Source organism: Clostridium cuniculi, assembly GCF_004353185.1.
Taxonomy (GTDB): Bacteria; Bacillota; Clostridia; order Clostridiales; family Clostridiaceae; genus Clostridium; species Clostridium cuniculi.
Genome location: NZ_SMUS01000008.1, coordinates 57,672 through 115,342, shown reverse-complemented (window position 1 = coordinate 115,342; position 57,671 = coordinate 57,672). Strand labels below are relative to the sequence as shown.

Below are 57,671 nucleotides of genomic sequence, written 5' to 3'. Positions count from 1 at the left end.
TTCAGAAAAGGTTGATAAGGGATTTTCTAATACAACAATAATATTAGCAGGTATGGTATTATCACTATTTTTTAGTGCTACATTAACTACTATTTCAGCCTTGGCTTCAGATAAAATGCAAAGTATAACTATGTGGTCAATGGGGTCATTTTCTATGAAAGGGTGGAGTTATGTAAAAGCAGGTTTACCATTTTTTATTATAGGTATTCTAGGAGTATCTTTTTATTTTAAAGAAATGGATGTATTAACTTTTGGAGAAGATGAAGCAAAAGCTATTGGAGTAGATACAAATAAAGTTAAAAGAAGATTATTTTTATTTGTAGCAGTTCTTACAGGAAGTGCTGTTGCTCTTAGTGGAACTATAGGGTTTATAGATTTAATTGCTCCACATGTTGTTAGGAAAATATTTGGATCGAAGCATGCTTATGTTATACCGATGTCAGTGGTATTAGGTGGTTGTATGATGATAATTACTGATTTAATATCAAGAACAATAGTAGCACCGTCAGAATTACCAGTTGGAGCAATAACAGCATTAATTGGTGGACCATTTTTTGCTTATATATATTTTAAAAAGTCAAAGTAGGAGATGTTTTAATGCTAGAAATAAAGGAAGTTAGATGTGGATATGACAATAAAGAAATTGTTAAAGGTGTAAGCTTTAGTGTTGAGCGTGGAAATAATCTTTGTATAGTTGGACCTAATGGCTGTGGTAAGAGTACTCTTTTAAAATCAATTGCTAATTTATTAGAATATAAGGGAAGTGTGAAGCTTGATTCAAAGGAAATTAGTAAATTAAATAGAAAAGATTTAGCAAAAAATGTTGCATTAATGACTCAAGCTAGTAATATATATTTCCCATATACAGTTTATGAAACAGTAGCTTTAGGAAGATATGCGCACTTAAAAGGCGTATTTTCAAGAATAAATAAAGAAGATGATGAAATAATTCTTAAAAGTATAGCTAATGTAGGTTTAATAGACATTAAAGATAAACTAATAAGTGAATTATCAGGAGGACAATTACAAAGAGTGTATTTAGCTAGAGCCTTTGCACAGGATCCAGATGTAATTCTTTTAGATGAACCTACAAATCACTTAGATTTAAAATGTCAAATAGAAATATTAGATTATCTAAATAAATGGACTAAAGAAAATAATAAAATTGTTGTTGCTGTATTACATGACTTAAACTTAGTTCAAACTTTTGGTGAAAAAGTAGTAATGATGAATGATGGTAAAATTATTAGTTCAGGAACTGCTAAAGAAGTATTAAGTGGAGAAAAATTGAAAGAAGTTTATGGAGTAGATGTAAAAGGATTCATGATTGATGCTTTAGAAAAGTGGAAGTAGTTATTTATAATATTAATAAGGGGTGGTATTCTTATGAAGAAGTTTATAATGTCATATAGTTGCGGAAAAGATAGTACTTTAGCATTATATAGAATGATAAAGAAGGGGAATACTCCAGCAGCTTTACTTGTAAAAGTAAATAAAGAAGAAAATAGATCTTGGTTTCACGGAATTCCTGAAAATTTAATAAAAGAAGTATCTAAATCATTAAATATACCGTTAATATTAGTAGAAACTAAGGGTAATGATTATGAAAGTAAATTCACTGAAGCATTAATTAAGGCAAAAGATAGATTAGGAATTGATTCATGTGTATTTGGAGATATAGATTTAGAACCACATAGAGAATGGTGTACTGCAAGATGTAATGAAGCAGGAGTAGAAGCAAATTTTCCTTTATGGCAAGAAAATAGAGAAGAGTTAGTTTATGAATTTATAGATAGTGGTTTTAAAACAGTAATAAAAAATGTAAAGCTTGAATGTATGGGAGAAGATTTCTTAGGAAAAGTTTTAACAAGAGAAGTAGTTAAAGATATAAAAGAAACAGGATCAGATGCTTGTGGAGAAAATGGTGAGTATCACACATTTGTATATGATGGCCCAATATTTAAATATCCAATTAAATTTCAACACTTGAATATTATTAAAAATGAAACCCATGGTTTCTTAGAGGTAAAGGACAGTGAAAATGAATAAGATAATGGTTTTAGGAACAGCTTCAGGTGTAGGTAAAAGTACAGTAGCAACAGCATTATGTAGATATTATAAAAATAAAGGTTTTAAGGTAGCACCATTTAAAGCATTAAATATATCATTAAATTCTTATGTAACTGAAGATGGATTAGAGATGGGAAGAGCACAAGTTGTACAAGCAGAGGCTTGTGAGTTAAAGCCTATGGCATATATGAATCCTGTATTATTAAAACCTAGTGGTAATAATAAAACACAAGTTATTGTTAATGGAAAAGTTCATTGCACTATGGATGCTTATAAATATAAAGAGTTAAATAAAGAACTTAAAAAAATTGTTAAAGATACCTTTGATAATTTTTCAAAAGATTATGAAGTTATGATATTAGAAGGCTCAGGCAGTTGTGCTGAAATTAATTTAAGAGAAACTGATATAGCTAATATGTCCATGGCAAAAGCAGCAGATGCAGATGTAATATTAGTTGCAGATATAGATAGAGGTGGGGTATTTGCATCAGTATTAGGTACTTTAATGCTTTTAAGTGATGATGAAAGAGCTAGAGTAAAAGGTATCATTATAAATAAATTTAGAGGTAATGTAGAGTATTTTAAAGGTGCAATGAAACAGCTAGAAGATATTATAAAAGTACCAGTTCTTGGAGTATTACCTTACTTTGAATTAGATATAGAAGATGAGGATAGTGTAACTGAAAGAATAAAAAATAAAGATATAACAGGGTTAGATATAGTAATAATAAGATTACCTCACATGTCAAACTTTACTGATTTTAATAATCTAGAAAGATTGAATGATGTCACTGTAAGATATGTAAATAATGCTGAAGCTATAAATAAACCAGATTTAATAATAATACCAGGAACTAAGAACACTATAAATGATTTAAGGTTTATAAAAGAAAATGGAATTTTTGATAAAATAAAAGCTTTAGAAAAAGAAGGGGCAATTATACTTGGGATTTGTGGTGGATATCAAATGCTTGGTAGAAGTATAAATGATTTAAAAGGTATTGAAGGGGAGGTTACTTCAGAAAAAGGATTTGATTTTCTTGATATAGAAACTATTTTTAATGAGGAAAAAAGAACAAAACAAGTTAATGGAATTATTAAAAATTCTTGTAATATATTTAAATCATGTATTGGAGTTAAGGTTAAAGGGTATGAAATTCATAATGGTGTTACAAATGTTAAAGATGAAAGCACAATTTTCATAAAAGGTGAAAATAATGAAGCTCTAGGTGTTTATAATAAAGAGAAGAATGTTTTAGGAACTTATTTACATGGGATATTTGATGAGAAAGAGTTTTTATTAAATTTTATTAATGATATTAGAGAAACTAAGGGTTTAAATATTATAGAAAAAGAATTATTAGATTATAGAGTTTATAAATTAAATCAGTATGATGAGTTAGCTAAGATATTTGAAGAAAATATTAATATAACAAGAGTAATAAATATATAGTTATTTAGGGATTTTAATTTTTTTATATAAATGATATTTAAAGTAAGAAGTAGTAAAAATAAATTAAGCTACTTCTTTTTATTTATGAAATATATAATAAGATAAGCTTTGTCAACGATTTCATTAATAAAAAACAAAAAAAATATCAAATTAAAATATAAATGTTATCAAAATAAGAAAAATTATAAAAATAAACAATTATATTGAATTTGATATGGAAATAATATACAATTATTTTATAAAGGAAATAATTGTAAAATGTTTATGCAAATAGGAAACGATTCCAATTACTATTTCAAAAATTTTTGATATATAAATATTTTTATAAATATTTTATATAATAAAGTTTATTTTAAGGGAGAGGGAATTTATGAAAATTAAAAAACTATTAGCTATTGCTCTTGCAACAACACTAGTAGCCAGTGCATTTGTAGGATGTGGAAGTAAAGAAAATAGTGATGATTCTACAAGTACTTCTGCTAATAAAAGTACAGAAACAGAAATTTATTTTTTAAATTTTAAACCAGAAATTGCAGATGTATATAAGAAGATTGCTGAAGACTATGAAGCTGAAACTGGAGTAAAAGTGAAAGTTGAAACTGCAGCAAGTGGTACTTATGAACAAACATTAAAATCAGAAATAGCAAAGAAAGATGCTCCAACAATATTCCAAATTAATGGCCCAGTTGGATATGAGTCTTGGAAAGATTACTGTTTAGATTTAAAAGATACAGAACTTTATGATCATTTACTTGATAAAAGCTTAGCAGTTACAAGTGGGGATGGTGTATATGGTATACCTTATGCCGTTGAGGGATATGGAATTATATATAATGATGAAATAATGCAAAAATATTTTGCACTAGAAAATAAAGCAACAGATGTTGAATCTATGGATGATATTAATAACTTTGATAAATTAAAAGAAGTTGTAGAAGACATGGAAGCTAACAAAGATGAGTTAGGAATTGAAGGTGTATTTGCATCAACTTCAATGGCTTCTGGTAATGCGTGGAGATGGGAAACACATTTAGCAAACATACCATTATATTATGAATTTAAAGATAGTGCAGGTGGAGATGGTGACGCATTACAAGCTGGACTAGACGCTAATGAAATTGAATTTAAATATAACGAAAACTTCAAAAATATATATGATTTATATACTGATAATTCTGTTTCAGAAAAAGGTGTTTTAGGAAATAAGAGTGTAGATGATGCAATGGCTGAATTTGCTTTAGGTGATTGTGCTATGGTTCAAAATGGTAACTGGGCTTGGTCACAAATAAATGGTATAGATGGTAATACTGTTAAAGAAGAAAATATTAAGTTTATGCCAATATACACAGGTATGGATGGTGAAGAAAATCAAGGGCTTTGTATTGGTACTGAAAACTATTTAGCTATTAATAGTCAAGTTTCAGAAGAAAAGCAACAAGCTTCTATTGATTTTATAAATTGGCTATTTACAAGTGATACAGGGAAAGCTTATGTTACAGGTGATCTAGGATTTATTGCTCCATTTGATACATTTAATGATGATGAAAAGCCTGCTGATCCATTATCAAAAGAAGTTATTAATTGGATGGAAAAAGAAGATGTAGAAACAGTTAAATGGACATTCCAAGCATTCCCAAGTCAAAACTTTAAAGATACTTTTGCTGGTGCTTTACTTGAATATGTTCAAGGTACTCAAGATTGGGATTATGTTGTACAAACTGTAAAGGATTCTTGGAAGTCTGAAAAGGCTGAATAATATTTAAATGAAGGTAGCATATAGATATGTGCTGCCTTTAATATTAAATATATTAATCTATAAACATAGAAGCACAATATTGATAACATAATAGCAATATAATTTTTTATATAGGGGGAATAGAATATGCAAAAGAGTATGAAAAAATATTTTTGGCTATTTGCATTACCTACATTAATAGCTTTTATAATAGCGTTTTTAGTGCCATTTGTAATGGGAATTTATTTATCTTTTACTAAATTTACTACTGTAACTAATGCAACATTTGTGGGACTAGATAATTATAAGAAGGCATTTTCAAGTCCAGAATTTATTAATGCTTTAATTTTTACCACTAAATTTGTTGTTGTATCAGTTATAACTGTTAATGTATTTGCATTTGCATTAGCATATCTTTTAACTAGAAAATTAAAAGGTACAAACATATTTAGAACTGTATTTTTTATGCCTAATTTAATTGGAGGAATAGTTTTAGGTTATATATGGTTAATAATCTTAAATGGAATCCTTAATTATTTTGGTGTTAATTTAACATATGATCCTAAGTATGGATTTTGGGGATTAGTCATATTGCTTAACTGGCAACAAATTGGATACATGATGATTATATATATAGCAGGTATTCAAAATATACCTGGAGAATTAATAGAAAGTGCTAAAATCGATGGAGCATCTAAATGGATGACTTTGAGAAAAATTACAATTCCACTAGTTATGCCATCAATAACTATATGTCTTTTCTTAACTATGTCAAATGCATTTAAATTATTTGATCAAAACTTAGCATTAACTGATGGAGCACCTGGAGGAAAGACAGCAATGCTTGCTTTAGATATATATAAGACATTCTATAATAAAGTTGGTTCAGAAGGAGTAGGACAAGCGAAAGCAGTAATATTCTTCTTAATAGTTGCAGTAATAATGTTACTTCAATTAAGTATTACTAGAAAGAAGGAGGTTGAAAATTAATGGAAGCAAAATTAAACACTAAAAACAATACAGAATTAAAATATACTCCTAAAAAGAAAAATAATATATTGCTTTATATTATTTTAACAGTTTTATCAGTATTATTTTTAGCACCTATATTTATAGTATTATACAATTCATTTAAAGGTAAATTATATATAAGTAGGACCCCTTTTGCTTTACCTAATGCAACAACTTTTTCTGGATTAGATAACTATATAAATGGTATAGATAAGACAGGATTTATTTCTGCTTTTGGGCTATCTGTATTTATAACTATATGCTCAACAGCTGTAATTATTTTATTTACATCAATGACAGCTTGGTATATTACAAGAGTAAAATCAAAAGTTACAAGCTTTTTATATTATTTATTTGTGTTTTCTATGATAGTACCATTTCAAATGGTTATGTTCACAATGAGTAAAATAGCAAATATGTTAAGTCTAGATAATCCTATTGGAATTATAATAATATATCTTGGGTTTGGAGCTGGACTATCTGTATTTATGTTTAGTGGATTTGTTAAGTCAATTCCTATAGATATTGAAGAAGCGGCTATGATAGATGGATGCAATCCAATACAAACTTTTTTCTTAATAGTATTGCCATTATTAAAACCAATAGCTATTACAGTAGCTATTTTAAATGTAATGTGGATATGGAATGATTATTTGCTTCCAACTTTAGTTTTAGGTTCAGATTATAAAACATTACCTATGGCAGTACAATATTTACGTGGTGGATATGGTGCTGTTGATATGGGAGCTATGATGGCTGTTTTAGTTCTTGCTATTATACCAATAGTAATATTCTATTTAGTTTGTCAAAAACATATTATAGAAGGTGTTGCAGCTGGAGCTGTAAAAGGATAAATAATAAAAAAAAATCTCTATTTATTGATAAAGCAAATCTATTAATAAATAGAGATTTTTTTTATTATAATTTAATATTTTTATTAGAAAGCAAACTTTATAGAAACTATTGCTACTATAATTATTGTAGTAAAAATAGGTATAACAACAGATGTTATAAATATATCTTTATAGCTTTCTTTATGAGTTAATCCACAAATAGCTAAGGTTGTTATAACAGCTCCATTGTGAGGCAATGTATCTAATCCACCTGAGGATAAAGAGGCAATTCTATGTAGTATTTCCGGGGAAATAGATAATTTTTGACTCATTTCAACAAAGGTTGGAGCAAGGGCAGATAATGTTATTCCTAATCCACCAGAGGCAGAGGCTGTAAGACCGCAAATTATATTTACAGAAATAGCTTCTGAAATAATTGGATTAGAAGAAATATTCATAATACCAGTTTGTATTGATGTAAAAATAGGCAATGCTTTAATTATACTACCATAGCCAACTATTGCACTAGAGTTCAATAAAGGAAGAAAAGAATTTTTAACTCCATCGCTAAGGGTGTTATTTAAATTTTTAAGTTTCTTATAATTTAATAATATAATATAAATTATTGAAATTACTATAGCTATTATTACACTCCATGTTCCAGAAACTTTATCTAATGTAACACCATATTGACTTAAATAATTTCCATCTATATTAGGATAATAAAATTTTGAAAGTGTAAAATTAGTAATAAATATTATTAAAATAGGTATAATAGATACAATTATATTAGGTAATTTTTCATTAGAATCAATTTTATTTGTATTAGGATGATTACCATATCCCTCTCCATTATCCTTTGCTTTTTTAGCTCTTCTTGTAAGCCATAACATACCTAAAGTAAACATAATAATACTTGCTGTTATACCTATTAATGGTGCTGCAAATGTATCTGTACCAAAATAGCTCATTGGTATAACATTTTGAATTTCAGGTGAACCTGGCATAGCTGTCATTGTAAAAGTAAATGCACCTAAAGCAATAGTTCCTGGTATAAGTCTTTTAGGTATATCTGCTTCTTTAAACAAAATATTTGCCAATGGATATAATATAAAAGCAACAACAAATAAAGAGACGCCTCCATATGTTAAAAGTGCTCCTGATAGAACAATGGCAAGAATTGCTTTATCTTTTCCTAGTTTTGTTGTAATAAATGATGCTATAGATTTACCATAACCCACTTCATCTATTAACTTTGCAAAAATAGCTCCAGTTAAGAATAAAGGAAAATAGCTTTTTACAAAGTTAGCAAATCCACTCATATAAACTTCTGTATAATTAGCCATTAAATGACTATTAAGACCAAGTGAAATTAAGAGAGTTAATAGTCCTACAATAGGAGCGGTAATTATAGTAGAATAGCCCTTATATGCTAAATACATAATAAGTGATAAAGAAAGTATTAATCCGATTAAACTTATCATTTGTTTTCTCCTTGTCTATAATTTACTAATTTTATTATATGTACTTAAATAAAAAAGTATTATATAATACATATTAAACGATAATAATTATTATATAATATAAAATATATAAGTAAAGATAAAATTATAATATATTTATATTTAAGGAGTATAAAAAATGGATAAAAAAGACTTAAAAGATAAAAAGACAGTAGAAATAGAAGCACCAAAAAAGATAAAATATCAATGTTTGCATACTGAAGAAGCAAGAGAATGTACTTGCATAAGAAGTAAGGGATTAGTTTTAAAAAAATAATATTAAGCAATATCAGTTGGTTTATAAGGCTAATTGATGTTGCTTTTTTATTTATAAAAATTTCAATTTAATATTGTTTATTTGTATACTATGTATTACAATATATAATACAAAGTATACAAAAGGGTGAAAAATAATGATTATTAATTTAGATATGACAAGTAATATTCCAATTTATGTTCAACTTAGAAATGAAATTGTTATGGGAATTGGAAGAGGAGAGTTAAAAAAAGGAGAAGGACTTCCTACAGTTAGACAAATGGCAGAAGATATAGGGGTTAATAATATGACTGTTAATAAGGCATATACAATACTAAAAAATGAAGGATATATTGAAATAGATAGAAGACATGGAGCTAAGGTTAATCCAGCTATAGATACTAGTAAGGAGTTTAAAGAAAAGTTAGAAAGTGAACTAGAACTTATAATTGCTGAATCAGGTATAAAAGGAATTGAATATAAAGAATTTATGAAAATGTGTGAAGATATTTATAAAAATATGAATGGCTTAAATGTAGCATGTAATGAGGGGTAAAGATGGGAATTTTTAATATTATTTGAGGCAGTGTAGCAGTGGTAGTTATACTATCAATGTATTTTAATTGTAAATATATTATTAAAGGTAATAAAAATATTATTATTGGAGTAACTATTCCTTTCTTAGAACTAAAAAATGAGAAAGTATTAAATATAATAAAAGATTTTAAAAGGGAAAATAATATTGCATATATAATATTCGCTATTGCATTTATTCCCTCATTTTTCTTTAAGTTTAATTCAAATCAAATATTATACTTCTTTTTATGGGTAATTGGAGTTGAGGTTTTTACTAAAAGGTTATTTGTTAAATATAATAAAAGGTTAATGGAGCTTAAAAGAGAAAATCAATGGTTATTACCAAGTAAAAGATTAGTTACTATAGATACAGAAGTTACTAGATTAAAAGATAAGATGCCTGTATCAATTTTATGGTTTATTCCAAGTTTTGTAATTTCATTAATTCCAATCATATTAGTTCTTGATAGCATAAAGGAATATGGAATAAGTTTAGGTGTTGTATCAACTAATGCATTAATAGGAAATATAATTTTCTTTATTATGTATAAAATATATTCTAAAGAAAAGACTGAGGTAATTAGTGAGGATTCAAATGCTAATATAGCTTATAATATTATATTTAAAAGAACATGGACGTTAGGAGCTGTAATTGCAGCTACAATTCAAAGTATTGGTATGTTATTTATGTTTTTACTTCTTTTAAATAATAATAATAGTATAATATTATTTATTTTATCAATAGTAATACCAGCAACAGTTATTTTTATTGGTATATTTTATATAAATAATAAAATAAGAGAAGAACAAGGAAGAATATTAAATACGTGTAAGAATCCTATTTATACTGATAATGATGAGTTTTGGAGTAAAGGAGTATATAATAATCCAAATGATAGAGCTGTAACAGTTGAAGATAGGACAGGCTATGGAATTACTTATAATTTAGGAACTAAAAAAGGGCGAAGGATTTATTATGGATTTTTAATATTCGCTGGAATAATTGTTATAGTGACTACAGTAAGCATGATAAGATTTGATCATACTAAGTTTACTTTAAATATAGATAATAATATTGTTAAGATAAATGCGCCAACTTATGGAACAGAATTTGATATTGATGATATTGAAGAAGTAGCAATGCTAGATAATCTGCCTTCTGGAATACGAACAAATGGGGTAGGTGCATCAACATATAATCTTGGTAACTTCAGCATTAATGGTTATGGAAAGTGTAAATTATATGTTTATTTTGAAAATCAAAATTGTATCAGTATTAAGTTAAAGGATAATAGCTATATTTTTTTCAATGATAAAAGTAATGAAGAAACACTAAGGTGTTATCATGAATTAGAAAAGATATTAGAAAAAAGTTAAGAAGTTTGTAACAATTAAACAATACTATGTAAAAACTTCCATGTATTATATAATAAAATAATATATGGGGGTTTTGTTTTATGAAAAAAATAATAAATATTATATTAGTAACAGTTTTATCTTTAAGTCTTATAGCTTGTAAGGAAAGTGTTGTATTGGAGGAGAGGGTAACGAGCATTGATGGAGTAAAATCATTTAATGTAGTAGAGACTCCTGTTGAAATTGAAGAGCAGCTTATTTATCCTTCTTTATTTATTAACGATAATGTATATGGTGCTCAAACAATTAGTAGTGAGGATGAGCCCGGAAGTATAATAGGTTTAAAAGGATATTATATTGATAAAGACGGAAATTATAATGTTGATAATGAATCAAAATTATTTTTAACCGATATTGGAAATGTTAGCAGTGTGAATTATTGTGGGCTTACAAAAGAATATGACAATAGAGATATAGCAATTGATGAAAAGGAGTATTATTATAGAGATAATTTAAATGATATTACTATAAAAATAGAAGGATTAAATGAGTTAGTAAATAATCTAAATCTATTGTCTAGTGAGTATTTAAGTTGGAATTATTATATTCTAGGAGATAATAAATACTTTACATTAACTCTTAATTTATATAATGATAGTTTGAATAGTAATAATTTGATCGAACAAACTTTATTTATAATAGAAATGGAAAGTGGAAAAACAATGAAAGTTAAAACTAAAAATAAAGATGAAAGTAGTATTGTTTTATATATGTATTATGATGAAAATATAAGTTCTATTATGGCTATAATGTCTGATAATGAAGTTAAAAAGATTATTATTACAGATAATGAGATTAAATTAGAAAATTATAAAGAGTTAAATTTTCAAGATTATGAATTATATAATGATTTTAGCTACTATATAAAAAGTTATAAAGATAGTTTAATATTTAGATTAATAGACAAGGATGATTTAAGTGAAGATAACTTTATGGAGAATATTATATATGCAATGTATAACAAGGAATCAGGAGAAGTTCAATTATTAGATAAAGAAATTTTTATAATGGATGTATTCGGAAAAAGTAATTTAATATCTGTAATATATAATGATGATAGTTATTTAGCAGAAATAGATGAAGATAATAATCTTGAATTGATATATAAGTTTGATAAAAAGGGATATGATTATATGTCTGTTTATGGGGTAATTAATGAAGAAGGAAATAGATTATTTATTCGTAAAACATTATTTAATGGAGAACTTGAAAGCTATAAGAAAAAAGAATATTCCTTTATAGATTTAAAATAAGATAATATGTGGAGAGTAAACTATGGATAGAAAGAGGATATTAGTAGTAGAAGATGAGTATTCAATAAATGATGGATTAACCTTTGCTTTAAGAAAAGAGAGGTATGAGGTTAGAAGTGCATTTAATGGAAAAGAAGCATTAGAGTTAGTAGAAATTTTTAAGCCAGATTTAGTGCTATTAGATTTAATGTTACCAGATATGGATGGTTTTAATATATGTAAAGAAATATCTAAGAGTACTTATGTAATTATGCTTACAGCTAGAGGAGAGATATTTGATAAAATAGTAGGTTTAGAATTAGGAGCAGATGATTATATAGTGAAGCCTTTTGAAATAAAAGAGGTGTTAGTTAGAATTAAAGTTATATTTAGAAGAAATTCAAAGGAAATTAATAAGATAGAAGAAAATAATAAGGCTATTAATGGAATAAGAATTTCTAGTAAAGATAGATGTGTATTTAAAAATGGACAACTTGTTCCTATGAGAAAAATGGAGTTTGATTTGTTAAATTTCTTATATGAAAATAGAGGGATTATTTACTCAAGGGAAGATTTATTACAAAAGGTTTGGGGATATGAGTATGAAGGTGACACAAGAACTGTTGATGTTCATATAAAAAGGTTAAGAGATAGATTAAAAGAAGATAAAGATAACTCTATAATTGAAACAGTTTATGGTATAGGATATGTGATGAGGTGATTTATTGTTTAAAACACTAAGGAGTAAATTATTATTTGGAACAATAATTTCAGTAGTAGTAATAAATATAATATTTACTATCTTTATTGCATTATTTTTAGAAAATACATTAAGAAATGATATTATAAAAGAAATAACAAATATAAAGAGTTTTTCTATAAATACTATTAATCAAAATGAGCTTATTGGAGAGAGTAAGTGGAAAAGTTTAAATAGTATTAAGGAATTAACTAATTCATATGTTTCTATGATAAATGATAAAGGAGAAATAAATGAATATGTTAGTGTAGTAATAAGTGAAGAGGAAATAAATAATATAGTAAGTGAAAGTAAAAACTTAAAATCTATTATAAGATTTAAAAGATTAAATAATATTTATTGTGTAACATATAATTATCCTATTTATTTAGATAATGATTTTTATTGTAATTTAATTATACAAAAGGATTGTAGTGAAAAATATAATAAAAATATAAATGTTATAACAATAGTAATTGCGGGACAAGTTATTGTAGTTTTATCCATAATTATCGTTATTTTAATAATTATAAATAAAGTTACTAAGCCAATAAATGAATTAAATGAATCAATGAAGGATTTATCAAAAAGTATAAATTCAAAAGATATTATTATTAATAGCAATGATGAAATTGGTGAACTTTCAAAAAGTTATAATTTAATGAAAAACAAAATAAAAGATCAGATACAAATAATAATTGAAGAAAAAGAAAAGATTGAAGAACTACAAAAGGTTTCAAGAGAGTTTTTTAATAATGCAACACATGAGTTAAAAACTCCAGTTACGGCCATATCACTGTATGCACAAATATTTAAAGAGAATAAATTAAATGAATTAGATGAAGATTTTATAAATAGAGCTAGTGGTAGAATAATAATGGAAAGTGAAAAGATGAAAACTTTAGTAGAAAAGATACTTGATGTATCAAAAGGAGAAATTAAATCAGCTAAGAATAAATATGAATTTTCACTAACAGAATTAATCGAAGAAATAATAGAAGATTTTCAAGTAAGAATAGAAAGTAAAGGCTATATAATAAATAAAAGATTGCAAGAAGTAACTATATATTCAGTTTTAGAAGATATGGAATCAATAATAGTTAATTTAATTGATAATGCTATAAAATATAATGTTGGGAAAAGAATAGATATTAATTTATATAAGGAAGAGGGAAATATAGTTTTTTCAATAATGAATAAATGCACTAATTTTCCGGAAGATATAAAAGACAAGCTATTAGAACCATTTATAAAATATAATACTTATAAAGATATTTCTAAGGAGGTAAGTAGTTCAGGATTAGGATTATATTTATGCAAAGAGCTTGCTTCTGAGAATTATGGAGAGTTATCTTATGAAATAAAAGAAGAAAAAATAAATTTTATTTTAAAGTTTAACTTAAATAAAACTAGTAGCAACTATTAATAGGATGCTACTAGTTTTTTTATGCTATCTGTCGAAACAACTAAAGTTGTAATATGGTGTAAAATATATTGTAGTATGTTTTACATCATATTGTATTATGTACACTTTTTTTAGATTTATACAATAAAAGTACTTTTATCGACCCATTTATACTCGGGTTTTAATACTTTTATGTCATCTGCCAGTTTAAATAATGCTAAATCTTTTTCCTTGCATTCAAGCATTATGTCAATATCGGTATTAAAAGATTTAATATTTTCTAAAAAGGTTATAAAATCATTTGCATTAATAAAATCAGAATGTTTCCTATCCTTTTCACCGTCTCTAGGAGAGGAAAAATGAAGTTTAGGAGGAAGTTTTTCCTTTTTCCATGTTAAAAATATTTTAGGGATTAATTCGTAAATGTTTTCACCATTATTGTTACAATTATGATGATGAACATCTAAAACCATAGGTAAATTTAATTCATTACATAAATTTAGAGTTTCTTGTGCTGTATATGTTTTATCATCATTTTCAATAATAATTTTTGATTTTACTTCATATGGAAAGGTAGCAAAATTAGTAATAAATCTTTCTAAACCGGCTTTTTTTCCATTTGTAGCACCTCCAATATGTATCACCATTTTTCCTAAATCATATTTAAAATCTTCAAACCATTCGGCCTGTCTTAATAGATTTATCTTAGTGTTTTCAACCACTTTAGGATTAATACTATTAATTACATTAAATTCATCTGGATGAGTATCAACTCTCATTTTAGAATCATTTATTAGTTTACCAACATATTCAAAATCCTTTTTTAAAAACTCTCTATGTCCCCAATATCCAACTTCAGGGTGAGTAACTAAGGGGATTAAAGCAGAAGTAATTCTATAAAAATGAATATTATTATCTATATTATATCTAATTAAAGTTTCTAAATCCCTTAAGTTAGAAGCTGCTACAGATCTTAGTTTTTCTAATTTTTTTTCAGGAAGAGTAATTTTATTATAATTTGAAAAAGTTACAGTACTGGAAGAAGTAACCTTTTTGCCAAGTTTTTTAGAAATAGCTACATATCCAAGTCTTACTCTCATAATTTTCCTCCAATCATATAGATAATTAATAATACTAGCTTATTATGTGCATAATAAATTAGTCATATGTTTTAATTTTAATCATAAATATTTAAATGTAATATTTACTATGATATCTAATAGGGAGTTAAAAGTAATAAAATATTACAGAGAATCCAAAAAAAATCTAAGAAAATAACAATCAAAATTCACAATATTATTGTATAATAATATTGTCGGGATTATAGATTATTTTAAAATTCTGACGAGGGGAGAATCTTATGCTAGTAAACACTCATTGGGTTATAGGCTCATATTGTTACAAGTTATGCAATGAAAAATATAATTTAAATTTAAATAAAAAAAGATTTTTAGCAGGGTGTGTAGAGCCAGATTTACACAAGAGAGGAAATAAGATAAAGCACACATATAGTGTTTCTAAAGATAAAATGCTAGAATATAAAGATTACATTGAAAATAATGATTTAGATATTAATGAAGTATCATTTATTATAGGAAAAATAGCTCATTATATTGCAGATTGCTTTTGTAAGTATCATTTAGAAGAATATTATGGCAAAGATATGAAAAATCATTTTGCATATGAAGTTGCTTTGCATTTAATGTTAAGAAAGACTTTGAGAAATAATAAAGATATTTTTGAAAATATTTTAGAAAATATAGATGACTCTATAGATTATCTTGAAGAATTAAAGATAAATAGACAGGAGTATTTAAGTTTAGAGGAAGATTGTATAAATGATATATTTTATACAATAAAGACAACTTGTCAGCTTTTATATTTAACAAAAAAATATTTTATTAAAGTATCTGAGTCATATATTTAATAGGAAAGATTTACACAGCAGTAGTAGAATATAAATTACTATTGCTGTGTTTTTTTATTGTAATAAAATCTTAAATGGTAATTACGGATACTCATGATATAATTTAAATATAAATTTATTTAGCGTTTATAGAAAAAGGTGATTATATGAAAAAAACAATAGGGGTATTAGCTCATGTAGATGCTGGAAAAACCACTTTTTCTGAACAAATTCTTTATCATACTAAGTCTATTAGAAGTAGAGGAAGAGTAGATCATAAAAATTCATTTTTAGATAGTCATGATATAGAAAAAGAAAGGGGAATTACAGTATTCTCAGACCAAGCGGTATTTGAAATAGGAAAATCAAAATATTATTTAATAGATACTCCAGGACATATAGATTTTTCTTGTGAAATGGAAAGAGCTATGGGAATTATGGATTATGCAATTATAGTGATAAGTGCAGTAGAGGGAGTACAATCTCATACAGAAACAGTATGGAAATTATTAAGAAAATATAAAGTTCCTACATTTTTCTTTATTAATAAATTAGATAGAACGGGAGCAGATTTAGAGAATGTAATTAATGAAATAAAAGCAAATTTAACTGAAAATATTTGCTATATAGAGAGTATTACAGAGATTAAAGAAGAGTTAATAGAATTTATAGCTGAAAGAGATGAAGAGTTATTAGAAATGTATTTCAATGGGGAATATAATAAAGAGTTATGGATCAAGAAGTTAAGAAGTTTAATTAAAGAGGAAAATATATTTCCCTGTTTTGCAGGTTCTGCTCTTCAAGATGAAGGGATTTCAGAGTTTTTAAATTCTTTAGAAGAGTTAACAGTTACTAATTATAACGAAAATGAGGAATTTTCAGGAATTGTATATAAAGTACGACATGATAATAATGGAACAAGGATTACATTTATTAAAGCTTTAAGTGGGATACTAAAAGTTAGAGATGAAATAAATAATGGGGATTTTAAAGAAAAAATAAGTGGTATAAGAATTTATAATGGAAATAAATTTTCTACAGTAGATAAAGCTGTGGCTGGGGATATTTTTGCAGTAACAGGTCTTACAAGTTTAAATGTAGGTGATGGCGTTGGAGCATTAAAGGAAAAATTAAAATTTAATATGATTCCAACGTTAATGTGTAGTGTAATTTTTGATAAAACATGTAATGTAAAAGAAATATTAGGATATTTTAGAATATTAGAAGCTGAAGATCCTGCTCTAAATGTTACTTGGAATGAAACTCTTCAAGAAATACATGTTCATATTATGGGTAAGATACAATTAGAAGTATTAAAAGAAGTTATATTAGAAAGATTTAAGTTTAATGTAGATTTTGGACCATGTGAAATAATATATAAAGAAACTATAAATAATATAGTTAATGGTTATGGACATTTTGAGCCGTTAAAACATTATGCTGAAGTACATTTAAAGTTAGAAAGTATTTCAAGAGGTTCTGGAATTATTTTTGAAAACAAATGTCATACTGATAATTTAACTACAGGACATCAAAATTTAATAAAAACTCATTTATTTGAAAGAAAACATAATGGTATATTAACTGGTTCAGAAATTACTGATATTAAGGTGACTCTTTTAACTGGTAGAGCGCATAATAAGCATACGGAAGGTGGGGACTTTAGAGAAGCAACCTTTAGAGCATTAAGACAAGGATTAGAAAAGGCAGATAATATATTGTTAGAGCCATTTTATAAATTTACAATAGATGTAGAGTTAGAATATATGGGAAGAGTTTTATCAGATATTCAAAGACTTTATGGTACTTTTAATTCACCAGAAACTAGTTTAAATAAAGTGAGGATAACAGGAAGAGGACCTGTATCAACCTTTATGAATTACAGTATGGAGCTTATTGCATTTACTAAAGGACGAGGAAATATAAATTTAATATTTGACGGATATGATATATGTCATAATACCCAAGAGGTTATTGAAAAAAGAGCTTATAACAAAAATGCAGATATGGAATATTCTTCAAATTCGGTATTTTGTTCTAAGGGGCAAGGTTTTATTGTGCCATGGAATGAAGCGGAGAAGTATATGCATTGTGAAATTATAGAAGAGTAGAGGAGGATAAATATATGATTAATAACGATAATTATATGAATTTTATAGCTGATTCTAAATTGCCAGATGGAAATAGAGATGAGGATTTATATTTTTTATTTAAAGATAAAATGATGTTAATTAAAGAAGATATGGGAAAAGTATTTATTCCAACATTTAAGGATGTCAAAAATTTAATTAGTGGACTTGAAATAATGTATCATTTAGGGAAAGTTAATGAAATACATTGTTTTTGTGGAGAAATAAGCTCATGTGTTAAGGTATCAGGAGAATTAAAATTCATTGGCCTAAGACAAGTAATTCCTATTATTGATAAGGATATTGCACCTGTTTGTGGAAGAGCATCTCAAATTATCCATTTTCATAAAACTAATAAGTTTTGTGGGGTATGTGGTGGAGAAAATGAATTTGTTGGATATGAGTTTGCAATGAAGTGTAAGAAGTGTGGATATATGAGTTACCCACAAGTTTGTCCTGCAATTATAGTAGGAATAACTAAAGGAGATAAGATTTTATTAGCAAATAATAAGAGCTTTCCAGAAGGATTACATAGTAATGTAGCTGGATTTGTAGATGTAAATGAGACTTTAGAAGAGTGTGTAAAACGTGAAGTGTTAGAGGAGATAAATATAAAGGTAAAAAATATTAAATATTTTTCAAGTCAGCCATGGCCATATCCTAATTCTATTATGATTGGATTCACAGCAGAATATGAAAGTGGAGATATAAAGGTTGATGGTGATGAAATTATCCATGCAGATTGGTACAGCAAAGATAATTTACCAATGTTACCAGATAAAAATACTATTGCAAGAAAAATTATAGATTCAATTTTAGAGTAATATTCCATTCCATAAGGTTGCGAAAAATTTGAATAGCAATTAGTTAAAGTGCTTAGACTATGTATGAAATAGATTAAATATATGGAGGTAAAGCATATGGATAAGAATAAAAAGATATGTTATTGTTTTAATGTATCAGTAGATGATATAGAAAGAGCAATAGAAAATGGAGCAGATACTTTTCAAGAGCTCCAAGATGCAACTAATTGTGGAAAAGGCTGTGGAACATGTTTAGCAGAAGCTAAGGCTGTTTTTGATGAATTATTGAAGGAAAGATAGATTAAATTATTTGTAGTTAAAAGCTCATTATAGTAAAGATATATTACTATAGTGAGCTTTTTATAAAATTAATAAGTATTATAAAAGCAAAAGTTACTAATAATAATTTATATTAAATAAATTGTTAGGAGTGATAATATGAATTTTCCAACTAGCTTTCCAGCGCAACATCAAGATAAACATCCAGGATTTGAGAGTGTAATGAATCCTACACCTATTTATTATGATGAAAAGTATATTAAAAAAGGTGATTTATTAAAAGATAAAGTTGCAATAATAACGGGAGGAGATAGTGGTATCGGAAGAGCCGTATCTTTAGCTTATGCTTATCAAGGAGCAGATATTGTTATAATATATTATGATGAGTTAAAAGATGCAGAGGATACTAAAAAGCTTATTGAAACAGTAGGAAGAAAGTGTAGTATTATTCAAGGAGATATAGCAGATGGTAAGTTTTGTACTGAAGCTATAGAAACTGTAATTAAGGAATATGGAAAAATAGATATTTTAGTAAATAATGCGGCAGTTCAGTATGAGTGCAAAGATTTTAAGGAAATTACAGATATGCAGTTTGATAAAACAATGAAAACTAATATATATGGAACTTTTTATATGACTAGAGCTGCATTAAAATATATGAAATCAGGAGCATGTATAATAAATACTGCATCAGTTACTGCATATGCAGGTAATGAGAAACTAATAGATTACTCTATGACTAAGGGCGCTATAGTATCACTAACAAGATCACTATCAACATCCTTGGCTAAAAAGAAAAGTGGAATAAGGGTTAATGCAGTTGCTCCTGGACCAATATGGACACCACTAATTCCATCAAGTTTTGAATCAACAGAGATTCCACAGTTTGGTTCAAATACACCTATGGCAAGAGCAGGACAGCCGGTTGAATGTGCAGGGGCATATGTATTTTTAGCTTCAGAAGCAGCATCATATATTACAGGTCAAACTATACATATAAATGGAGGAGAAATAGTAAATAGTTAAATTTATAAGCTATTAGGTTATGAAAATAATCTAATAGCATTTTTTTCGATAATATTGTTAAAATAATGACAATAAAAATAGAAAATTGTGATTATAATCACAGTTATCAATAATCTTTAATGATAAAATAAAGTGGAAATAATACTGAATATAGAGTTTATTAAAATTTTGAACTGGAGATGAAAGTAGTATGAAGAAGATTCAATCAACTTGTAACTTATGTGCTTTAGCATGTAATATAGATTTTTACGTGGAAAATGGTAAAATAGCTAAAGTTTCACCAACTGTTGACTATCCTGTAAACAAAGGATTTTGTTGTATAAAAGGATTAAATTTAGACAAGCAACAAACTAAGATTAAAGCAAGAAAAAGACCTCTTTTAAGAGATGAAAATGGAGAAATGAAAGAAGTTTCATGGGAAGAGGCATTTAAAACGTTTGCTAAAAAAATGACAAGCATTCAAGAAAAGTACGGTAAGGAAAGTGTTGCTTTCATTAGTACAGGACAAATGCCAACAGAAGACATGGCTTTATTAGGACATGTAGGTAGAAACTATATGGGTATAAATGGGGATGGTAATACAAGATTATGTATGGCTACATCAGTAGTTGCACACAAGCAAAGTTTTGGATTTGATGCTCCACCATATACATTAAATGATGCAGAACTTTCAGATACAATAATTTTAATTGGAGCTAATCCAGTTATAGCTCATCCAGTATTCTGGGGACGTATTAGAGAAAATAAAGAAGCTAAAATAATAACAATAGATCCAAGAAAATCAGAAACAGCTATGAATTCAGATATATGGATAGATATTAAGCCAAAGGCTGATTTAGTATTAATGTATACTTTAGCTAATGTATTAATAGAAAAAGGATATATTGATGTTAATTATATAGAAAATCATACAGAAGGATATGAAGAATTTAAGAATCATGTTGCTAAATTTACTTTAGATAAAGTTGAAGCTGAAACTGGAATAAGTGCAGAAAGAGTAGTAGAACTTGCAGAAATAATTCATGCAGGAGAAAGAGTTTCATTCTGGTGGACAATGGGAGTTAACCAAGGTTACCAAGCAGTTAGAACAGCTCAATCTATAATCAATTTAGCATTAATAACAGGAAATATTGGAAGACCAGGTACAGGAGCAAACTCATTAACAGGACAATGTAATGCTATGGGATCAAGAGCTTTCAGTAATACAGCAGGATTATTCGGTGGTGGAGATTTTGATAATCCAGTACGTAGAAAAGCTGTAGCAGAAGCTTTAGGAGTAGATGAAAGTGTACTTGCTACAAAGCCGACAATTCCTTACAATGCTATAATTGAAAAAGCTATTGCAGGTGAAATTAAAGGATTATGGGTAATTTGTACAAACCCTAGACATTCATGGGCAAATAATGAAGAATTCGAAAAATGTGTTAAGAACTTAGATTTCTTTGTTGTTCAAGATATATATGAAGATACAGATAGTGCTAAACTTTGTGATTTATATTTACCTTCAGTGCCAGCACTTAAAAAAGAAGGGGTATTAATTAATACTGAAAGAAGATTATCAAAGGTTAATCCTGTACTTGCTAAAGAAGAAGGGGAATTATCAGATTTCGAAATCTTCTATAACATAGGTAAAGAACTTGGAATGGGAGATTTATTAAATGGATGGGAAACTCCAAGATCTACATTTGAATTATTAAAGAAATGTTCTAAAGGAATGCCTTGTGATATTACAGGTGTAACTTATGAAATGTTAGAAGGACCAAATATGGAAGGTTCAAGAGGAGTTCAATGGCCATTTAGAGCTGGAGAAACTTTAGTTGAAGATGAAAGAAGATTATTTGAAGATGGTAACTATTATACTCCATCAAAGAAGGCTAAATTCCATTTTGAAGAGATAGCTGAAAATCCAACGCAAACAAGTGAAGAATTCCCTTATATATTTAATTCAGGAAGAGGAACAGTTGGTCAATGGCATACAGGAGTTAGATCAAGAGAAATTCCTGAGTCAGAAAGAATTTATTCAAAGGAATCTTATGCATTTATGAATCCAGAATTAGCAGCAGAATTAAATATAGTTCAAAATGAAAGAGTTAGTATAGCATCTCAAAATGGAGTAACTAAAGATTTCACTATAAAAATATCTGATCAGGTTAAGAAAAATCATTTATATGCTCCAATTCACTATATTGAAACAAATGCACTTACTCCTTCAGTTTATGATCCATACTCAAAGGAGCCATCATTTAAAACAGTTGCAGTAAATATCATTAAGAAGTAGAGGGTGACTAAGGATGAAAAGAATTAAAATAGATAGAGATAAATGTGTAGGCTGTTTAACTTGTACAACAGCATGTATTGTAGCTCATAATTCTGAAGATACAAGAAGTAGAATAACAATAGATAGTACTGGAAAGTACGCACCTATTTTCTGTAGACATTGTGATAGACCAGAGTGTGTTTATACTTGTATGACAGGTGCAATGAGCAAAGATAAAGAAACAGGATTAGTTACATATAACAAAGAACATTGCGCTAGCTGTTATATGTGTATAATGGCATGTCCTTATGGTGTTTTAAAAGCTGATAGCAGAATGCATAAGGAAATAATGAAATGTGATGCATGTAAAGAGCATGGAACTGCACAATGTGTAGCTAAATGTCCAATGGGAGCAATTACTTTAGAGGAGGTAACAGAATAATGAGATATGTAGTTATAGGAGCCTCTGCAGCAGGTATTAGTGGAGCTAAAACTTTAAGAGAATTAGATAATGATGCTGAAATAGTATTAGTATCAAAGGATGAAAATGTATATTCAAGATGTATACTTCATCATTATATTTCAAATCATAGAGATGTTGATGCATTAAACTTTACAAGTAAGAATTTCTTTGAAGAAAATAACATAACTTGGATGAAAGGTTTAGAAGTTAAAGGTGTTAATGATAAAGAACAAACTTTAGAATTATCAAATGGTGAAACTTTAAGCTACGATAAATTATTAGTCTGTAGCGGTGCATCTGCATTTATACCACCAGTTCCAGGACTAAGAGAAGGTAATAATGTAGTTGGATTAAGAAACTTAGATGATGCTGTATTAATAAAAGAACAAGCTAAGAAAGTTAAAAATGTAGTAGTTTTAGGTGCTGGGCTTGTTGGAATAGATGCAGTTAGTGGATTACTTGGACAAGGATTAAATATATCTTTAGTTGAAATGAGTAATAAAATACTTCCATTACAATTAGATAAACATGCATCAGATGTTTATGAAAAGAAATTTACTGAAGAAGGTGTTTCTTTAAAGCTTGATGTTAAGGCTGAAAAATTACTTTTAGATGAAAATAATAATCCAAAAGCTTTATTATTAAATACTGGAGAAGAAGTACCATGTGAATTAGTAGTAGTTGCTACTGGTGTTAGATCAAATATTGCTTTCATGGAAAATAGTAATATTGAATGTGATAGATTTGGATTAATAATTGATGCAAAAGGGCAAACTAATATAGAAAATATATATGGTGCTGGTGATGTAACTGGTAGAAATCCAATATGGCCAACAGCTGTAAAAGAAGGTATAATTGCAGCACATAATATGCTAGGAAAAGAAATGATAATGACTGATTTCTTTGGAAGCAAAAACACAATGAACTTTGTAGGGGTAGCAACAATGTCTCTTGGTATGGTAGAGCCAGCCGATGAAACTTATATAGTTGAAACTCAAGTTGAAGGGGATAACTATAAGAAGATAATTCATAAAGATGGAAAGATTTATGGAGCTATAATTCAAGGAGATTTATCTTACGCTGGAGTTCTAACTCAACTTATCAAAGAAAACATTGATGTTTCTAAAGTAACAAAGAGTTTATTTGATATAGATTATGCGGATTTCTTTAACATAGAAAAGAATTTTGAGTTTAGCTATAAGTAAGCCTCAAAATTTTAATTTGGCAAGACGAAGTTTCCTGAAACTACAAATTTTCAATTTAGTAAGTTAAGGTACACTTTAGTGTACTCAGCCATTGGAGAGAGTGGAGTTTCCATTAAAATAAACTAAAGAGAGTTAGAGGAAGAAGGGATATTTAAATAGCTATTTTAAAGAATCCTTTCTCCTCTAACTCATTATATTAAAATAAACTATTTACAAAACAAATAAAAGTCTATATAATGCAAACTAAAAATATAATATAAGGGATGAAATTAATGTCCAAAGTAGTTAATATAGTTGGATCAAGTTCTAATGTTGGAAAAACTTATTTACTTGAAGGATTAATAAAAGAACTAAAATTTAGAGGCTATAGTATAGCAACTATAAAGCATGATGTTCATGGATTTGATATAGATAAAAAAGGAAAAGATACATATAAGCATAGAGAAGCAGGTTCAGAAACAGTAATAATTTCTTCTAAAAATAGATTTGCTATGATAAAAGAGTTAGAAGAAGAAACTGAGCTTAACGATATTATTAAAATGGTACTAGATAAAGATATTATTTTAATAGAGGGATATAAAAAAAGTAATTTAAGAAAAATAGAAGTATTTAGAGAAGGAGTAAGTGAAAAAATAATAACTCCTAAGAACAAGTTAATTGCAATTGCAAGTGATACTAATTTAGATATTGATGATATAATTATAGTAGAGAGAGAAAATTATAAAGAACTTGCGGATTTAATTGAAAAAGAAAAAGAGTTTGATTTTGAAAATTATCAATAAAATATTTTCTAGAGCTAAGTATCCTAAGGAGTACTCTATGGAGCTTAAGCCGGAATTTATATAATTCAAGGGTGATATTTGAAAAGATATCATCTCCACGTTTTGGGAAGGAAAATAAGTTGATTTAAATATATTTAATTATTTACTAGTTAAGTTAAGAACTAATTTTTAGGTTTTTATATTTAAAATAGGCTTATTACTCGTACCTAAAATATGGAGTAATAAGTCTATTTTTATTTAAGGGGTGAATAAATGAAGTCATTTATATCGTTAGAAGAAGCAATAAATATATTAAATGATAATGTAGAACATTTAGATGTTGAAGAAGTTAATTTAATTGATGGAATAAAAAGAGTTTTAGCAACGGATATTTATTCTACAATTGATAATCCGCCTTTTGATAAATCAGCTATGGATGGATATGCAGTAATAGCTGAAGATAGTAAATTAAAAGAGAAGATTAAGGTAATAGATAAAGTTTTTGCAGGGAATTTATGTGATAGTATTGTTACTTCAAAAACAGCAGTAAGAATAATGACAGGAGCACCAATACCAAGTGGAGCAAATGCTGTAATAAAGCAAGAAGATGTTGCTTTAAGAGATGATAATTACATTATCTTAAATAATAGTGTTAAAGAAAATGAAAATATTTGTTTTAAGGGAGAAGATATAAAAAAAGGTACCTTATTAGTTAAAAAGGGGAAAAAATTAGATTATGCAGATATAGGAATTATTGCTAGTTCAGGTATAGAAAAAATTAAAGTTTATAAATTACCTAAAATTGCTTTAATAAGTACTGGAGATGAGGTAATAGATATAGCTGATGCTCTTATGCCAGGGAAAATATTTAATAGTAATAAATATAGTATAATTTCTAGAATTAAAGAATTAGGTTATGATATTCAATACACTACACATGTAAAAGATATAGAGAATCAAATAGAGGAATGTATAAATAGTATTTCAAATAATATAGATATAATAATTACTACTGGAGGAGTTTCAGTAGGTGAGAAAGACTTATTAAATGAAGCTATAGATAATATTAATGGTAAAAGATTATTTTGGAAAGTGAAAATAAAGCCAGGATCAGCTGTACTTTGTAGCAAAGTAAATAATGCTTTAGTTATTAGTTTATCAGGAAATCCTACAGCTGCTTTAACAGCATTTGAACTTTTTGTAAAAACTTCATTAGAAAAAATGTGTGGATATGAGAAATTAGAAGTAAAAAGAGAAGAAGCAATATTATGTGATAATTTCAATAAAAAAAGTCCTCAACGAAGATTTATTAGAGGAAGAGTTGTTATTGAACAAGGAAAACAAATGGTATATATAACACAGATTAAGAGTGGCAATGGAATATTAAGCTCTAATTTAAATTCAAATTGTATGATAGAAGTTCAAGGTGGAAATGAAGGACTTAAAGTAGGAGAAATAGTAGATATCATAAAGTTTTAAGGAGAAGATACTTATGATAAATAAGACTTTAGCTATTTTAGCTGGTGGAAAAAGTAGTAGAATGAATTATAATAATAAAGCCTTATTGAATTATAAAGAGAAGAAGTTTATAGAGCATATAATTGAAGCTGGTAAAGACTATAAAGAAATAATTATAATTTCAAATAATTTGGCAGAATATAGAGGATTTAATCTAAGAATAGTTGAAGATATATATAAGGGCAATGGTCCATTAAGTGGAATACATTCAGCTCTTATTAATTCAACTACAGATAAAGTGTTATGTATTGCTTGTGACATGCCATTAATTACTAAAGATACATTAAATATTATAGGAAATTATGATAGAGAATATGATGTATTGGTACCAAGTGTTAATGAAAGATTACAGCCATTATGTGGTATATATTCTAAAAATATAATTCCTAAGCTTGAGGAAGCAATAAAAGAAAATAATAATAAGCTTCAATTATTAATAAAATCATTTGATTTAAAAGTAATTGAAGGTGATGATAAAAGTAAATTTATAGAGAGGGATTTTTCTAATATAAATACAGAAAAGGAATATAGAGAATTGGAGGAATTGTAATGTATACAGTTGGAATAATTACAAGTAGTGACAAAGGATATGCAGGTGAAAGAGAAGATAAAAGTGGAGAAGTAGTAAGAGAATTAGTTGAAGCTGCAGGATTTACTGTAGTAAAGCAAATTATATTACCTGATGATAGAGAAATGCTTGCTAATGAGTTTAAAGTAATGTGCGATGAACTTAAAGTTAATTTAGTATTAAGTACTGGGGGAACAGGATTTTCTAAAAGAGATATCACTCCAGAAGCTACAAAAGACATACTTGAAAGAGAAGCACCTGGAATATGTGAAGCAATAAGAATGTATAGTATGCAAATTACTAAAAGAGCTATGCTTTCAAGAGCTGTATCAGGTATAAGAAAGGATACCTTAATAGTTAATTTACCAGGAAGCCCTAAAGCTTGTAAAGAGGCTTTAGATTATGTATTAGATGATATTAAGCATGGAATTGATATATTATTAGGAACTTCAAAAGAATGTGCTAGAAAATAAAATGGAGGTATGAGTAATGAAAATGATAAAGGTTGAAGATGCAGTAGGAAGTATACTGTCTCATGATGTAACTCAAATAATTCCAGGAGAGTTTAAAGGAAGATTGTTTAAAAAAGGTCATATAATTAAGGAAGAGGATATTGAAAAGTTATTATCAATAGGAAAAGAAAATGTATATGTTTGGGAGCCTGTTGAGGGGCAACTTCATGAAGATGATGCAGCAACAAGAATTTCAAATTTAGTTGTTGGAGATGGAATTAAGCTTTCAGAGGAAATTAAAGAAGGAAAAGTTGATTTCTTTGCTGATAGAGATGGAGTCTTAAAAATAGATAAGGCTAATTTATTTAAACTAAATTCACTTGGAGAAATTATAGTATCTACATTACATAATAATACTCCTATAAAAAAAGGTGAAAAAGTTGGAGCAACAAGAGTTATTCCATTGATTATAGATGAAGAAAAAATTATAACTGCTGAAAATTTAATTCAAGAGAAAATAATAAGTGTGGCGGAAATAAAAGCTAAGAAATGTCTTTTAATAACTACAGGTAATGAAGTCTATAAAGGTAGAATTAAAGATGCATTTTTACCAGTTATAAAGCAAAAGCTGGGGTATTATGGTAGTGAAGTTGTAAGACAAGTGATATTACCAGATGAGAAAGAAAGGATAATTGAAGAAATTCAAAAGGGTTTATCAGAAGGTGTAGATATGGTTATATGTACAGGTGGAATGTCAGTTGACCCAGATGATGTAACTCCAACAGCTATAAAAGAATGTGGTGGAGAACTTGTAACTTATGGATCACCAGTACTTCCAGGGGCTATGTTCTTATTAGCTTACCATGGAAATACTCCAATATTAGGAGTTCCAAGTTGTGCAATGTATTCAAAGAGAACAGTTTTAGATTTAGTATTACCAAGAGTGTTAAGTGATGAAAGATTATCAGCAGATGATATAGCTGAATATGGACATGGTGGATTATGTTTAGATTGTAAGGTATGTACTTTTCCACATTGTTCATTTGGTAAATAATTTTAGAAAGCAGGATAAATTTTATGGATAATAAATTAACTCATTTTGATAATAGTGGAAATGCACGAATGGTTGATGTTTCAGAAAAGAAAGAAACTGCAAGAGTTGCAATTGCAGTTTCAAGAATTAGAGTAAGTAAAGAAACTTTAGAGCTTATTGAAGCTGGTAAAATTGGAAAAGGAGATGTATTAGGAGTTGCAAGAGTTGCTGGAATAATGGCTAGTAAACAAACATCAAATTTAATTCCAATGTGCCATCCTTTAATGATAACAAGTTGTAATGTTGATTTTGATATAAATAAAGAAGAAAATTATATAGGAATAACAGCTACAGTTAAAATAGTTGATAAAACAGGAGTTGAAATGGAAGCTTTAACAGCTGCTATGGTTGCTGCATTAACTATCTATGATATGTGCAAAGCTGTAGATAAGAGAATGGTTATAGAAGGAACTCATTTGCTTAAAAAAACAGGAGGAAAGAGTGGGGAGTTTAACTTTTAAATTACCCCTTAAATTAATATGAAGGATAAATTTGGAAGAGAAATAGATTATTTGAGAGTATCAGTAACTGACAAGTGTAATTTAAGATGTATTTATTGTATGGATGAAAAAGATAATAGTTTCTTAAAAAATGATGAAAAGTTAACTGATGATGAAATATATAGAATAGTAAAAGAAAGTTCTAAATTAGGTATAAAAAAAGTTAGAATAACAGGAGGAGAACCTCTTGTAAGACCTGATTTAGTTAAGCTTGTAAGTAAAATAAATAGTATTCCAGGTATTGAAGAAATTTATTTAACTACTAATGGAATTTTACTTGCTGATATGATAGATGAATTAGCGGTGAATGGGCTTAAAGGAGTTAATATTAGTTTAGATTCATTAAATGAAGAAAGATTTAATAAATTAACTAGATTAGGAAAGTTAAATAAAGTTTTAGAAGCAATAGATAAAGCAATAGCTTTAGGAATAAAAGTTAAATTAAACACTGTTATTGTAAATGATATAAATAAAGATGAAATAATAGATTTTGTTAATATTACAAAAGAAAAAGAGATAGATGTTAGATTTATAGAGCTTATGCCAATAGGAATTGCCATAAATTATAAAGGTGCTACTAATGAAGATGTATTAAAAGTTATATCTGAAAATTATTCAGATTACGAAGAGGTAGTTAGAAGTAAAAGTGGTGGACCTGCATCATATATTAAATTAAAAAATGCTAAAGGTAAGATTGGATTTATAAGCGCTATAAGTAATTGTTTTTGTGAAGAATGTAATAGAATTAGATTAACGCCTGAAGGTTTTTTAAAGCAATGTTTACACTTTGATTATGGAATAGATTTAAAGAGTAAACTTAGAACAGGAATAACTGATAAAGAGTTAAGAAAATTAATTTATGATAATATTTATGATAAGCCAGAAAAACATTTGTTTTTAGAGAAAAGTGATCATAAAGAGTTAAAATTTATGAATCAAATTGGAGGATAGTAAAATGGGAAAAGTTATAGCGATATGTACAAGTAAGCATAAAGGAACATTAAAAAATGAGGTTTCAGAAGCAAATTTTATAGAAGAGTTTGGAATAGAAGGAGATGCACATGCTGGAAAATGGCATAGACAAGTTAGTCTTTTAGCTCTAGAAAAAATTGAAGATTTCAGAAATAAAGGTGGCAATGTTGATTTTGGAGCTTTCGGAGAAAATTTAGTTATCGAAGGATTTGAATTAAATAAGCTACCAGTAGGTCAAAGATTAACTATTGGAGAAGATATTTTATTAGAAGTTACTCAAATTGGTAAGGAATGTCATGATAAATGTGCAATTTATTATCAAGTTGGTGAATGTATAATGCCAAAGAATGGTATATTTACAAGAGTGTTAAAGGGCGGAAAAGTAAAAGTTGGAGATGAAGTTACTTTAGTTAAGAATAATAAAAAAGTATTAAGCTTATAATATTAAGAGATGTAAAAATACATCTCTCTTTTTTTACAATAAAATAACATATATATCCTAAAAATAAATATTAAGGAAAAAAAGAAAGATGATTTTAAAAAAAATAATTAAAAAATTAACAATATTGTGATAAAAATCACATACTAAATTAAAAAGTCTATATATAATCTAATTTGTTCAAAAGAGTTTAAGTAAGCTAGCAGATTTTTAAGTGAAAAAATTAACAAATGATTAAACTCTATGAAAATGCACAAAATATATATTGAACTTATTTTATTATTATTTTAGGAGGAAATATGAATAATAAAACATTTTTACAAAAGATTAAAAATCTACCAGTTCCTATTTTACCAACAATGGTAGGTGCATTAACTTTATCAACTGTTTACTCTAATATGGGGTATACTTGGGTAAGACATATTACTTCATGGGTAGCAGTTATAGTATTACTATCATATATAACTAAAATGATTGTATATCCTAAGACTTGTTTACAAGAATATTCTAATACAATACCAGCATCTCTTTATGCAGGATTTACAATGATAACTATGATTTTAGGTAGTTATTTTTATAATGCAAGTCCTATATTTGGTAAAACATTATGGTTTACAGGATTAATTTTACATGCGATTCATATTTTAATATTTACATATAGAAATGTTATAAAAGGCGTTAATATGCAAACTTTTGTTCCAAGTTGGTTTGTTACTTATAATGGTATTATGGTTTCAACTGTGGTTGGAGGAGTAATGAATGAGCCATTAATATGCAAAATAGTTGTTTACTATGGTATTGCTGTATTTACAATTATAATACCATTTATGATTTATAGATTAGTAAAACATGAATTAAAGGATCCTATGTTCCACACTCAAGCAATTTTACTTGCACCATCAAGTCTTTGCTTAGTAAGTTATTTAAATTTTATTCAAACACCAAATAAATTTATAATATATTATTTATATTTTGCAGTAATTTGCGCGTTAATATTTATAATAATAAAATTACCAAAATTCTTCTCATTTATATTCCATCCTGGATTTGCAGGATTAACATTCCCTATGGCTATAGGAACAGTTGCATCAAGTAAAATGTCTGCATATTTAACAGGTCAAGGTTATGAAACTTTTGGTAATATTGTTAATCAAATATCAGGAATACAAATATATATTACAACAGGTATAATATCAGTAGTATTATTTAAATTCTTTATGATGTTAGTAGATAGTTACAAAAATAACTAATAAAAAACTTCTAGGAAATCATCCTAGAAGTTTTTCTTAGTTTTAAAAATTATTATGAAAAATGAATTAAATTTAATTAATAATGTTTTGTAGGTTTATCAATTTCAAAAGGAGTATTTTCATTAGCTTTATTTTTAACTTTTTCTGCATAATCTTTACAACTAGGATCAGATTTTGTAGCACTTTTACTCATAATATCACCTCTTTAAATATTATGTTTATATTTTTTACTATAGGAGTATAAAGTATGTCTGAAAAATAAAGGTATAAGTAGAAATAAAAAGTTGAATAAAAAAATCATAGGAATAAAGAATAATAATATATTGACTTATAAAAAAATTTTTTTATAATATAAGCATACTCCCCTATGGGGTGGTAATTATGGAGGCAATTATGGAAGAGAGAAAAAAAGCAATTCAAAATCTTAAAATAGCAAAAGGGCAAATTGAGGGTATAATCAAAATGATTGAAGATGAAAGATATTGTATAGATATATCTAATCAAATAATAGCTGTTCAATCATTATTAAAAAAGTCTAATATTGAAATTTTAAGAAGACATTTAGATCATTGTGTAAAGGATGCAATTTTAAATAGTAATGGGGATGAGAAAATAGATGAAATTATAAATCTATTTGAAAAAATCTCAAAATAACTAAATTCTTCGTTACGTGGAAGCGAAAAAATGAAATATTTATTTTCCAGTAACCGTGAAATTTTCACCTAGAATTTATATAATTGATTCCGTAAAGTTGGCTAAAGTTTTTAAACTCGCTATTCGCTCAAACAGTAAAAACTTCTTTACGCAACTTTACTCCATCAATTATTAAATTCTACGGCTTAATTTCAATGGTCCTTCCAAATTAATATTTCATTTTTTCTTTTTTCACGTAACTACCTATAACTAACACCTTTCAGTTAATGTCTTTTGCTACATGCTATATGACAAGTCGTTAACTAAAAGTATTTTAACCTGAATAAAACAAAACTTTTTAAATTAAAAGATAATTATTCTATCAAAATAATTTATAGCACAGAACATTAACTTTATAGGTTTTTCACTTTTAAATTGCAGACCTAAGCTTTAAATCCAGTGATAGAGAAAAATTAATGATATAACCGGAAGAAAGTATTATATAATAAGCTTTAGAATTTAATTATTATTGTAATAAAATTAGCGTTAAGAAGCTGAGGTAAGCGATAGCGAACTTCGAAGCTTTAGCTAATTTTATGGAAATAATAATATAAATTCTTAGCGAAATTATATGACTTAATGGAGGTTATATCATTAATTTTCGGCATCACGGCATTAACGCTTTAGTTCGCAATATATTTCAACTATGAAAAAAAGTAGCCGAAAGGCTACTTTTTTAGTTTGCATCAAATATCATTTCAAATTCTTTACCATCAATTTTTTCTTTATCTAACAATTCCTTAGCTACTGCATGAAGCTTATTTATATTTGTCTTTAAAAGATCCTCAGCTCTATCGTAAGCCACTTCAATAAACTTTTTAACTTCTCTGTCTATTTCAGCACCAATTTCTTCACTAAAGTTTCTTCCTCTACCAAGATCTCTTCCTAAAAATACTTCATTATTATCAGCACCATATGAAATAGTTCCTATTTTATCACTCATTCCATATTCCATAACCATAGCTCTAGCAATTGAACTAGCTCTATCTATATCATTCTTAGCTCCAGTACTTATATCTCCTAAAATTAATTTCTCAGCAACTCTTCCACCTAGAAGACCTACCATTTCATCTTGTAGTTTTTCTTTAGAAGTATAAGCTCTATCTTCTGTAGGTAAGTGCATAGTATAACCACCAGCCATACCTCTTGGTATAATACTTATTTCATGAACAGGATCTGAATGCTTTAAGCATTTCATTACCACTGCATGCCCTGCTTCATGATAAGCAGTAAGTTTTCTATCATGTTCACTAATAGTTCTACTCTTCTTTTCTGGACCAGCAATAACTCTAGTTATTGCTTCTTCAAATTCTTCCATTCCTATAGCTTTTTTATTTTTTCTAACAGCTAAAAGTGCAGCTTCATTAGCTAAATTTTCTAAGTCAGCACCACTAAATCCTGGAGTTCTCTTAGCTAAGACTTCTAAACTTACATCAACCTCTAAAGGTTTCTTTTGTGTATGAACTTGTAATACAGCTTCTCTTCCTTTTCTATCAGGTCTTTGAACAACTATTTGTCTGTCAAATCTACCTGGTCTTAATAATGCTGGATCTAGTATATCTGGTCTATTTGTAGCAGCTATCATTATTATACCTTCATTTGCTCCAAATCCATCCATTTCAACTAGTAATTGATTAAGTGTTTGTTCTCTTTCATCATGACCTCCACCAAGGCCAGCACCTCTTTGTCTACCTACAGCATCAATTTCATCTATAAATATTAATGCAGGTGAATTTTTCTTTGCTTGCTCAAATAAATCTCTAACTCTTGATGCACCAACACCAACAAACATCTCAACAAAGTCTGAACCTGATATACTAAAGAATGGAACTCCAGCTTCTCCTGCAATAGCTTTTGCAAGTAAAGTTTTACCTGTTCCTGGAGGACCTACTAATAAAACACCTTTTGGTATTCTAGCTCCCATTTCAGTATATCTAGATGGTGCCTTCAAGAAATCAACAATTTCTTCCAACTCTGCTTTTTCTTCATCTGCTCCAGCAACATCATCAAAAGTTACTCTTTTTGCATCTGGGGACATCATCTTTGCTCTACTTTTTCCAAAATTCATTACACCTTTTCCACTGCCACCACCTTGTGATTGTTGCGTAAAAAAGAAAATAAATACTAAAAATAATATTATTATTAGAGCACTTGGTATTATACTAAGCCATATACTGTTATTAGATGGTGCAACATATTCTATCTTAATATCATTTTTTGCATATTGACTATTTAGCATTTCCACCATAGAATTTGGTGCATATACTGTAAAGTTTTTATTATCTCTTGTTTGCCCCGTTACAATCATCTTATCAGGGTCTACTCTTATACTTTCAATTTCATTGTTTATCCATTTTTGTTGGAAATCACTAAATACTATTCTATCAGAACTACTTTCTCCTTTTAAAAGAAATGATGCAGCAAAAAATAATAGTATTAAAGCTATTATCCATACAGTAGCACTTGAATATTTCTTCATTCAAGGCCCCCCTTTCTTTGTATATTTTATTTTTTTAATATTAATTAAAATTATTTTTCATAAACCTCTCTTTTTAATATTCCTACAAAAGGTAAGTTTCTATACTTCTCAGCATAATCAAGTCCATATCCAACTAAGAATTCATCTGGAGCTTCAAATCCGATATACTTACAATCTATATCTACCTTTCTTCTAGATGGTTTAGTCAGTAATGATACTATTTCAACTGAATTAGCCTTTCTAGCCTTTAGGTAATTTAATAAGTAATCTAATGTAACTCCACTATCAACTATATCCTCTACTATAATGATGTCTTTGCCTGAAATTTCGTGATCTAAATCTTTAAGTATTCTAACTACTCCAGTAGTCTCTGATGAATTTCCATAGCTTGATACTGCCATAAAGTCAATTTCACAAGGTATTGTTATATTTTTAATTAATTCTGCTGCAAATATTACAGAACCTTTTAACACTCCAACAACTAATAAATCTTTTCCTTTATAGTCATCACTAATTCTTATTGCTAATTCCTTTATTTTAGCATTAATAACTTCTTCACTAAATAATATCTCTTTTACGTCTTGTAACATGATCTTATTCCTTTCTATCCATGGTTATTTTTAATATTTTTTTTGTATCTTTTGTCACTTTAAATAGTTGAGATGTCTTATATCCCACAATCCATGAGATTTTATCATCAAAACATAAAATAGGAATATTATTTCTCTTTTCTCTTGGTATTTTTAAATCAATAAAAATATCCTTAAGCTTTTTACTTCCATTCATACCTAAAGGTACAATCTTATCCCCATCTTTTCTATATCTGATTACAATCTCTTTCTCTATATTATCATAATCAAATAACTTTATTAAGCTGTTTTTAGAAAATTCTACCTTATCTTTATTTTCAATTATTTCAAAACTCATTGTATAATTATCAAAAACAACTTTTTCATAAATCTCATTTTTATCTATTCTAATTTCACGGTTATCACATAATTCTTCTTTATGTTTCTCTTCCTTGCTAAAAATAATGTCACCATATAAATTTTCACATATTATTTTATTAGTTAGATTTAACTTTTTCCCAGTATTCTTATTTGCTAAATTAACAATTTCATATATATGCTTCATTTCAAAATTTTGATGTGAATTAGAAATTTCCTTAAATGCTCTTATTATAACTCTAGTTACAATTGAATCCATTTCTTTATTAAATAACTCTCGTGATATTTTTAATTTTCCAACCAAATTTTCACAATATATATTGTAACATCTATTGGAATATTCTTCTATAAATTCATTGTCTTTTTGTAATAATATTGTCATTCTATTAAGTGTATCAATTATATCTTTATTAAAATGTTCCTTCATATATGGTAATATATCTAATCTAATTTTATTTCTACTATGAATTCTTTCATAATTACTAGCATCTATTCTAGGATTAAGTCTTTTTTCTTCACAATATTTCTCAATTTCTTGTCTATTTAAGCATAATATAGGTCTAATAATTCCATCTTCCCTATTGGCCTTTATTCCTGTTAAACCTTCTAATCCTGTTCCTCTCATAATTCTCATCAATACAGTTTCAGCTTGATCATTTGCATTATGGGCTACTGCAATCTTATTGTATCCATGTTTAGTTCTTATTTCTTCGAATGCTTTATATCTTTCATTCCTTCCTGCCATTTCTAAAGATACATTTGCAGTTTTTGAAACATACTCTATATTTATTCTTTTTACATAATGATTTATTCCTAATTCATCACATAACTTAACTATATATTTTTCATCCTTATCGGATTCTTCACCTCTTAACATATGATTTATATGAATAGCACCTAAAGTTAAATTAAATTTATCTTTTAATTCATATAATATATGTAATAAACAAACAGAATCCGGCCCTCCGGATAATGCAACTAATATATGATCACCTTGTTGTATAAGTTTATTTTCTTTTATATAATCTATTACTTTATTTAACACTTATCTTCTCCTATTGTTTTAATATAACTCTATAATATATTTACACATTTTTAATGTAAATACAATATGTACTAAATTCATAATTAAATAACTTTTTAAATATCAATAAAAGTGCTCCAATGGAGCACCTTTATAAAATGTTTCTTTACTAATACTACTTATATATTTTACTCAAATATATATTCATTCTTTTTAACAAGCATAAAGTTTTGAAACAACTACAGTCATATCATCAAGCACTTTTCCATCACATTTTTTCTTTGCTAACTCTAAAATTTCTCTAGAAATTAGTTCTGGATTATTTTGTTCTCCCTTTAAATAATCTACTATCCAAGAATAATCTCCAATATTTCCTTTATCTACATCTATAACTCCATCACTTATTGTAACTATTATATCACCCTGTTTTACCTTTTTCTTAATAGGAGTAATATTTATATCATCTAATATTCCGAAAGGCAAAGATGAACTATTAATAACTTCAACTTCATCTCCCTTCTTAATAAAACTCATACTTGCTCCAACTTTAATAAATTCTATTTCGCCCGTATATAAATCTATAGAGTTCATATCTAAAGTAGTAAATTTCTCATCTTCACTAAACTTCATTCCCATTATAGAATTTACAGCATTAAGCATAGTTGCTTCACTAAATCCACCTTCCATAAATTTTTCTATTAACTCTATTGCAGCTTCACTTTCTAAGCCTGCCTCAGGTCCTGATCCCATACCATCACTAACTATAGTTACATATTCTCCAACCTTATTTTGTCCAAAACTATAGCTATCTCCAGAATATTTCTCTCCATCTTTAACATTAAATGATACATAAGATGATACATTATATTTGTAAGCTTCTTCTATAGTAACGGAACATTCATTAGTTTCAGGATTAATCTTACATCCATCTTCAGCTATACTTAAAGGTGTTCTTACTAGTTCACTAATAACAGGGATAATTGACTTTCTACAGTAGTTTTCACCATCATAGCTATCTATTTTTATTTTTATTTTTAAGCGACCTTTTCTATCTGTATATGAATAGATATTATTATATCTTATCTTATTTTTTACCAATGTCTTTCTTAATAGCTTATCTATCTCTAAACAACTATTTACATTATTATTAAAATCTCCAAGTATACTTGCAACTGTAGTAGACATATTATTTATTTGATTAGCAACTACACTTCTTCCCTCTATAAGTCTAGATTTTAACGCCTCATTTACTGTATAGGTTGAAAATAATTCTTCAGCACTCTTTAATAACGTACTTCTTTTTACACATTTTAAATTTAAATCTTTAGGTAAATATATTTTTTTACTTTCACAACTTAACATAAGCTCTCCGAAATCTGAAAAAGTACTGTGAAGTTCTCTTCCCCAACACTTATTATTCATTTCGCACTCTTGACATACCCTATCAGCCAAACTTTCAATCATTGCTGCTCCTTTATTTTTCATAAGTAATTTTTCATTTCCAGATAAACTCTCAATAGATGTTGCTACTGCAGTTAAAGATCCTCTTAAAGCTTCTAATCTATCTACAAACTCTAGCTTTATTCCTTCAACTTGAGCATCACTTATTATCTTGCTTTTTTCTTCGTTATTAAGTTCCCTTAATATTTCTTTAATAGTCTTTTCAGGAATTAACATCATAATAATTCCTGCTGCAACAACTTCTATAATTGATTGAACTGTTATATTTCCAGTGTAAGTCAATATCATAAATAATGATATTAAATAAGCTAAAACAGAAAATATTTTTCCTGTTTCTTTAAATACACCAACAATTAATCCACATATACCATACATTGTAGTCGCAACTAATAAATCATTGTTAGCAATTCCTATTATTATTCCCATTGTTACTCCTAATATTGCACCAGAGTTACTTCCAGCCGCATAAGCTGTTGTAATAACCATAGCTAATGCTATTATTGTTCTTATTTCAACTCCAAATATAACAAAGTTACCTATTCCAGCTATAACTAAACAACTTAATATAGCTATACTAATTAATTCTTCTGTAGAGTAAAAATAGTTAGTGTTTATTTCTTGCATACACCCAATTGCATAGTTAAGTATATAAAATACAGGTATTATAACTATTGCTTTTGCTAAAGAAAAAACTAAATTTATTTCAAAACTTTGTTCTCCTATTAATAATCCCACAACTAAAGACGTTATAATAATACTTAAAAATGCTATTCTATTCTTAAATTCCTTATTTAAAGCATTACAAACAAATTTACATAATAATATTACTGTTGCTAAAGAAATATAAAGTATAATATCTATATTTTTGCTTCCTCCAGTTAAGTAACCAAGTAAAACTGTCGCGAAAACTAAAAACATCCTTTTTACATCACTTTTCTTAGCTACCGACAAAAGATATCCTATTCCAAATGGAGCCAAATATAAACCTTCAACAAATCCAAATCCAACTCTACTCAACATAGCTCCCGAAGCTAAAGTTACTACCATTGTAAATATTCCATTTTCAAAATTTAATTTCTTTTTTTCTTTTTCTTTGTCTACCCTTCTATAGCTAGGCACCTCAATACCATAATCCATACTTATCATTCTCCTCATAAAATTCCTAATAAAATAATATCACTTTTATAATTAGAGTTATGTCAATTAATGTTTAATACTTTTTTATTTCGTAAGACATTATTCCTTTTTTTACCAACAAAATCTTTAATATTTTCTTATTTTAGGCTTTAATCATTATCCTTAAGTATGAACATAAGTTTTTTATAGAGGTATTTTAAATAATTACTTTGTATATTTTGTCGTAAAAGAAAAATAATTTTATATATTACTTTAGTAATAAAATAAAACTTTCTTTAATATACTTATTTTTTATAAAAAAAAGAGATACAAATTACTTTGTATCTCTTTTGGTGCTGAAGACCGGAATCGAACCGGTACGGTATCGCTACCGCAGGATTTTAAGTCCTGTGCGTCTGCCTGTTCCGCCACTTCAGCGTATATGGTAGCGGAAATAGGACTTGAACCTACGACACCTCGGGTATGAACCGAGTGCTCTAGCCAGCTGAGCTATTCCGCCATGTTTTGGTTGCGGGGGCAGGACTTGAACCTACGACCTTCGGGTTATGAGCCCGACGAGCTGCCAACTGCTCCACCCCGCGTCATTATAAACTAAATTCAACTTGGTGCTGAAGACCGGAATCGAACCGGTACGGTATCGCTACCGCAGGATTTTAAGTCCTGTGCGTCTGCCTGTTCCGCCACTTCAGCGTATATGGTAGCGGAAATAGGACTTGAACCTACGACACCTCGGGTATGAACCGAGTGCTCTAGCCAGCTGAGCTATTCCGCCATGTTTGGTTGCGGGGGCAGGACTTGAACCTACGACCTTCGGGTTATGAGCCCGACGAGCTGCCAACTGCTCCACCCCGCGTTATTAAGTTGAATTTAGTTTGGTGCTGAAGACCGGAATCGAACCGGTACGGTATCGCTACCGCAGGATTTTAAGTCCTGTGCGTCTGCCTGTTCCGCCACTTCAGCATATTTTTTTGCCGCCGTCATCTGACGACAAAATTAATTATATATGATGAACATAATACTGTCAACATTTTTTTCGCTTTTTTTTATATTTTTTTATACTTTTTTATAAACCCTAGTAAAATAGCCATTTCTAACACTCTTATATTTTAATTTTATAATTAAAATCATCAAAATAAATAAAAAAAGAGAATGATAAATCCAAATATATCATCTCTCTCTTATATATAAAACTATATTATGTCTAAAATCTAAAAACTTTTTCTTGATCTTGCTTTAAATTCTTGATGCTTTTTGAAGTCTTGCTGTCTTTCTTCACTATCTTTTAAGAATCTAGACATTATATCTTCAAAATTTGCTGGAGCAGCTTTCTTTTCAGTTTTCCATTCAATTTCTGCTGGCTTAACTGATTTCTTCTTAACATTAGCTTGTTTTATAGATAAGCTGATCTTTCCATTATCATCTATTGATATAACTTTTACCTTAACCTTATCTTGTTCATTAAGATGCTGTCTTATATCTTTAACAAAAGAATCTGCAACTTCTGAAATATGAACTAATCCAGTCTTACCTTCTATCTCTACGAAAGCTCCGAAGTTCGTAATATTTACCACTGTACCCTCTAATATGTTTCCTGCCATTAAGGTCATTTTACAAAGAATCCTCCTTAAAATTAAATAATCTATGTTATTAATAATAATAACCACATTAATAGAAATTTAAACTTAAACCAATACTATTCTGAATTGTTATCTGGAATAACTTGTTGCTCGCCTTCTTTTATTAGCCCTAATCTTTCTCTTGCTAACTTTTCTAAATATTCATTATTACTCTGAGCTCTTTCTAACTCTGCTTGCAACTTAATATTTTTTTCCTTCAACTCTTGTAATTCTTGAGTTTGAATAGCAATATCGTTCTTTATCCTTCTTAGTACAGTTAATTGCTTTATTAAGCATATACTAAAAACTCCTACAATTAAAACAACAATAATTCCCTTAAGGTTTATGTTTTTTTTCATAAATATATATTACCCTTCTTTTATATCATTCTATAAATATATTGTAAACACTCTACATATTTAATTCAAGACATTTTTTATACTAATTATTTTTCCCAGTAATATTATAAAATATAATTTTAAATGGATATATTATATTTTTAAAAATAACTCTAAACGCCTTACCTAATCCGTTAACTACCTCTAATTCAAATCTTATACACTTATTACTAACAAACTTCATATACAAACCTAGAGATATTAACATGAATGCATAAACATATACTCCTAAAAAGGCATAATTAGTGTAAAGAAGGAATGTGAAAATAACCATAGCAGCTAATACCCAAAATAACGTATCTTCTACTACTATTATAGCTTTTGGTATTTTGCTTCCTCTAATTATTCTATATAAATCAAACATTAAGCCGGTTAATATACCTGCTAATAATGCATACAATATGATGCTGAATTGTATATTAGTATCTAATGGCATAATAACCTCCTACTTGAAAAGCCTTCCTATTATGCTTTCCTTCTCCTTCTTTATTTCTTTTCCACTATAAACAATATAATATATTTCTCCATTTATCATTACATCGCCATTTTGCACATCCAATTTATTCATTTTTAAATTTAATCCTTTTATTGTCAGTGCTCCTAATCTAGTGTTAAGTAATATCTTTTCATCATCAAAACTAATAACTTCTTCTACTCCAGTTAATGTCATCTTCTTTCTATTTTCTAGTATAATGTTCCCTCTATTATCCTCAATTTTATTATCTATTTTTTTCTCCATTATCTATTCCTCCATATATTTCTTGATTAAATATATGAAGCGTTTTGGAAAATTATTCTTGATCTTCTACCCCTTCTAATATTTCATACATTTCCTTAGCATTTTCTTTTCTTACATGCTCTGCTATATTTATTATCTTTGCCTTTAATTTTCTATTGGCAAATGTAATTTCAATTATATCTCCCTCTTTAACATCAGTTGATGGCTTTGCTACTTTATCATTTATAGATACTCTTCCACCTTCACAAGCTTCCTTAGCAACAGTTCTTCTTTTTATTATTCTTGAAACCTTTAAGTATTTATCTAGTCTCATTTATATTTCCCCTTATATTAAAATTATTTTTGTATATTAAAAAACCCGAGATAACTCGGGCCTACATTTATAATTACTTATTAACTCTTTCCTTAAACTCTTTTCCTGCTTTAAATACTGGAACAGTTGAAGCTGGAATGTTTATAGTTTCTTTAGTTCTTGGGTTTCTTCCTTCTCTAGCTGCTCTTTCTCTAGTTTCGAAAGTACCGAATCCAACTAATTGAACTTTTTCTCCATTTTCTAAAGCTTCTTGAACTGAATCAATAAATGCCTTTAAAGCTGCTTCTGCATCTTTCTTTGTTAATTGGCTCTTTTCAGCCATGCTAGTAATTAATTCTGCTTTATTCACGATTTACATCCTCCTTAAATAAACAGTTAAAAATATTTTAGTTAACTATTTTTTAATTATGTACTATAACTACATTACCTTATTATATATCCACTTTATTCAGTAGTCTATAGTAATATGGGTATTTTTCTATAAAAATATATTTATTACAACTTTTTCTTGTAGTATAGTCATTAATTTATTATTCCTTTTAAAAATATTCTGCATAAACTTTAAAATTCCTTCTATACCTGCAGAAAATTCACTTTTTTCTTTACTAATCGTACTTTTTTGAATCTTCCCATAAAGCATTCATTTCCTCTAATGTAACGCTCTTTAAATCTTTTCCTTGTTTTAGTATATTGTCCTCAATGAAGCTAAATCTTTTTATAAACTTTTTAGTAGATTTGTTTAATGCTTCTTCTTCATCTACATTTAACAATCTAGATACATTAACACAAGCAAATAGCAAGTCTCCAACTTCATTTATTATTTTTTCCCTGTTATTGGTTTTATATACATCTAATACTTCATTTATTTCCTCTTCAATTTTCTTAACTGCTTCATTTACACTTTCAAAATCGAATCCTATTTTAGAAACCTTTTTTTGTACCTTATGAGCTTTTATTAAGGCTGGCAATGTTTTTGCTATTCCATTTATTTCTTCAGTAAGAGTTTCATAACTTTTCTCTTTCTTTTTAAGCTCATCCCAGTTTGCTAATACTTCGTCTGAAGTATTAGCAGTTGCATCACTAAAAACGTGAGGATGTCTATAAATCATTTTAGAAGTAATTGCCTCTATTACATCTGATATATTAAAATACCCATCTTCTTTCCCTATAATTGAATGGAATACAACTTGTAATAGAACATCACCTAGCTCTTCAATTAATCCATCTATATTGTCATCTTCTATTGCTTCAATCACTTCATATGCTTCTTCTAAAAGTGCACTTTTTATACTCTCATGAGTTTGTTCTCTATCCCATGCACATCCATTTTCACTTCTTAAAATTTCTATTGTATCAACTAAATCATAGAAATCTTTTTTGTTTTTTATATCTTTAGGAATATATACAGAAGTTAAATAATCTATATCCTCCTGCATATCAAGTTCATATATTGGAATTTTTCTTATAGATTCTTCCCCTTCTATTCCTGCTGCTCTAACATAATAAATTTCAGTTTCATCATGATAATACTCTAGTAATTCAAGCTTAACTTCTGATGCTATTAACGGATTATATACTTGCGTTATTATAGTTCCAATTCTTTTATCCAAAATTTGATTTTTAATATCAAATGCATCTATAATCTTTAATCCTTCTATTGGATCTATTTGCAATCTATCCATCATAGCATCTACAAAGCTAACTGCAGGTAATATTTTATACTCAATATCATTTTCTTTACATAAATTAATTAAGTTTAAAACCGATCTTTCTGCAACTAAAGGATGTCCTGGAACTGCATAAACTAATTCTCCAGATACCTTATATTCTTCTATCATATTTCTAGCAATATTAGAATATACCTCATCAAAACTACTTCCTTCTTCATAATAATTGTCACAAGTTTTAAAAGATTCTAATCTATTCTTTAAATAATCAACTGTAGGATGCTTTTCCGTTCTAAAATATAAATTTTTACTCTCCTGTAAAGCTTCAACAGCTCCTATAGTTAGTGCATCTGGTGAACCTGGTCCTAACCCAACTATTTTTATCATATAGTACTCTCCTTACATCATTTTCTTGATAATCTATTCTTTATTTCATCAACTTCAAATACCTTAAAGATTAAAATAGCTATCATATATATAATAATACCCATAAATATTGATAATAAGCAAGAAATACTATTACTATCTGACCTTTCCATAATAAAATTATAACTAAATAAAACTACAATTATCATGGAAATTGAAGCATAACCTGGCTTTACAAAAGAGTCATATATGCTTACTTTACATTTAGTTTTAGTTTTTAGTGCTATAAGATTTAATATAGTAACTACAACATAAGCAGAAACACTTGCTATTACAGCTCCGAAAACATTTATGCTTGGTATAGGAACTAACGTAGCTGTCAAAACAACCTTTACAATAGCTCCTATTACTAAATTAATAACCGGTCTTATATAATGATTAGTTGCTTGCAGTATAGAAGTAGTTGTTTGGGTTACTATTATAAAAGGAATAGATATTGAAAGATATCTTAATATCTCTATACCTTCATATTTATCAAAAAACACTAATTTCATTATTGGCCCTGCTAAACAGAACATTCCTAAAGTACATGGTAATGCTATTACAGCCGATAATTTCATTGCTATATTTATTTTGCTTTGCATTTCTTCTTTTCTGTTTAGTATATAATGTTCTGATATTATTGGAATTAATGATGTACATATTGCCATAGATAAAGTTAATGGTATATTTACTAACACAGCCGCTTTACCAGTAAGTTGTCCGTATAATGCTGTTGCATTAGCAACTCCTGATTCTATTAATTTTTGTGGAACCAAAATAGAATCTATTAAATTCATTATAGTACCAACTGTAGCCCCTAAAGAAATAGGAATTGCTATTTTTAATATTTGATTTAATACTTCTGTATTAGTCTTTACTTTTTTAATGCCCATCTCTTTTCTTACACGTAAATATTTAAACCATAAATATACACATGCTATAAAAGCACCACCAGCTGCTCCAAATGCAGCACCACCAGCTGAATACTCAATACCTTTTGGTAAAAGTATATAAGCTAGTCCAACTCCAATTATCACTCTACCTATTTGCTCTACTATTTGTGATGTTCCTGATGGTGTCATATTCTGTAATCCTTGAAAGAATCCCCTAAATATATTCACAAATGCAACCATCATAGGAGCAAAAGATATTCCTATTAATGCATAATAGGATTTCATGTCCCATTTCAAAAAATTAATTATTGGCTTTGCAAAAAGGAATAATATTAAAGATGTTCCAATTCCTAATGTCATCATTAAATAAGATGATTCCTTAACAACTTCATAACTACCTTCAACATCACCCATTGCATTTTTTTCAGAAATCATTTTTGAAACTGCAACAGGAACTCCACTTGCCATTGCAACAAAGAACATATATAAAGGATAAGATAACTGATAATACCCTATTCCCTCATCACCTATTAGCATTATTAATGGCCATCTAAAGAAAAATCCTAATACTTTTGCCACCATTCCTGCTAATCCTAAAACTAAGCTTCCTTTTATAAGAGATTGCTTTTTCATAAAATACCTCCAAACTTAAATTACTGACTAATACTAATTTTTATTTAAAGCTTAGAGGTATTATTACATATATTCTGTGTTTATTTAACAAATATTGTAATATGTATTCAATTACCTATTGTTCCATTTGCTTTCCTAAGAAAGCTGCTGCAGTTTCTGCTAATTTTAGTTCTAAATCACCAAATTTTTCTCCTGATTCCTTTGAAACTATAAGCACAGCTCCAATGGCATCCCCCTCTGTTATTATTGGAGCAATTACTTGGCTTGTATATTCTCCTGGGTCCTCATCATTATGTAGCGGTATTGTTTTACTTTCTTCTGTTATTATAGAAGCTTTTCTTCCGTCCATAATTGATTCTAATTCTGAGCTTATCTTTCTTTCAAAATAATCCTTTTTTGTTGCTCCACTTACAGATATAAATGCATCTTTGTCCGCAATTAAAACAATATGACCGATTGATTGTTGTAGACTTTCAGCATATTCTTTAGAGAAGTCTGTTAGTTCTCCAATAGGAGAATATTTTTTTAATATTACTCCACCTTCTCTATCTGTAAATATTTCTAATGGATCCCCTTCTCTAATTCTTAAAGTTCTTCTTATTTCTTTTGGTATAACTACTCTTCCTAAATCATCAATACGTCTAACTATTCCTGTAGCTTTCATTATTATGAGTTACCTCCTTAATTAAGTTTATATAATTAACTGCAGTATTATTATTTGAACTATTAGAAATTTTATACACATATACCCAATATTTATCCTTTACTATTTATTGAGGAATTCTTTGAAGTCTATGGTAATAAAACAAAATTATTTAAAATATAAAAAAAAGTTAAGCAAAATTCAAAATTTTGCTTAACTTTTAATTAAAAATTATAATCTATCCTCATATAATTTAACATTTAACTCTTTCTTCCATTGTTCTAATGTTGAGTTATATGTTTCTTCTTGCTTTTCACTTAATAAAGTAGATTTTATAGTATCTTTAACATCATCAAGTGAAGTTACCTTCTCTTCTGTTTGAACACCTTCAACTTTAATTATATGATAACCAAATGAACTTTTAACTGGTGCTGAAACTTCACCTTCTTTTAAAGTTTTAAATCCAGCTAAGAAATCTGTATCATAACCTTCTTGATCATTTTCAACATATCCTAAATCTTCTGATAAAGGTTTTGTTCCTGATGATGCATTAGATGTATATTGTGAGTATAAATCTTCAAAAGTAGTTTCTCCTGAATCAATTTTATTTTTAGCATCTTGTGCTTCTTCTTCAGTTTCAAATAAAATATGCTTAGCATTTGCTCCAGCTTTAACTGTATATTCATCAATATTATCATTATAATATTGTTCAACTTCTTCATCACTTACAGTTACGTCTTTTATCATAGCTTCTCTAACCTTTTCAGTTTTAACCATATTTTCTACAAATGAATTGAATTTTTCATCTGACATTCCGTAATATTCTAAAGCTTCTTTTAATTTATCTTCCCCACCATATGCTTCTACAAACTTAGCTTTTTCTTCTTCTATAGCAGTTGCTAACTCATCATCTGATGGCATGTATCCAAGTTCTGTACCTTTAGTTATTAATACTTTGTCATCAACTAATTGCTCTAACACTTGTGTTCTAACTGTTTTCAGTTGTTCTTTTAAGCTATCATCAATATTGTTTTCGTAATCTTCACCATATGTTTCTATTAAATAGTCTATATCAGCTTGTAATTCACTATTAACATCAGCCATAGTAATTTTTTCATCTCCAACTTTTGCTAAAACAGTCTTTTGTATAGCTTCTGGAGTCTTTTCTATCATTTTACATCCTGTTATCGAAAAAGCCATTGTAGTTATGGCTGCAGCCACCACTATATTTTTTATTTTTCTCAATTCATTTCCCTCACTTTACTTAAATAATAATTTGTTACATAAATTAGTATATCAGTAATATCCTTTTTATTCAAATTCTACTGTCTATTTTTTACGTGAATTTTCAATTAATTCTTTAAGAAGAGTCTTATAGAAATTCAACATTTCTTCCCTTTTTATAGTATTAATTCTTACAGCAAAGAATGGTGTCTCTCCAAAATATAAAACCACATTATCTTTATATTTACTTAATAGTACGCTATATATTTCATTAAACTTTTTAAATCCTTTTTGGAATTTAAATCGTATTTCTTTTTGATTTTCCTTTATTTCTTCAATTAAAAGAACTTTTGCTAAACTCTTAATATAAGCTATATCCATTAAATTATAAACGGCTTCTGGAATAATAGAATATCTATCTTCTAACTCTTCCTTTATATCATTATAATCATTCATATTTTCAATTGCTGCTATTTTCTTATAAACTTCTATTTTTTGTATTTCGTCTTCAATATAGGATGATGGAATATATGCATCCATTTTAATGTCAACTGTAGTTTCAATAGGCTCCTGTTCTATTTCACCTTTGATTAACTTAACAGTATCTTCTAACATTCTACAATACAAATCATATCCAATAGCCGCCATATGACCATGTTGAGATGATCCCATCATATTTCCTGCACCTCTTATTTCTAGGTCTCTCATAGCAATTTTAAAACCAGAACCAAGCTCAGTAAAATCTTTTAAAGCCTTTAACCTTTTTTCAGCAACTTCAGTTAATACCTTATCTTTAGTATACATAAAATATGCATAAGCTATTTTATTTGAACGTCCAACTCTTCCTCTTAATTGATATAATTGAGATAATCCCATTTTATCTGCATTATTTACTATCATTGTATTTACATTTGGTATATCAATACCTGTTTCTATAATAGTTGTACATACTAAAACATCATATTCCTTTTGCATAAAATTAATCATTTCAGTTTCAAGCTCTTTTTCTGTCATTTGTCCATGAATAATTCCTACTTTACACTCTGGAACCAACTCTCTTATATAATTTGCTACACTTTGTATACTTTCTACCCTATTATATACAAAGTAAACTTGCCCACCTCTTCCAACTTCTCTTAAAATTGCATCTCTAATAAGTTGATCATTTTGTTCTACAACATATGTTTGAATAGGGTATCTTTCTTCTGGTGGAGTTTCTATAACTGATATATCTCTAACACCTGTAAGTGACATATGAAGAGTTCTTGGAATTGGTGTAGCACTTAATGTAAGTACATCTACATTCTTCTTTAAAGATTTTATTTTTTCTTTTTGAGCAACTCCAAATCTTTGTTCCTCATCTACTATAAGCAATCCTAAGTCCTTAAATGAAATATCCTTTGATACCAATCTGTGAGTTCCTATTAAAATATCTACATTTCCTTCTTTTAAAGCCTGCAAAGTAGCCTTTTGTTGCTTTGCAGTTCTAAACCTACTAATCATATCTATCTTAACCGGAAAATCTGAGAACCTCTTTTTTAAATTTTTATAATGTTGTTCAGCTAATATAGTTGTTGGAACAAGGAATGCAACTTGTTTTCCATCCATAACAGCTTTAAAAGCAGCTCTTATAGCTACCTCTGTTTTACCATATCCAACATCTCCACAAAGCAATCTATCCATTGGTTTATCTGATTCCATATCATGCTTTATTTCTTCTAATGATGTTAATTGGTCAGGAGTCTCTTCATATGGGAACTCATCTTCAAATTGTCTTTGCCATTCTGTATCTTTAGAGTATTTATATCCTTTTAACGCTGCTCTAGCTGCATATAACTTTACTAAATCTTCCGCAATCTCATTAATTGATTTTCTAACCTTAGCCTTAGCCTTTTGCCATTCATTACCACCTAATTTATTAATCTTAGGTGTCTTTCCTTCACTTCCTATATATTTTTGAACTAAATCTAATTGATCAACAGGAACATAAAGCTTATCACCCTTGTCATATACAATATCTAAGTAATCTCTTGTGTTTCCTGCTATATCAATTTGTTTAATCCCTTTAAATACACCTATCCCATGATTTGCGTGTACTACATAATCTCCTGGTTTTAACTCAGCAAAGCTGGTTATCTTTCCTACACCTTTTTTCTTATTAGTCTTTTTAGGTAAAGATTTTTTAGCTTCTCCAAATACTTCTTTATCAGATATTACACATACTTTTAGGTCAGGATATTCAAATCCTTTTATTAAATTTCCGAATGTAACTACCGCTTGACCTAATTCAATACTATCTACTTCATCCTTATAAACACTTTCGACCTCTCTATCTCTAAGTGTCTTTACTAACCTTTCTCCTCTAGTTCTAGTACCTGCTAATATTAATGTTCTAAATCCATTTGATTTCCTTGATTTTATATCTTCAATAAGCAAATCTAATTGTCCATTATAATTATTAGATGTAATTTGATTTAACTCTATATTAGTTAATGGGCATAATATATCTGCTCTTGTATCAAATGTATTTAATGTTATAACATCAGATTTCTCTAACTTAATTAATAATTCTTCTTTATCTATTAATAATTTATTTTGAGAAGGTAGTATATCACCTCTTTGAAGAAAAGCTAAATAATTCTCATTGAATTCATAGTATATGCTTTCAATCTTTCCTTGACATCTCTTTAAATCATCAATAATAAATGTATATCCTTCTAAATAATCAAAAAATGATTCCATTTCTTCGTAAAAGAAAGGTAAATAGCTATCAACAGTTTCAAAGGTTGAAGTTTCATTTAGCATCTCTAAATTTTTATTAACTATTCCTCTTATCTTATCAACTTGTTCATTGTTTTTCTTATTTGATTTTTCAATTATAGAATCTAATTCATTAAGTATTTTATCATTTGCACTCTTTTTTGCTTCTTCATCAACTATTACTTCTTTTGCTGGAAAAATTTCTATAGATTCAACTTTTTCAATACTCCTTTGTGATTCTATATTAAAAGTTCTAATAGAATCTATTTCATCACCAAAAAGCTCAATTCTATATGGATAAATAGCTATAGGAGGGAAAACGTCTAGTATCCCCCCTCTAAATGAAAATTCACCTTTACCTTCTACTACTTCAACTCTTTCATATCCACACTCAACTAATTTTTTTGAAATCTCTTTTAAATCTACTTCATCACCATTTTTTATAGTAATACTATAATTTAAATATTTTTTTCTAGGTGTGTATAATGCAGTCATTGCATCAATTGATGTAACTATTATTTTTTTATTTTTATTATTAAGTATTTCTTTTATTACCTTTAATCTTGCCCATCTAAGATCTCCTGAAATTGCATCAACATTATAAAATACAACTTCTCTTATAGGCAAAAAGTATACATTAGTAGAGTAAAGACTTAAATCCTCATATAAATTTTTAGCTTCAATTTCATTATGTGTTACTACAACTAAAGAATTTTCTATTTCATTAAATATTCCATCTATTATATAACTTTTTCCTGAATCTGATAATCCTAATATGTTTATTGGAAACTTTTTATTTTTTATACTATTTATCGCCGTAATAAACTTATCATTTTCTTGTAAGGGTTGTAATAGCCCCTGTAACCTCATTTTATCACCCTCCATAATTTCTCTTTAACTTTCTTTACATGCATTAAATCCATTGAACTTATTCATTGCTTCTTTAGTATCTGATTTTAACATTATACTTACTGCATCACTTGATGCCTTTATTGTTTCTCTTAAAATTTCAATTTCATCTTCACTAAATTTTCCTAATACATGTGAAACCAAATTCCCCTTTGGTGCTCCTACTCCTATTTTAACTCTTGGAAATACGTCAGTTCCTAAGTTAGCTATAATGCTTTTTATTCCATTATGTCCACCATGGCTACCTTTTTCTCTTATTCTTAATCTTCCTACCTCCAAGCTAATATCATCATATATTACAATTACTTCTTCATTTGATATTTTATAAAAATTAATTACTTCTCTAATACTTTCTCCACTTAAGTTCATATACGTAGTTGGCTTTAATAAAATTACTTTTTTTCCATTTATAAATCCTTCACCAAACACACCTTTAAATTTTATCCTATTTAATTCTATATTATACTTATCAGCAATATAGTCTACAGCAGCAAATCCTATATTATGTCTTGTTCCATCATATTCTTTTCCCGGATTTCCTAATCCAACTATTAAAAACATTTTTATTCCTCCGTTACTCTTAAAGTGACTATTTTATATTATACCATTTTTTTAATAATAAAAGTTTTTTATTATTATATCAAATTCAACTTTAAAACAAAAATTTAGACTAACTCTTTGTTAGAATTAGTCTAAATTCATTTATATTAATATCTTAATATCTACATTCTTCATTTCACCTTCACTTAAAACTTTACAATGTAGTATATCATCTTTTTTCTTATTTTGTAATAATTGTATTAAATCATCAACATTTTGAATTTTATATCCATCTACTTCTATAATAATATCTGTAGGTTTAATACCAGCTAAATACGCACTTCCTTCTTTATCTAATTCTTGTATATAGAAACCGCTAAACTCTCTTGTTTCATCAGTAACTACTCCACCCTCAACTATCCCTAAAAGTCTTTTAAATGCATTTGTTGAATTAATCATATCTTGAAGTTCTTCCATTTGTAATCCGTAATAAAGTCCTTCTTCATTTCGTTCATTAGTAATAGATAAATCAGCAATTCCAACTAATTCCCCTTCAGAGTTACAAATTGCACCTCCTGTATTTTTTTCATTTATAGGTGCATTTATTTGTAAAAGTGACTGTTTTTTCCCTTCTTCTATAGTTATCTTTTCATTCTTTGATGTAATGATACCTGGAATTGAACTTCCTATATATTCATCTCCTATAGCATTTCCTAATACAACTATTCCTTGCCCTTCTTTTATACTCTCTGAATCTGCTATTTTTATAGGTTGTAATTCTCCATCAAATTCTATTTTTATTATAGCTAAATTTCTAGCTTCATTTTCAACTAAGATTTTTGCTTTTATTGGCGTTGCTGCCACTGATGATAACTTTACATATATATCACTTTTTTCTTTTATTTCAGAATAATTTGTTAATATTATTCCACTTGAATCTATTATAACTCCAGTTGTATTTCCTTCAAAATATTCATCTGCAGTAAGTTTTTCTACCGAGTCACTAATACTAACTAATGACGGTGATACTTCTTTTATAATTTTTGTATAATCTAATATAACCATATCTGCACTTTCTTTAATTTCTTTAATCTGTTGCATAGTTCCGCCATACTTATTTTTAATATTTATATTAGATATAATTGAACCTAAGACTCCTGCCATTGCTACATATAAAATTATTTTAACACCAAATTTTACCCTTGCTCGAGTAGTATTTTTCTTTTCAAAAATTATATTAGATATCCTATCTTGTGGATCATTCGATATTTTTATTTTTCTGTCTTCTCTATTACTCATATCCACCTCCGACTATTGAAATATTGTATATAAAAAATAACTTCAATATTTCTAATCATATATCAAAATCTAATTTTTGATATTATTTTACTGCATATTTTTAGCTATTTCTTTGTAATGTAAATATAAATCTTACACCTTTATCTTCTACATTTTCTACCCATATATCTTGATTGTGTTGTGATAATATTAATCTTACTATAGGTAATCCTAATCCTGTACTAATTTTATTAGTTCTTGACTTATCACTCTTATAAAATCTATCCCAAATATGGTTTAAATCATTTTCCGAAAGAATATCGCCTGAGTTAAATATACTTACAAATATTTTTTCACCTTTTGTTGATATATTAACTTCTATTTGTCCATTATCTTCACTATATTTAATAGCATTTTCAAGTAAATTAGTCATAACTTGAAGTATTCTATCTCTATCTCCTATGGCAAAGCATCTTTTTTCGTGAAATGTTGCTTTAACATTTAGACCCTTTGTTTGTATCTTATTTTCTAAATTTAATATACACAAACTTATTGTTTGATTAATATCAAACTCAGAAATATGTAAATTAAATTTTCCTGATTCCATAGCTGAAATATCTAATAAATCATTAACAAGCCTAGCCAATCTATCAATTTCATCATAAACTATTTTTAAATAATAATTTTCCTTATCTCTCGGAATAACTCCATCTAATATTCCTCCAATAAATCCTTTTATTGAAGTTATAGGTGAACGTAATTCATGAGAAACATTTGAAATAAACTCTTTTCTAATATTATCAGACTGTTCTATAGACTGTGCCATTCTATTAAATGATTCAGCCAATTCTCCTATCTCATTCTTTCCAACAACTTTAACTCTTTCTTGTACATCACCTTTAGCTAATCTTTTTGCAGCATTATTAATCTCCTCTATTGGTTCTACTACTAATAATTGAGCAAAATATTTTACAATTGCTCCTGCAACTATTACTGCTAATATAATAGATATCCATATTACAAGTATTGTACGCTTTTCATTTATGGGTTCATTCTCAACCATTATTATATAACCATCTAATTGTTTATTAGAATAAATAGGTTTAATAAATGCATCTACTCTTGCATTATCATTATCTTTTATTAAAATTTTTTTATACAGTATATTTCCATTAGTAGGTGTTTTAAATTTAGTTATATCTATATTAGTATACTTAAGGCTACTGTAATCTTGACTAGATACCATATAAACATATCCTAATCTATCTACTACAATTCCATCCATATCATTGGTTAAACACGCTATCTTTAACAATCGATTAACTTCATCGTAAGTACCATCTTGATTGTTTAAATAACTACCTACTGCTTCTGAAACAACATCTAATTGTTTATTTAGTGTATCTACAAGTTCATCATGGCTAAGTCTGTAAAAGCCTACACTTAACACTAATCCAACAAGGATTAATAACCCCCCTGTTATTGAAGAAAAAGTAATTATTAACTTTCGTACTATGCTATTTTTCTTCACCTATCTCACCTCAAACTTATAACCAACACCCCATACTGTTTGAAGCTCCCAATTTTCTCCACCTTTGACCTTTTCTCTTAATCTTTTTATATGAACATCAACAGTTCTTGAATCTCCTGGGTAATCATATCCCCATACTTCATACATAAGTTGTTCTCTAGTGAAAACTTTATTGGGATTACTTGCCATAAAATGAAGTAACTCCAATTCCTTAGGTGCTAACTTCACAACATTTCCTTTATATGTTACTTCATATCCTCCAATATCAATTGTTAAGTCTGAATATTTAATTACATCTTTTGTTTGATTATCAACTGCATATCTTCTTGTTACAGCTTTAACTCTTGCCAATAATTCCTTAGGATCAAATGGTTTTACCATATAATCATCAGCTCCCAGCTCTAATGCAAGTACTTTATCAAAGACTTCACCCTTTGCTGTTAACATTATTACTGGAATATCGCTACTTTTTCTTATGTATTTAAGAACCTCTATTCCATCTCTTCCTGGCAACATTACATCCAATATTACTAACCCTATATCCTCTGATGACACTATATTGCAAGCATCATTTCCATTGAAACATTTCTTAGTAACATATCCTCCACTTATTAAATACATATCTATAAGTTCATTAATATGAGTATCATCATCTACTATTAAAACTTTTCCCAATTTATCTTCCATCTTTTATTCACCTTCCTTATTTATTATTTTATACTATATTTAAAAAAACAATAATAGAGTTTTTATAAAATTTACATTTGTAACACAATATTCAAAAAGCATAAAAATAGACTGCTACATATGTAGCAGTCACAAATTATTAATTTTCAAATAATTTACTTATTGGCTCATCATCATATATTCTTTTAATTGCTTCTGCAAATAATGGTGCAACAGAAATAGATTTAAACTTATCTAATCCTTCTTTTTCCGGAAGCGGAATAGTGTTTAACATTACTAACTCTTCAATTGCAGAATTATTTATTCTTTCAAATGCTGGTCCTGATAATACTCCATGAGTACAGCAAGCATAAACATTCTTTGCTCCTAGCTCTTTTAATGCATTTGCAGCATTTGCTATAGTTCCAGCAGTATCAATCATATCATCGATTAATATGCATCTTTTCCCATTAACATCTCCGATAATATTCATTATCTCAGATACATTTGCTTTTGGTCTTCTCTTATCAATAATTGCAATTGGTGCATTTAATTTATCAGCAAATTTTCTTGCTCTTGTAACACTACCTAAATCAGGTGATACAACAACTACGTCATCTTGATCACTAAATCCTTTATCAACAAAACTCTTAGCTAATATTGGTGAACCTAATAAATGATCCACTGGTATGTTAAAGTATCCTTGAATTTGAGAAGCATGTAAATCCATTGTTAATACTCTATCTGCTCCTGCTGCTGTTAATATGTCTGCAACTAGTTTTGCAGTAATTGGATCTCTTGATTTTGCCTTTCTATCTTGTCTAGCATATCCATAATACGGAATAACCGCTGTTATTCTACCAGCTGATGCTCTCTTAAATGCATCTATCATTATTAATAATTCCATTAAGTTATTATTAACTGGTGAACTAGTTGATTGTACTATAAATACATCTACCCCTCTTACTGTTTCATTAATATCTACTGATATTTCACCATCACTAAAAGTTGAAACTTTTGCATTTCCTAGTGGTATTCCAAGTAAATCAGCAATTTCTTTTGCTAGTTCAGGATGTGAATTTCCTGTAAATATTTTTATTTTTTTCCCATGAGATATCATAATTATGAGACCCTCCTTAATTTGCAATAACGTTTGCCATATTTATCTTATAGTTTAATATATATTATTTTTTCTTAATAAGACCTTTTTTATCTACCCAACCTTCGATATTCCTTTGCTTAGCTCTAGCAACTGCTAATTCTCCACTCTTTACATCATTAGTAATAGTTGAACCAGCTGCAATGTAAGTATTATCTTCTACTGTAACAGGTGAAATTAAATTTGTATTACATCCAATAAAGCTATTATTTCCTATAATAGTTTTGTTCTTATTTTTACCATCATAATTAACAGTAACAGTTCCACAACCAAAATTACAGCCTTCTCCTACCTCAGCATCTCCTACATACGTTAAGTGAGATACTTTAGTATTATTGCCTATTGTAGATTTTTTTATCTCTACAAAATCACCAATTCTTACATTCTTTCCAATTACAGATTGTGGACGAATATAAGCAAAAGGACCAACAGTAGTATTATTTCCAACTTCACTTTCTAGTATCACAGATGATTGTATTTCTACATCTTCACCAATAATACTATTGTTGATTCTTGAATTTGGATATAATAAGCAATTTTTACCTATTACTGTATTTCCTTCAAGAACGTTACCCGGATATATTATAGTATCTTGACCTATCTCTACATCAATACCAATGTATGTTGTATTCGGATCAATTATAGTTACACCATTTTCTAAATGTTTATTATTTATTCTCTTTCTTAAAATAGCTTCAACTTCT

Annotated in this window: 54 protein-coding genes, 7 tRNA genes and 1 riboswitch (2 of these 62 cut by a window edge); of the genes, 31 read left to right on the top strand and 30 right to left on the bottom strand. The window is 27.9% G+C overall.

What is annotated here, in order from left to right; all coding sequences use genetic code 11:
* The 7 genes from EJJ37_RS05745 to EJJ37_RS05715 all read left to right on the top strand — a co-directional run.
* A protein-coding gene (locus EJJ37_RS05745; RefSeq protein WP_133014641.1) for a FecCD family ABC transporter permease crosses the window boundary here: on the top strand, positions 1-586 show its 3' portion. The gene continues 446 nt to the left of window position 1, outside the view; the window shows 586 of its 1,032 coding nt (coding positions 447-1,032); its start codon lies off the left edge, out of view; the stop codon is at positions 584-586.
* Between the two features lie 11 nt (positions 587-597).
* Complete coding sequence (locus EJJ37_RS05740) at positions 598-1,353, top strand: ABC transporter ATP-binding protein (protein ID WP_133014640.1); 756 nt, start codon at positions 598-600, stop codon at positions 1,351-1,353.
* A gap of 33 nt (positions 1,354-1,386) precedes the next feature.
* Positions 1,387-2,049, top strand: coding sequence for a Dph6-related ATP pyrophosphatase (locus EJJ37_RS05735; protein WP_133014639.1), 663 nt, complete (start codon positions 1,387-1,389; stop codon positions 2,047-2,049).
* Positions 2,036-3,523, top strand: coding sequence for a cobyric acid synthase (locus tag EJJ37_RS05730; protein WP_133014638.1), 1,488 nt, complete (start codon positions 2,036-2,038; stop codon positions 3,521-3,523). The genes EJJ37_RS05735 and EJJ37_RS05730 overlap by 14 nt, the downstream gene beginning before the upstream one ends.
* Positions 3,524-3,893: 370 nt before the next feature.
* Entirely contained in the window at positions 3,894-5,279 is a 1,386-nt protein-coding gene (locus tag EJJ37_RS05725) for an ABC transporter substrate-binding protein (RefSeq protein WP_133014637.1), read from the top strand.
* Positions 5,280-5,405: 126 nt separating this feature from the next.
* Positions 5,406-6,248, top strand: a complete 843-nt coding sequence (locus EJJ37_RS05720; protein WP_133014636.1) for a carbohydrate ABC transporter permease — start codon at positions 5,406-5,408, stop codon at positions 6,246-6,248.
* Entirely contained in the window at positions 6,248-7,123 is an 876-nt protein-coding gene (locus tag EJJ37_RS05715) for a carbohydrate ABC transporter permease (protein ID WP_133014635.1), read from the top strand. The genes EJJ37_RS05720 and EJJ37_RS05715 overlap by 1 nt, the downstream gene beginning before the upstream one ends.
* A gap of 83 nt (positions 7,124-7,206) precedes the next feature.
* On the opposite strand, the gene EJJ37_RS05710 is transcribed toward EJJ37_RS05715, so the two are convergent.
* Positions 7,207-8,586 (bottom strand): GntP family permease, encoded by a 1,380-nt coding sequence (locus tag EJJ37_RS05710; protein ID WP_133014634.1) that lies wholly within the window; start codon positions 8,584-8,586, stop codon positions 7,207-7,209.
* Positions 8,587-8,743: 157 nt separating this feature from the next.
* Here EJJ37_RS05710 and EJJ37_RS20075 point away from each other — a divergent pair, with 157 nt between their 5' ends.
* The 6 genes from EJJ37_RS20075 to EJJ37_RS05685 all read left to right on the top strand — a co-directional run bounded on the left by EJJ37_RS20075 (position 8,744) and on the right by EJJ37_RS05685 (position 14,249).
* The gene (locus EJJ37_RS20075) at positions 8,744-8,881 is read left to right on the top strand and encodes a hypothetical protein (RefSeq protein ID WP_166484670.1); all 138 of its coding nucleotides are present in this window, start codon (positions 8,744-8,746) and stop codon (positions 8,879-8,881) included.
* A gap of 136 nt (positions 8,882-9,017) precedes the next feature.
* Positions 9,018-9,416: a GntR family transcriptional regulator gene (locus tag EJJ37_RS05705; protein ID WP_133014633.1), complete on the top strand. Its 399-nt coding sequence runs from the start codon at positions 9,018-9,020 to the stop codon at positions 9,414-9,416.
* Between the two features lie 38 nt (positions 9,417-9,454).
* Positions 9,455-10,813 carry a PH domain-containing protein gene (locus EJJ37_RS05700; protein WP_133014632.1) on the top strand — a complete coding sequence of 453 codons (1,359 nt, stop codon included), beginning with the start codon at positions 9,455-9,457 and terminating at the stop codon, positions 10,811-10,813.
* Between the two features lie 80 nt (positions 10,814-10,893).
* A complete protein-coding gene (locus EJJ37_RS05695; protein ID WP_133014631.1) occupies positions 10,894-12,105 on the top strand; it encodes a hypothetical protein in 1,212 nt (403 codons plus the stop codon).
* Between the two features lie 22 nt (positions 12,106-12,127).
* Entirely contained in the window at positions 12,128-12,805 is a 678-nt protein-coding gene (locus tag EJJ37_RS05690; protein ID WP_133014630.1) for a response regulator transcription factor, read from the top strand.
* Between the two features lie 4 nt (positions 12,806-12,809).
* A complete protein-coding gene (locus tag EJJ37_RS05685; protein ID WP_133014629.1) occupies positions 12,810-14,249 on the top strand; it encodes a sensor histidine kinase in 1,440 nt (479 codons plus the stop codon).
* 116 nt (positions 14,250-14,365) lie between these two features.
* On the opposite strand, the gene uvsE is transcribed toward EJJ37_RS05685, so the two are convergent.
* A complete protein-coding gene (gene uvsE, locus EJJ37_RS05680) occupies positions 14,366-15,328 on the bottom strand; it encodes a UV DNA damage repair endonuclease UvsE (protein ID WP_133014628.1) in 963 nt (320 codons plus the stop codon).
* A gap of 260 nt (positions 15,329-15,588) precedes the next feature.
* Between uvsE and EJJ37_RS05675 the strand changes: the two genes are divergently transcribed.
* The 18 genes from EJJ37_RS05675 (at position 15,589) to EJJ37_RS05590 (ending at position 32,503) form a co-directional block, all read left to right on the top strand.
* Positions 15,589-16,155 carry a zinc dependent phospholipase C family protein gene (locus tag EJJ37_RS05675; RefSeq protein ID WP_133014627.1) on the top strand — a complete coding sequence of 189 codons (567 nt, stop codon included), beginning with the start codon at positions 15,589-15,591 and terminating at the stop codon, positions 16,153-16,155.
* 146 nt (positions 16,156-16,301) lie between these two features.
* Positions 16,302-18,245, top strand: coding sequence for a GTP-binding protein (locus tag EJJ37_RS05670; RefSeq protein WP_133014626.1), 1,944 nt, complete (start codon positions 16,302-16,304; stop codon positions 18,243-18,245).
* Positions 18,246-18,259: 14 nt separating this feature from the next.
* On the top strand, positions 18,260-19,087 hold the full coding sequence (gene nudC / locus EJJ37_RS05665) for an NAD(+) diphosphatase (protein ID WP_133014625.1): 828 nt from the start codon (positions 18,260-18,262) through the stop codon (positions 19,085-19,087).
* A gap of 96 nt (positions 19,088-19,183) precedes the next feature.
* Positions 19,184-19,366: a (2Fe-2S)-binding protein gene (locus EJJ37_RS05660; RefSeq protein ID WP_133014624.1), complete on the top strand. Its 183-nt coding sequence runs from the start codon at positions 19,184-19,186 to the stop codon at positions 19,364-19,366.
* Positions 19,367-19,504: 138 nt separating this feature from the next.
* A complete protein-coding gene (locus EJJ37_RS05655; RefSeq protein WP_133014623.1) occupies positions 19,505-20,371 on the top strand; it encodes an SDR family oxidoreductase in 867 nt (288 codons plus the stop codon).
* A gap of 190 nt (positions 20,372-20,561) precedes the next feature.
* Positions 20,562-22,649, top strand: a complete 2,088-nt coding sequence (locus EJJ37_RS05650) for a molybdopterin oxidoreductase family protein (RefSeq protein ID WP_133014622.1) — start codon at positions 20,562-20,564, stop codon at positions 22,647-22,649.
* 13 nt (positions 22,650-22,662) lie between these two features.
* Complete coding sequence (locus EJJ37_RS05645) at positions 22,663-23,070, top strand: 4Fe-4S dicluster domain-containing protein (RefSeq protein WP_133014621.1); 408 nt, start codon at positions 22,663-22,665, stop codon at positions 23,068-23,070.
* Entirely contained in the window at positions 23,070-24,296 is a 1,227-nt protein-coding gene (locus tag EJJ37_RS05640; RefSeq protein WP_133014620.1) for an NAD(P)/FAD-dependent oxidoreductase, read from the top strand. The genes EJJ37_RS05645 and EJJ37_RS05640 overlap by 1 nt, the downstream gene beginning before the upstream one ends.
* Before the next feature lie 272 nt (positions 24,297-24,568).
* The gene (gene mobB / locus EJJ37_RS05635) at positions 24,569-25,078 is read left to right on the top strand and encodes a molybdopterin-guanine dinucleotide biosynthesis protein B (RefSeq protein WP_133014619.1); all 510 of its coding nucleotides are present in this window, start codon (positions 24,569-24,571) and stop codon (positions 25,076-25,078) included.
* Positions 25,073-25,207, top strand: a riboswitch (molybdenum cofactor riboswitch). Its footprint overlaps the gene before it by 6 nt.
* 123 nt (positions 25,208-25,330) lie before the next feature.
* Complete coding sequence (locus EJJ37_RS05630) at positions 25,331-26,536, top strand: molybdopterin molybdotransferase MoeA (RefSeq protein WP_133014618.1); 1,206 nt, start codon at positions 25,331-25,333, stop codon at positions 26,534-26,536.
* 13 nt (positions 26,537-26,549) lie between these two features.
* On the top strand, positions 26,550-27,125 hold the full coding sequence (gene mobA, locus EJJ37_RS05625) for a molybdenum cofactor guanylyltransferase (protein ID WP_133014617.1): 576 nt from the start codon (positions 26,550-26,552) through the stop codon (positions 27,123-27,125).
* The gene (locus tag EJJ37_RS05620) at positions 27,125-27,616 is read left to right on the top strand and encodes a MogA/MoaB family molybdenum cofactor biosynthesis protein (protein ID WP_133014616.1); all 492 of its coding nucleotides are present in this window, start codon (positions 27,125-27,127) and stop codon (positions 27,614-27,616) included. The genes mobA and EJJ37_RS05620 overlap by 1 nt, the downstream gene beginning before the upstream one ends.
* 16 nt (positions 27,617-27,632) lie before the next feature.
* Entirely contained in the window at positions 27,633-28,649 is a 1,017-nt protein-coding gene (locus tag EJJ37_RS05615; protein ID WP_133014615.1) for a molybdopterin-binding protein, read from the top strand.
* A gap of 23 nt (positions 28,650-28,672) precedes the next feature.
* Positions 28,673-29,149, top strand: a complete 477-nt coding sequence (gene moaC / locus EJJ37_RS05610; protein WP_133014614.1) for a cyclic pyranopterin monophosphate synthase MoaC — start codon at positions 28,673-28,675, stop codon at positions 29,147-29,149.
* A gap of 18 nt (positions 29,150-29,167) precedes the next feature.
* On the top strand, positions 29,168-30,139 hold the full coding sequence (gene moaA, locus EJJ37_RS05605) for a GTP 3',8-cyclase MoaA (RefSeq protein WP_133014613.1): 972 nt from the start codon (positions 29,168-29,170) through the stop codon (positions 30,137-30,139).
* Between the two features lie 4 nt (positions 30,140-30,143).
* The gene (locus tag EJJ37_RS05600) at positions 30,144-30,602 is read left to right on the top strand and encodes an MOSC domain-containing protein (RefSeq protein ID WP_133014612.1); all 459 of its coding nucleotides are present in this window, start codon (positions 30,144-30,146) and stop codon (positions 30,600-30,602) included.
* A 296-nt stretch (positions 30,603-30,898) separates the two neighbouring features.
* Positions 30,899-31,849, top strand: coding sequence for a TDT family transporter (locus tag EJJ37_RS05595; protein WP_133014611.1), 951 nt, complete (start codon positions 30,899-30,901; stop codon positions 31,847-31,849).
* A 390-nt stretch (positions 31,850-32,239) separates the two neighbouring features.
* Positions 32,240-32,503: a metal-sensing transcriptional repressor gene (locus EJJ37_RS05590; protein ID WP_133014666.1), complete on the top strand. Its 264-nt coding sequence runs from the start codon at positions 32,240-32,242 to the stop codon at positions 32,501-32,503.
* A 715-nt stretch (positions 32,504-33,218) separates the two neighbouring features.
* Here EJJ37_RS05590 and ftsH read toward each other — a convergent pair.
* The 28 genes from ftsH to glmU all read right to left on the bottom strand — a co-directional run.
* Positions 33,219-35,021: an ATP-dependent zinc metalloprotease FtsH gene (gene ftsH / locus EJJ37_RS05585; RefSeq protein WP_133014610.1), complete on the bottom strand. Its 1,803-nt coding sequence runs from the start codon at positions 35,019-35,021 to the stop codon at positions 33,219-33,221.
* A gap of 50 nt (positions 35,022-35,071) precedes the next feature.
* A complete protein-coding gene (hpt, locus tag EJJ37_RS05580) occupies positions 35,072-35,611 on the bottom strand; it encodes a hypoxanthine phosphoribosyltransferase (protein ID WP_133014609.1) in 540 nt (179 codons plus the stop codon).
* A 4-nt stretch (positions 35,612-35,615) separates the two neighbouring features.
* Positions 35,616-37,013 carry a tRNA lysidine(34) synthetase TilS gene (gene tilS, locus EJJ37_RS05575; protein ID WP_133014608.1) on the bottom strand — a complete coding sequence of 466 codons (1,398 nt, stop codon included), beginning with the start codon at positions 37,011-37,013 and terminating at the stop codon, positions 35,616-35,618.
* Positions 37,014-37,205: 192 nt separating this feature from the next.
* A complete protein-coding gene (gene spoIIE / locus EJJ37_RS05570; protein WP_133014607.1) occupies positions 37,206-39,590 on the bottom strand; it encodes a stage II sporulation protein E in 2,385 nt (794 codons plus the stop codon).
* A gap of 330 nt (positions 39,591-39,920) precedes the next feature.
* Positions 39,921-40,007 (bottom strand) — tRNA-Leu (locus tag EJJ37_RS05565).
* Positions 40,008-40,012: 5 nt separating this feature from the next.
* A tRNA-Met gene (locus tag EJJ37_RS05560) sits at positions 40,013-40,089 on the bottom strand.
* A gap of 6 nt (positions 40,090-40,095) precedes the next feature.
* Positions 40,096-40,171 (bottom strand) — tRNA-Met (locus EJJ37_RS05555).
* A 22-nt stretch (positions 40,172-40,193) separates the two neighbouring features.
* Positions 40,194-40,280 (bottom strand) — tRNA-Leu (locus EJJ37_RS05550).
* A gap of 5 nt (positions 40,281-40,285) precedes the next feature.
* Positions 40,286-40,362, bottom strand: a tRNA-Met gene (locus tag EJJ37_RS05545).
* Between the two features lie 5 nt (positions 40,363-40,367).
* Positions 40,368-40,443 (bottom strand) — tRNA-Met (locus EJJ37_RS05540).
* A gap of 20 nt (positions 40,444-40,463) precedes the next feature.
* A tRNA-Leu gene (locus EJJ37_RS05535) sits at positions 40,464-40,550 on the bottom strand.
* Positions 40,551-40,798: 248 nt separating this feature from the next.
* Positions 40,799-41,197, bottom strand: coding sequence for a S1 domain-containing RNA-binding protein (locus EJJ37_RS05530; RefSeq protein WP_133014606.1), 399 nt, complete (start codon positions 41,195-41,197; stop codon positions 40,799-40,801).
* A gap of 86 nt (positions 41,198-41,283) precedes the next feature.
* Positions 41,284-41,565 (bottom strand): FtsB family cell division protein, encoded by a 282-nt coding sequence (locus EJJ37_RS05525; RefSeq protein WP_133014605.1) that lies wholly within the window; start codon positions 41,563-41,565, stop codon positions 41,284-41,286.
* Positions 41,566-41,647: 82 nt separating this feature from the next.
* Positions 41,648-42,040: a spore cortex biosynthesis protein YabQ gene (gene yabQ, locus EJJ37_RS05520; protein WP_133014604.1), complete on the bottom strand. Its 393-nt coding sequence runs from the start codon at positions 42,038-42,040 to the stop codon at positions 41,648-41,650.
* 9 nt (positions 42,041-42,049) lie between these two features.
* On the bottom strand, positions 42,050-42,343 hold the full coding sequence (gene yabP, locus EJJ37_RS05515; RefSeq protein ID WP_133014603.1) for a sporulation protein YabP: 294 nt from the start codon (positions 42,341-42,343) through the stop codon (positions 42,050-42,052).
* A gap of 52 nt (positions 42,344-42,395) precedes the next feature.
* Positions 42,396-42,656, bottom strand: a complete 261-nt coding sequence (locus tag EJJ37_RS05510; RefSeq protein ID WP_133014602.1) for an RNA-binding S4 domain-containing protein — start codon at positions 42,654-42,656, stop codon at positions 42,396-42,398.
* 73 nt (positions 42,657-42,729) lie between these two features.
* Entirely contained in the window at positions 42,730-43,005 is a 276-nt protein-coding gene (locus EJJ37_RS05505) for an HU family DNA-binding protein (RefSeq protein ID WP_133014601.1), read from the bottom strand.
* Between the two features lie 256 nt (positions 43,006-43,261).
* A complete protein-coding gene (gene yabN / locus EJJ37_RS05500; protein WP_133014600.1) occupies positions 43,262-44,710 on the bottom strand; it encodes a bifunctional methyltransferase/pyrophosphohydrolase YabN in 1,449 nt (482 codons plus the stop codon).
* A 17-nt stretch (positions 44,711-44,727) separates the two neighbouring features.
* Positions 44,728-46,257 (bottom strand): putative polysaccharide biosynthesis protein, encoded by a 1,530-nt coding sequence (locus tag EJJ37_RS05495; protein ID WP_133014599.1) that lies wholly within the window; start codon positions 46,255-46,257, stop codon positions 44,728-44,730.
* 115 nt (positions 46,258-46,372) lie between these two features.
* Positions 46,373-46,921, bottom strand: coding sequence for a stage V sporulation protein T (gene spoVT / locus EJJ37_RS05490; protein WP_133014598.1), 549 nt, complete (start codon positions 46,919-46,921; stop codon positions 46,373-46,375).
* A 210-nt stretch (positions 46,922-47,131) separates the two neighbouring features.
* Complete coding sequence (locus EJJ37_RS05485) at positions 47,132-48,145, bottom strand: peptidylprolyl isomerase (protein ID WP_133014597.1); 1,014 nt, start codon at positions 48,143-48,145, stop codon at positions 47,132-47,134.
* Between the two features lie 84 nt (positions 48,146-48,229).
* Complete coding sequence (gene mfd / locus EJJ37_RS05480) at positions 48,230-51,754, bottom strand: transcription-repair coupling factor (protein WP_133014596.1); 3,525 nt, start codon at positions 51,752-51,754, stop codon at positions 48,230-48,232.
* Between the two features lie 24 nt (positions 51,755-51,778).
* Positions 51,779-52,354, bottom strand: coding sequence for an aminoacyl-tRNA hydrolase (pth, locus tag EJJ37_RS05475; protein WP_133014595.1), 576 nt, complete (start codon positions 52,352-52,354; stop codon positions 51,779-51,781).
* A 141-nt stretch (positions 52,355-52,495) separates the two neighbouring features.
* Positions 52,496-53,632, bottom strand: coding sequence for a S1C family serine protease (locus EJJ37_RS05470; protein ID WP_133014594.1), 1,137 nt, complete (start codon positions 53,630-53,632; stop codon positions 52,496-52,498).
* Between the two features lie 100 nt (positions 53,633-53,732).
* On the bottom strand, positions 53,733-55,142 hold the full coding sequence (locus EJJ37_RS05465; RefSeq protein ID WP_133014593.1) for a sensor histidine kinase: 1,410 nt from the start codon (positions 55,140-55,142) through the stop codon (positions 53,733-53,735).
* Positions 55,143-55,829 carry a response regulator transcription factor gene (locus EJJ37_RS05460; protein WP_133014592.1) on the bottom strand — a complete coding sequence of 229 codons (687 nt, stop codon included), beginning with the start codon at positions 55,827-55,829 and terminating at the stop codon, positions 55,143-55,145.
* A 139-nt stretch (positions 55,830-55,968) separates the two neighbouring features.
* Positions 55,969-56,928, bottom strand: coding sequence for a ribose-phosphate diphosphokinase (locus EJJ37_RS05455; RefSeq protein ID WP_133014591.1), 960 nt, complete (start codon positions 56,926-56,928; stop codon positions 55,969-55,971).
* 64 nt (positions 56,929-56,992) lie between these two features.
* Positions 56,993-57,671, bottom strand: partial view of a bifunctional UDP-N-acetylglucosamine diphosphorylase/glucosamine-1-phosphate N-acetyltransferase GlmU gene (gene glmU / locus EJJ37_RS05450; protein ID WP_133014590.1) — the end only. Its footprint extends 695 nt past the window's final position; only the last 679 of its 1,374 coding nucleotides appear in the window; its start codon lies beyond the right edge, outside the window; the stop codon is at positions 56,993-56,995.

Bases quoted from the DNA above. Each gene is read 5' to 3' on its own strand.
- EJJ37_RS05740 (WP_133014640.1), top strand. From the start codon at position 598: ATGCTAGAAATAAAGGAAGTTAGATGTGGATATGACAATAAAGAAATT.
- EJJ37_RS05735 (WP_133014639.1), top strand. From the start codon at position 1,387: ATGAAGAAGTTTATAATGTCATATAGTTGCGGAAAAGATAGTACTTTA.
- EJJ37_RS05725 (WP_133014637.1), top strand. From the start codon at position 3,894: ATGAAAATTAAAAAACTATTAGCTATTGCTCTTGCAACAACACTAGTA.
- EJJ37_RS05720 (WP_133014636.1), top strand. From the start codon at position 5,406: ATGCAAAAGAGTATGAAAAAATATTTTTGGCTATTTGCATTACCTACA.
- EJJ37_RS05715 (WP_133014635.1), top strand. From the start codon at position 6,248: ATGGAAGCAAAATTAAACACTAAAAACAATACAGAATTAAAATATACT.
- EJJ37_RS05710 (WP_133014634.1), bottom strand. From the start codon at position 8,586: ATGATAAGTTTAATCGGATTAATACTTTCTTTATCACTTATTATGTAT.
- EJJ37_RS20075 (WP_166484670.1), top strand. From the start codon at position 8,744: ATGGATAAAAAAGACTTAAAAGATAAAAAGACAGTAGAAATAGAAGCA.
- EJJ37_RS05705 (WP_133014633.1), top strand. From the start codon at position 9,018: ATGATTATTAATTTAGATATGACAAGTAATATTCCAATTTATGTTCAA.
- EJJ37_RS05695 (WP_133014631.1), top strand. From the start codon at position 10,894: ATGAAAAAAATAATAAATATTATATTAGTAACAGTTTTATCTTTAAGT.
- EJJ37_RS05690 (WP_133014630.1), top strand. From the start codon at position 12,128: ATGGATAGAAAGAGGATATTAGTAGTAGAAGATGAGTATTCAATAAAT.
- uvsE (WP_133014628.1), bottom strand. From the start codon at position 15,328: ATGAGAGTAAGACTTGGATATGTAGCTATTTCTAAAAAACTTGGCAAA.
- EJJ37_RS05675 (WP_133014627.1), top strand. From the start codon at position 15,589: ATGCTAGTAAACACTCATTGGGTTATAGGCTCATATTGTTACAAGTTA.
- EJJ37_RS05670 (WP_133014626.1), top strand. From the start codon at position 16,302: ATGAAAAAAACAATAGGGGTATTAGCTCATGTAGATGCTGGAAAAACC.
- nudC (WP_133014625.1), top strand. From the start codon at position 18,260: ATGATTAATAACGATAATTATATGAATTTTATAGCTGATTCTAAATTG.
- EJJ37_RS05660 (WP_133014624.1), top strand. From the start codon at position 19,184: ATGGATAAGAATAAAAAGATATGTTATTGTTTTAATGTATCAGTAGAT.
- EJJ37_RS05655 (WP_133014623.1), top strand. From the start codon at position 19,505: ATGAATTTTCCAACTAGCTTTCCAGCGCAACATCAAGATAAACATCCA.
- EJJ37_RS05650 (WP_133014622.1), top strand. From the start codon at position 20,562: ATGAAGAAGATTCAATCAACTTGTAACTTATGTGCTTTAGCATGTAAT.
- EJJ37_RS05645 (WP_133014621.1), top strand. From the start codon at position 22,663: ATGAAAAGAATTAAAATAGATAGAGATAAATGTGTAGGCTGTTTAACT.
- EJJ37_RS05640 (WP_133014620.1), top strand. From the start codon at position 23,070: ATGAGATATGTAGTTATAGGAGCCTCTGCAGCAGGTATTAGTGGAGCT.
- mobB (WP_133014619.1), top strand. From the start codon at position 24,569: ATGTCCAAAGTAGTTAATATAGTTGGATCAAGTTCTAATGTTGGAAAA.
- EJJ37_RS05630 (WP_133014618.1), top strand. From the start codon at position 25,331: ATGAAGTCATTTATATCGTTAGAAGAAGCAATAAATATATTAAATGAT.
- mobA (WP_133014617.1), top strand. From the start codon at position 26,550: ATGATAAATAAGACTTTAGCTATTTTAGCTGGTGGAAAAAGTAGTAGA.
- EJJ37_RS05620 (WP_133014616.1), top strand. From the start codon at position 27,125: ATGTATACAGTTGGAATAATTACAAGTAGTGACAAAGGATATGCAGGT.
- EJJ37_RS05615 (WP_133014615.1), top strand. From the start codon at position 27,633: ATGAAAATGATAAAGGTTGAAGATGCAGTAGGAAGTATACTGTCTCAT.
- moaC (WP_133014614.1), top strand. From the start codon at position 28,673: ATGGATAATAAATTAACTCATTTTGATAATAGTGGAAATGCACGAATG.
- moaA (WP_133014613.1), top strand. From the start codon at position 29,168: ATGAAGGATAAATTTGGAAGAGAAATAGATTATTTGAGAGTATCAGTA.
- EJJ37_RS05600 (WP_133014612.1), top strand. From the start codon at position 30,144: ATGGGAAAAGTTATAGCGATATGTACAAGTAAGCATAAAGGAACATTA.
- EJJ37_RS05595 (WP_133014611.1), top strand. From the start codon at position 30,899: ATGAATAATAAAACATTTTTACAAAAGATTAAAAATCTACCAGTTCCT.
- ftsH (WP_133014610.1), bottom strand. From the start codon at position 35,021: ATGAAGAAATATTCAAGTGCTACTGTATGGATAATAGCTTTAATACTA.
- hpt (WP_133014609.1), bottom strand. From the start codon at position 35,611: ATGTTACAAGACGTAAAAGAGATATTATTTAGTGAAGAAGTTATTAAT.
- spoIIE (WP_133014607.1), bottom strand. From the start codon at position 39,590: ATGGATTATGGTATTGAGGTGCCTAGCTATAGAAGGGTAGACAAAGAA.
- EJJ37_RS05530 (WP_133014606.1), bottom strand. From the start codon at position 41,197: ATGACCTTAATGGCAGGAAACATATTAGAGGGTACAGTGGTAAATATT.
- EJJ37_RS05525 (WP_133014605.1), bottom strand. From the start codon at position 41,565: ATGAAAAAAAACATAAACCTTAAGGGAATTATTGTTGTTTTAATTGTA.
- yabQ (WP_133014604.1), bottom strand. From the start codon at position 42,040: ATGCCATTAGATACTAATATACAATTCAGCATCATATTGTATGCATTA.
- yabP (WP_133014603.1), bottom strand. From the start codon at position 42,343: ATGGAGAAAAAAATAGATAATAAAATTGAGGATAATAGAGGGAACATT.
- EJJ37_RS05510 (WP_133014602.1), bottom strand. From the start codon at position 42,656: ATGAGACTAGATAAATACTTAAAGGTTTCAAGAATAATAAAAAGAAGA.
- yabN (WP_133014600.1), bottom strand. From the start codon at position 44,710: ATGATAAAAATAGTTGGGTTAGGACCAGGTTCACCAGATGCACTAACT.
- EJJ37_RS05495 (WP_133014599.1), bottom strand. From the start codon at position 46,257: ATGAAAAAGCAATCTCTTATAAAAGGAAGCTTAGTTTTAGGATTAGCA.
- spoVT (WP_133014598.1), bottom strand. From the start codon at position 46,921: ATGAAAGCTACAGGAATAGTTAGACGTATTGATGATTTAGGAAGAGTA.
- mfd (WP_133014596.1), bottom strand. From the start codon at position 51,754: ATGAGGTTACAGGGGCTATTACAACCCTTACAAGAAAATGATAAGTTT.
- pth (WP_133014595.1), bottom strand. From the start codon at position 52,354: ATGTTTTTAATAGTTGGATTAGGAAATCCGGGAAAAGAATATGATGGA.
- EJJ37_RS05470 (WP_133014594.1), bottom strand. From the start codon at position 53,632: ATGAGTAATAGAGAAGACAGAAAAATAAAAATATCGAATGATCCACAA.
- EJJ37_RS05460 (WP_133014592.1), bottom strand. From the start codon at position 55,829: ATGGAAGATAAATTGGGAAAAGTTTTAATAGTAGATGATGATACTCAT.
- EJJ37_RS05455 (WP_133014591.1), bottom strand. From the start codon at position 56,928: ATGATATCTCATGGGAAAAAAATAAAAATATTTACAGGAAATTCACAT.